The 57,671-nt window shown below is 48.0% G+C and carries 57 protein-coding genes and 1 pseudogene (1 of these 58 running past the window's edge); 12 read left to right on the plus strand and 46 right to left on the minus strand.

Annotation, left to right across the window (positions count from 1 at the left end; translation table 11 throughout):
- Positions 1–218 precede the first annotated feature (218 nt).
- From HP552_RS13385 to HP552_RS13405, 5 genes are all read right to left on the minus strand, one after another.
- Entirely contained in the window at positions 219–827 is a 609-nt protein-coding gene (locus HP552_RS13385; protein ID WP_175395960.1) for an ArsR/SmtB family transcription factor, read from the minus strand.
- Between the two features lie 105 nt (positions 828–932).
- The gene (locus HP552_RS13390) at positions 933–2,210 is read right to left on the minus strand and encodes an MFS transporter (protein WP_175395961.1); all 1,278 of its coding nucleotides are present in this window, start codon (positions 2,208–2,210) and stop codon (positions 933–935) included.
- A gap of 168 nt (positions 2,211–2,378) precedes the next feature.
- Positions 2,379–3,383, minus strand: a complete 1,005-nt coding sequence (locus HP552_RS13395; RefSeq protein ID WP_175395962.1) for a Gfo/Idh/MocA family protein — start codon at positions 3,381–3,383, stop codon at positions 2,379–2,381.
- 2 nt (positions 3,384–3,385) lie between these two features.
- A complete protein-coding gene (locus HP552_RS13400; RefSeq protein WP_175395963.1) occupies positions 3,386–3,760 on the minus strand; it encodes a replication termination protein in 375 nt (124 codons plus the stop codon).
- 312 nt (positions 3,761–4,072) lie between these two features.
- The gene (locus HP552_RS13405; protein ID WP_175395964.1) at positions 4,073–5,221 is read right to left on the minus strand and encodes an acyltransferase; all 1,149 of its coding nucleotides are present in this window, start codon (positions 5,219–5,221) and stop codon (positions 4,073–4,075) included.
- A 187-nt stretch (positions 5,222–5,408) separates the two neighbouring features.
- On the opposite strand from HP552_RS13405, the gene HP552_RS35795 reads away from it, so the two are divergent.
- Positions 5,409–5,687, plus strand: coding sequence for a hypothetical protein (locus HP552_RS35795; RefSeq protein WP_376768960.1), 279 nt, complete (start codon positions 5,409–5,411; stop codon positions 5,685–5,687).
- 181 nt (positions 5,688–5,868) lie between these two features.
- Here HP552_RS35795 and HP552_RS13415 read toward each other — a convergent pair whose 3' ends face one another.
- The 11 genes from HP552_RS13415 to HP552_RS13465 all read right to left on the minus strand — a co-directional run bounded on the left by HP552_RS13415 (position 5,869) and on the right by HP552_RS13465 (position 20,483).
- Positions 5,869–6,471, minus strand: a complete 603-nt coding sequence (locus HP552_RS13415) for a general stress protein (protein ID WP_175395965.1) — start codon at positions 6,469–6,471, stop codon at positions 5,869–5,871.
- 230 nt (positions 6,472–6,701) lie between these two features.
- On the minus strand, positions 6,702–9,218 hold the full coding sequence (hrpB, locus tag HP552_RS13420) for an ATP-dependent helicase HrpB (protein ID WP_175395966.1): 2,517 nt from the start codon (positions 9,216–9,218) through the stop codon (positions 6,702–6,704).
- Between the two features lie 107 nt (positions 9,219–9,325).
- Positions 9,326–10,132, minus strand: coding sequence for an SDR family oxidoreductase (locus HP552_RS13425; protein ID WP_175395967.1), 807 nt, complete (start codon positions 10,130–10,132; stop codon positions 9,326–9,328).
- 208 nt (positions 10,133–10,340) lie between these two features.
- Entirely contained in the window at positions 10,341–11,171 is an 831-nt protein-coding gene (locus tag HP552_RS13430) for a hypothetical protein (RefSeq protein WP_246310885.1), read from the minus strand.
- A 20-nt stretch (positions 11,172–11,191) separates the two neighbouring features.
- Entirely contained in the window at positions 11,192–11,944 is a 753-nt protein-coding gene (locus HP552_RS13435; protein WP_175395969.1) for a vWA domain-containing protein, read from the minus strand.
- Between the two features lie 33 nt (positions 11,945–11,977).
- A complete protein-coding gene (locus HP552_RS13440; protein ID WP_175395970.1) occupies positions 11,978–14,071 on the minus strand; it encodes a protein kinase family protein in 2,094 nt (697 codons plus the stop codon).
- A 156-nt stretch (positions 14,072–14,227) separates the two neighbouring features.
- Positions 14,228–14,503 (minus strand): WXG100 family type VII secretion target, encoded by a 276-nt coding sequence (locus tag HP552_RS13445; protein ID WP_017689071.1) that lies wholly within the window; start codon positions 14,501–14,503, stop codon positions 14,228–14,230.
- Positions 14,504–14,700: 197 nt separating this feature from the next.
- A complete protein-coding gene (locus HP552_RS13450) occupies positions 14,701–15,249 on the minus strand; it encodes a WXG100 family type VII secretion target (protein ID WP_175395971.1) in 549 nt (182 codons plus the stop codon).
- A gap of 6 nt (positions 15,250–15,255) precedes the next feature.
- The gene (locus HP552_RS13455) at positions 15,256–16,086 is read right to left on the minus strand and encodes a hypothetical protein (RefSeq protein WP_175395972.1); all 831 of its coding nucleotides are present in this window, start codon (positions 16,084–16,086) and stop codon (positions 15,256–15,258) included.
- A 16-nt stretch (positions 16,087–16,102) separates the two neighbouring features.
- Positions 16,103–20,107, minus strand: coding sequence for a type VII secretion protein EssC (gene essC / locus HP552_RS13460; RefSeq protein ID WP_175395973.1), 4,005 nt, complete (start codon positions 20,105–20,107; stop codon positions 16,103–16,105).
- 55 nt (positions 20,108–20,162) lie between these two features.
- Positions 20,163–20,483: a hypothetical protein gene (locus HP552_RS13465; RefSeq protein ID WP_062326145.1), complete on the minus strand. Its 321-nt coding sequence runs from the start codon at positions 20,481–20,483 to the stop codon at positions 20,163–20,165.
- Between the two features lie 421 nt (positions 20,484–20,904).
- On the opposite strand from HP552_RS13465, the gene HP552_RS13470 reads away from it, so the two are divergent.
- The gene (locus HP552_RS13470) at positions 20,905–21,144 is read left to right on the plus strand and encodes a hypothetical protein (protein ID WP_095287663.1); all 240 of its coding nucleotides are present in this window, start codon (positions 20,905–20,907) and stop codon (positions 21,142–21,144) included.
- A gap of 103 nt (positions 21,145–21,247) precedes the next feature.
- On the opposite strand, the gene HP552_RS13475 is transcribed toward HP552_RS13470, so the two are convergent.
- The 5 genes from HP552_RS13475 to HP552_RS13495 all read right to left on the minus strand — a co-directional run bounded on the left by HP552_RS13475 (position 21,248) and on the right by HP552_RS13495 (position 25,043).
- The gene (locus tag HP552_RS13475; RefSeq protein WP_175395974.1) at positions 21,248–21,400 is read right to left on the minus strand and encodes a hypothetical protein; all 153 of its coding nucleotides are present in this window, start codon (positions 21,398–21,400) and stop codon (positions 21,248–21,250) included.
- Positions 21,401–21,795: 395 nt separating this feature from the next.
- The gene (locus HP552_RS13480; RefSeq protein WP_175395975.1) at positions 21,796–22,338 is read right to left on the minus strand and encodes a GNAT family N-acetyltransferase; all 543 of its coding nucleotides are present in this window, start codon (positions 22,336–22,338) and stop codon (positions 21,796–21,798) included.
- A 117-nt stretch (positions 22,339–22,455) separates the two neighbouring features.
- Positions 22,456–22,794 (minus strand): L,D-transpeptidase, encoded by a 339-nt coding sequence (locus HP552_RS13485; RefSeq protein WP_175395976.1) that lies wholly within the window; start codon positions 22,792–22,794, stop codon positions 22,456–22,458.
- 56 nt (positions 22,795–22,850) lie between these two features.
- Positions 22,851–23,948, minus strand: coding sequence for a ribosome small subunit-dependent GTPase A (gene rsgA, locus HP552_RS13490; protein WP_175395977.1), 1,098 nt, complete (start codon positions 23,946–23,948; stop codon positions 22,851–22,853).
- A 501-nt stretch (positions 23,949–24,449) separates the two neighbouring features.
- Positions 24,450–25,043 carry a DUF2087 domain-containing protein gene (locus HP552_RS13495; protein WP_175395978.1) on the minus strand — a complete coding sequence of 198 codons (594 nt, stop codon included), beginning with the start codon at positions 25,041–25,043 and terminating at the stop codon, positions 24,450–24,452.
- Between the two features lie 171 nt (positions 25,044–25,214).
- Here HP552_RS13495 and HP552_RS13500 point away from each other — a divergent pair, with 171 nt between their 5' ends.
- The 3 genes from HP552_RS13500 (at position 25,215) to HP552_RS13510 (ending at position 27,362) form a co-directional block, all read left to right on the plus strand.
- A complete protein-coding gene (locus HP552_RS13500; RefSeq protein ID WP_175395979.1) occupies positions 25,215–26,213 on the plus strand; it encodes a YpdA family putative bacillithiol disulfide reductase in 999 nt (332 codons plus the stop codon).
- 5 nt (positions 26,214–26,218) lie between these two features.
- Positions 26,219–26,662 carry a DUF441 domain-containing protein gene (locus HP552_RS13505; protein ID WP_175395980.1) on the plus strand — a complete coding sequence of 148 codons (444 nt, stop codon included), beginning with the start codon at positions 26,219–26,221 and terminating at the stop codon, positions 26,660–26,662.
- 187 nt (positions 26,663–26,849) lie between these two features.
- Complete coding sequence (locus HP552_RS13510) at positions 26,850–27,362, plus strand: ADP-heptose synthase (RefSeq protein WP_175395981.1); 513 nt, start codon at positions 26,850–26,852, stop codon at positions 27,360–27,362.
- A gap of 79 nt (positions 27,363–27,441) precedes the next feature.
- Here HP552_RS13510 and HP552_RS13515 read toward each other — a convergent pair whose 3' ends face one another.
- Both HP552_RS13515 and HP552_RS13520 read right to left on the minus strand, forming a co-directional pair.
- A complete protein-coding gene (locus HP552_RS13515; RefSeq protein WP_175395982.1) occupies positions 27,442–27,891 on the minus strand; it encodes an NUDIX domain-containing protein in 450 nt (149 codons plus the stop codon).
- Between the two features lie 111 nt (positions 27,892–28,002).
- Entirely contained in the window at positions 28,003–28,299 is a 297-nt protein-coding gene (locus HP552_RS13520; protein ID WP_175395983.1) for a HesB/YadR/YfhF family protein, read from the minus strand.
- A gap of 494 nt (positions 28,300–28,793) precedes the next feature.
- On the opposite strand from HP552_RS13520, the gene HP552_RS13525 reads away from it, so the two are divergent.
- From HP552_RS13525 to HP552_RS13545, 5 genes are all read left to right on the plus strand, one after another.
- On the plus strand, positions 28,794–30,539 hold the full coding sequence (locus HP552_RS13525; protein ID WP_175395984.1) for an ABC transporter ATP-binding protein: 1,746 nt from the start codon (positions 28,794–28,796) through the stop codon (positions 30,537–30,539).
- A gap of 12 nt (positions 30,540–30,551) precedes the next feature.
- Positions 30,552–32,642: an ABC transporter ATP-binding protein gene (locus HP552_RS13530; protein ID WP_175395985.1), complete on the plus strand. Its 2,091-nt coding sequence runs from the start codon at positions 30,552–30,554 to the stop codon at positions 32,640–32,642.
- Positions 32,643–32,874: 232 nt separating this feature from the next.
- Positions 32,875–33,567, plus strand: coding sequence for a TetR/AcrR family transcriptional regulator (locus HP552_RS13535; protein WP_175395986.1), 693 nt, complete (start codon positions 32,875–32,877; stop codon positions 33,565–33,567).
- Positions 33,564–34,352 (plus strand): DUF4097 family beta strand repeat-containing protein, encoded by a 789-nt coding sequence (locus tag HP552_RS13540; protein ID WP_175395987.1) that lies wholly within the window; start codon positions 33,564–33,566, stop codon positions 34,350–34,352. Before HP552_RS13535 ends, HP552_RS13540 begins: the two co-directional genes overlap by 4 nt.
- A gap of 20 nt (positions 34,353–34,372) precedes the next feature.
- Entirely contained in the window at positions 34,373–34,546 is a 174-nt protein-coding gene (locus HP552_RS13545) for a hypothetical protein (protein ID WP_175395988.1), read from the plus strand.
- 45 nt (positions 34,547–34,591) lie between these two features.
- On the opposite strand, the gene HP552_RS13550 is transcribed toward HP552_RS13545, so the two are convergent.
- The 5 genes and pseudogenes from HP552_RS13550 to argS all read right to left on the minus strand — a co-directional run bounded on the left by HP552_RS13550 (position 34,592) and on the right by argS (position 39,397).
- The gene (locus HP552_RS13550) at positions 34,592–35,245 is read right to left on the minus strand and encodes a YdcF family protein (protein ID WP_312884291.1); all 654 of its coding nucleotides are present in this window, start codon (positions 35,243–35,245) and stop codon (positions 34,592–34,594) included.
- Entirely contained in the window at positions 35,238–35,792 is a 555-nt protein-coding gene (locus HP552_RS13555) for a hypothetical protein (RefSeq protein WP_246310881.1), read from the minus strand. The genes HP552_RS13550 and HP552_RS13555 overlap by 8 nt, the downstream gene beginning before the upstream one ends.
- A gap of 98 nt (positions 35,793–35,890) precedes the next feature.
- Positions 35,891–36,601, minus strand: a complete 711-nt coding sequence (locus HP552_RS13560) for a hypothetical protein (protein ID WP_175395990.1) — start codon at positions 36,599–36,601, stop codon at positions 35,891–35,893.
- Positions 36,598–37,530, minus strand: a pseudogene (locus HP552_RS13565) (ATP-binding cassette domain-containing protein); the annotation flags it as partial. The pseudogene HP552_RS13565 and the gene HP552_RS13560, both read right to left, overlap by 4 nt.
- Positions 37,531–37,669: 139 nt before the next feature.
- Positions 37,670–39,397, minus strand: a complete 1,728-nt coding sequence (gene argS, locus HP552_RS13570) for an arginine--tRNA ligase (RefSeq protein WP_175395992.1) — start codon at positions 39,395–39,397, stop codon at positions 37,670–37,672.
- A 121-nt stretch (positions 39,398–39,518) separates the two neighbouring features.
- On the opposite strand from argS, the gene HP552_RS13575 reads away from it, so the two are divergent.
- Complete coding sequence (locus HP552_RS13575) at positions 39,519–39,923, plus strand: hypothetical protein (RefSeq protein WP_175395993.1); 405 nt, start codon at positions 39,519–39,521, stop codon at positions 39,921–39,923.
- Positions 39,924–39,959: 36 nt separating this feature from the next.
- Here the strand turns inward: HP552_RS13575 and HP552_RS13580 are convergent, their stop codons facing one another.
- Both HP552_RS13580 and HP552_RS13585 read right to left on the minus strand, forming a co-directional pair.
- Positions 39,960–40,295: a four-helix bundle copper-binding protein gene (locus HP552_RS13580; RefSeq protein WP_175395994.1), complete on the minus strand. Its 336-nt coding sequence runs from the start codon at positions 40,293–40,295 to the stop codon at positions 39,960–39,962.
- Positions 40,296–40,363: 68 nt separating this feature from the next.
- Positions 40,364–41,422 (minus strand): CobW family GTP-binding protein, encoded by a 1,059-nt coding sequence (locus HP552_RS13585; RefSeq protein ID WP_175395995.1) that lies wholly within the window; start codon positions 41,420–41,422, stop codon positions 40,364–40,366.
- A 166-nt stretch (positions 41,423–41,588) separates the two neighbouring features.
- On the opposite strand from HP552_RS13585, the gene HP552_RS13590 reads away from it, so the two are divergent.
- The gene (locus HP552_RS13590; RefSeq protein WP_175395996.1) at positions 41,589–42,107 is read left to right on the plus strand and encodes a MogA/MoaB family molybdenum cofactor biosynthesis protein; all 519 of its coding nucleotides are present in this window, start codon (positions 41,589–41,591) and stop codon (positions 42,105–42,107) included.
- Between the two features lie 83 nt (positions 42,108–42,190).
- Here HP552_RS13590 and HP552_RS13595 read toward each other — a convergent pair whose 3' ends face one another.
- The 16 genes from HP552_RS13595 to recA form a co-directional block, all read right to left on the minus strand.
- Positions 42,191–42,748 carry a hypothetical protein gene (locus HP552_RS13595; protein ID WP_175395997.1) on the minus strand — a complete coding sequence of 186 codons (558 nt, stop codon included), beginning with the start codon at positions 42,746–42,748 and terminating at the stop codon, positions 42,191–42,193.
- A 78-nt stretch (positions 42,749–42,826) separates the two neighbouring features.
- A complete protein-coding gene (locus tag HP552_RS13600) occupies positions 42,827–43,846 on the minus strand; it encodes an acrylyl-CoA reductase family protein (protein WP_175395998.1) in 1,020 nt (339 codons plus the stop codon).
- Positions 43,847–43,882: 36 nt separating this feature from the next.
- Entirely contained in the window at positions 43,883–44,305 is a 423-nt protein-coding gene (locus tag HP552_RS13605; RefSeq protein ID WP_175395999.1) for a hypothetical protein, read from the minus strand.
- Positions 44,306–44,734: 429 nt separating this feature from the next.
- A complete protein-coding gene (locus HP552_RS13610) occupies positions 44,735–46,189 on the minus strand; it encodes a nicotinate phosphoribosyltransferase (RefSeq protein WP_175396000.1) in 1,455 nt (484 codons plus the stop codon).
- 162 nt (positions 46,190–46,351) lie between these two features.
- Positions 46,352–46,915: a cysteine hydrolase family protein gene (locus tag HP552_RS13615; RefSeq protein WP_175396001.1), complete on the minus strand. Its 564-nt coding sequence runs from the start codon at positions 46,913–46,915 to the stop codon at positions 46,352–46,354.
- Positions 46,916–46,980: 65 nt separating this feature from the next.
- Complete coding sequence (locus tag HP552_RS13620) at positions 46,981–47,784, minus strand: NUDIX hydrolase (RefSeq protein ID WP_175396002.1); 804 nt, start codon at positions 47,782–47,784, stop codon at positions 46,981–46,983.
- 79 nt (positions 47,785–47,863) lie between these two features.
- Positions 47,864–48,268 (minus strand): PaaI family thioesterase, encoded by a 405-nt coding sequence (locus HP552_RS13625; protein ID WP_175396003.1) that lies wholly within the window; start codon positions 48,266–48,268, stop codon positions 47,864–47,866.
- A 296-nt stretch (positions 48,269–48,564) separates the two neighbouring features.
- Positions 48,565–48,978, minus strand: a complete 414-nt coding sequence (locus HP552_RS13630; protein ID WP_217506423.1) for a YlbF/YmcA family competence regulator — start codon at positions 48,976–48,978, stop codon at positions 48,565–48,567.
- 265 nt (positions 48,979–49,243) lie between these two features.
- Positions 49,244–50,800, minus strand: a complete 1,557-nt coding sequence (miaB, locus tag HP552_RS13635; protein WP_175396005.1) for a tRNA (N6-isopentenyl adenosine(37)-C2)-methylthiotransferase MiaB — start codon at positions 50,798–50,800, stop codon at positions 49,244–49,246.
- Positions 50,801–51,215: 415 nt separating this feature from the next.
- A complete protein-coding gene (pduL, locus tag HP552_RS13640) occupies positions 51,216–51,788 on the minus strand; it encodes a phosphate propanoyltransferase (protein WP_175396006.1) in 573 nt (190 codons plus the stop codon).
- Between the two features lie 197 nt (positions 51,789–51,985).
- Positions 51,986–52,954, minus strand: coding sequence for a dipeptidase (locus tag HP552_RS13645; protein ID WP_175396007.1), 969 nt, complete (start codon positions 52,952–52,954; stop codon positions 51,986–51,988).
- Positions 52,955–53,057: 103 nt separating this feature from the next.
- Positions 53,058–53,318, minus strand: coding sequence for a stage V sporulation protein S (locus HP552_RS13650; protein WP_019005392.1), 261 nt, complete (start codon positions 53,316–53,318; stop codon positions 53,058–53,060).
- Positions 53,319–53,435: 117 nt separating this feature from the next.
- The gene (locus HP552_RS13655) at positions 53,436–54,230 is read right to left on the minus strand and encodes a TIGR00282 family metallophosphoesterase (RefSeq protein WP_175396008.1); all 795 of its coding nucleotides are present in this window, start codon (positions 54,228–54,230) and stop codon (positions 53,436–53,438) included.
- Positions 54,231–54,390: 160 nt separating this feature from the next.
- Positions 54,391–55,929 carry a ribonuclease Y gene (gene rny, locus HP552_RS13660; protein ID WP_175396009.1) on the minus strand — a complete coding sequence of 513 codons (1,539 nt, stop codon included), beginning with the start codon at positions 55,927–55,929 and terminating at the stop codon, positions 54,391–54,393.
- 307 nt (positions 55,930–56,236) lie between these two features.
- Positions 56,237–56,977 (minus strand): regulatory protein RecX, encoded by a 741-nt coding sequence (locus tag HP552_RS13665; protein WP_175396010.1) that lies wholly within the window; start codon positions 56,975–56,977, stop codon positions 56,237–56,239.
- A 253-nt stretch (positions 56,978–57,230) separates the two neighbouring features.
- Positions 57,231–57,671 carry the 3' portion of a recombinase RecA gene (gene recA, locus HP552_RS13670; protein ID WP_095358574.1) on the minus strand. The gene runs 624 nt beyond the window's last position, so the window shows 441 of its 1,065 coding nt (coding positions 625–1,065); the start codon falls outside the window, past its right edge; its stop codon occupies positions 57,231–57,233.

A 57,671-nucleotide genomic window follows, 5' to 3' on the forward strand; every position in this document is an offset into this window, starting at 1 on the left:
CGCCTCCAATTTCAATTCCAAGGAGTACCGCCGGAAAGTTTGTCCTTTTTTAGCCATAAAAAAATCCCCTTCGTTTGGCAAGATTAAGTCCATCTTAACAGATGTCTTTTTTCTCTTGTCTACTAAAAGGGGATAATACCATTCAGGCGGCCTTTTCTTTTTGCTGCACGTGTCTGCCTCGTTCCAATTGCCTTAGCATCGTCCCCTGTAAAGAAACACTATTCTTTCTGCTGCTGTGGTGGAGTTTTACTTTTCTTGGGTTTAGATGGTTCATCCACATGTTGAGACAATGTCGAGAACAGTTGAAAAACCTCCTGATCTCCCTTCTGTTCATTCCGTTTCGTATATGGCTCACACATTTTCGTAATATCCCTATACAGCTGTTCGACTTCCTCACGGCTCGCATATAACGTCATGTCCGAGATTTGTCCAAACATGTTGTCACTACGCTCTGCCTGTTTCATAAACATCTGCCGGCTCTGCTCATACATTTCATTCAATAGTTTAAGTGTCTCTGAACGGAATACCTGCTTCAGTGGAGAGTGGTCCTCTTCTTCATGACGAAGATGAATTTCCCCCTGAAAGGGTTCGTAATATTTGGCAATGATTCCATTAATCTCTCGGGTGGATACGAGTGTAAGCAAACCGATCTTCTCGAGTTTTTTCACGTGATAATGTACTTTCGCGGGTACTTCACCAAGTTTGTCGGCTATCTCTTTCACAGTAGAAGGTCTACCCTGTTTATTAAACATATTCAGAATCTGGATCCGATACGGGTCGGAGTAGATCTTAATCTCTTCGATCGTTGACAATACTTTCTGCTGCATACCTGTATCCTCATTTCCGGGGTACCTGTTGCCCTTATATATGCATATTATACCGTTCAGTCCCGCCCCCGGTCAAAACAGGTCTTAAAAGGAAAAAGGATTTGATTAGATACTGCGCCGGAATGTTTTGCTCAGAAGAAGGAATATTGCAGACATTGCTAGCAATATGCCACAGCCAATAAATAACAACGGTGTAGACACCCATTCTGCAGCCGCACCTGAAACCAGACTTCCAAGCGGTATAGCGCTAACACACAGCATGCTTTGCAGGGCAGAAACCCGGCCAAGCATGCCAGAAGGTGTAACCTCCATCATATAGGAGGCGAGTGGTGTTGTGGCAAGTGGTATACCCAGCCCCATCATCAAACAAAAAATCGCTGCCAGTGGTAACTGGTTCGTTGACATATACGCAGGAAGCGCGGTCATTGCATAACTAAGTCCCAGCAGGATAATTCCACTAATAATCAATACACTTTTAGGGTAGCTGCTGCCTCTGTGAGTCATCCACAGCCCACTCAGCACCATGCCCCCCACCATCAACCCACTGAGCAGACTTAATCCGCCTGCACCGGCATGCAGAATGTCGATCACGTATGGTGTACGGAGAACGTTGAAGGGCATCAGACAGAAGTTAACGAAGGCGAATAGAATCGAGGTAATAAGCAGCAAGGCATGTTTGCGTATAAAGCGAAAGGCTTCAATCATGTCTGTAAGCAAGCCTTGGGGAGCACTGAGGGAAGAATCCTTCTCCGGTGACACGTCCTCCGTCTTCGGTGATGAAGGATATACAACGCGACTCATGAGCACAGCACTCCATGCAAACAGACCTGCATCAATTAAAATCGTCCATGTAATTCCAACAGTTGCAATGAGTGCACCTGCTACAGCAAGCCCGCCAAGTTCTGCCAACCGGGTTGCCGAAGATGACATGGCATTGCCGGAAAGAAGCAACGATTGAGGCAGCAGTCTCGGCACACTGGACATTTCGGCTGGTGACGAGAAGCATTCAAGCAATGAATTCAGAATGGTAACAACGAACAAATGCCATACTTGCAGTTCTCCCATACCAAACAGCAGTGCCGTAATTCCAACGAGCAACCCCCGACCTGAATTCGTCAGCACGATGACCTTCTTCGGCGACATTCTATCCACGATCGCACCGGCAAAAAGACCCAACAGAATATTCGGCAAGAAGTTGACCGCGAGCAGCGTCCCCATTAGCAGTTTCGAACCTGTCAGCATATACACCATCCAGCTATAGGCAATCGAATCAATGGAATCACCAAACCTGGCTACCATCTTCCCGAGCATAAACTGCATATAAGGTTTGACCTGTATTAACTCACCAATTCCTTGCTTGCTTACTGCTGTACCCTCGCTCATTAGGAGTCCGCCCTTCAACGTTAAAATATTTTTCATGTTAATATTATTTTAACGTAACAATTTACGAAATCAATCCCTTCGTGAAAATTTTTTTAACGAATTGCCCATATGGCTAAAAACGACAAAAAGACCCCATCGAGATGCATGGAGTCGGATCTTAATACATATTTAAATTAAGGATACCCGCTGACGAGTCCGAGCGGATTGCAAGCATGCATCAATGACACGCATGTTTGCTATCGTATTTTCCGGAGTAAATGGCAGTGGTGTTCCTTCCAGCACTGCTGCTGCAAAGGTTTCCGCCTGCAAAACATAAGAATTGGATACCGATACACGTTCTTCCCGGCTGACCGAATCCGTATGAATAATGATCTGTGGTGGAATGTCACTATTCTCCCAGCCAAACACTTTCGGCAATTCAATTCGTCCGTCGGTACCGAGAATTTCCATCTCGGCTCTTCCGGAAGCCCACATGCCGCAGTCAAATGTTAACGCCACAGAACCGGGAAATTCCACAAGGCCTGATGCCATCATATCTACCCCGTCATGTTCGTCGGAGAACAAGGCATGAACTGTAACTGCTTCGGGCTCTTGTCCCAGGTACATACGCGCTGCTGAAATGGGATATACCCCAAGGTCGAACAACGACCCGCCGCCCATGTCCCGTTTAAACCTGACATTGTCCTTATCATCCGCAGTGTTGCAAGTAAAATTGCCATGGATCGCGCGAACAGCACCAATCTCTCCACTCGCAATGATCTCCTGAACACGTCGATGCTTGGGATGATAACGATACATGATGGCTTCTGCGAAAAGAACGCCGTACTCCTTGCATGCCTGAATCATTTCGGCAGACTCGTCCGCATTCAATGCGGCAGGCTTCTCACATAATACATGCTTTCCAGCCTGAGCAGCTTTGATCGTCCATTCCTTGTGCATGTGGTTCGGCAACGGAATATATACAGCCTCGATATCGGGATCAGCAATGAGCTCTTCATAACTGCCATAGCTTCTGGCAATGTCCAACTCTTCGGCGAGAGCTTCGGCTTTTTCCTTGCTGCGACTGGCAATTGCGAGCACTTCTCCCCGTTCGGATTGCTGGATCGCCGGAATTACCGCATTTCTTGCAATTGTGGATGTACCAAGTACTCCCCACTGTAGCTGCCTATTCATGCTCATCTTCCTTTCGTCCCGTAATTGTCCTCTTCTGCCTTGTGCAGCATGCCGAGACATCGGTCAAGATCCGCCTTGACCTGCTTTTTGTACAATTCGGCTTTCTCCGCTCCATCATCCGTAAAGTGATATAAAACGATCTCCTGAAAGTCCACTTTGGGATCGTTGCCCTTCAGTTTCTTCGTCCGATAAAAAACACCCTGCTGTACCAATTCATGCAAAGCTCGATATACCTCGCTCTGAGGCGGCACATAACCGTAAGCTTTGAACTCCTCCTTCATCGCCTCCAGCATTTCGTAACCATATCCTCTGTGCTGTTCAACCATTGTGATAAGATACAGCTTGATAAACGCCCGCTGGGCAATCATAAAAGCCACGTGTGTTCCCCCCATCCTCTACTGCTCTACTTCGTATTATAAAACTTGTGTTCGGTTTCTGCCATCATTCTCCGTTTTTCCTGAGTAAACAGCAGGCGAGAATGATAGAGGAACGGCGAAGCAGAAATGATCGACAGAACGAATTGCGGGTTTATTATTATGAATTTTTCATATGTTGATTTTTTAAAATAATAACCAAAGCGAAGGGTCACATCGGCAATTAAGATCTTTAAAACGTAATGCCCTAGTGAAACAAGTGTAATAACTGGTCAAGTGGCGATTCTATTTAGAATTTTTCATACGTTGTAACTTTCAATTCTTGAGGTTGCCTTTCGGTACAGAACCTACAATCCATTTTCCCCAGCTCACACGAGAGATGCACCATGTAAGTCCGCAGGATAAAGTCAAAGCAAGCAGCCAGGTCAGGATCATTCGTATTGTCGGATTGAATCCCCAGGCAACGTACAACTGTTCATCCGGAATATAACTGTAACGCAGCATGAGCATATGCATCAGGTAACCACCATAAGAAACACTGCCAATCCATCCAAGCCATCCCACTGCCATATGGTTGTGCAATTTGCCTGCCAACTGATACATGACCATAATGGACGCAATCAGAAAGATTGCCATATCTGGTCTGATCAGGCTGACGGTATAAAACGTGATCTGTATTCCTTCCGGCTTTTGAAATTCCAGCATTAATAAATATGTAAACCGAAGACCCAGTGTTATAAACACCATCCAGTATACCCAGCGCAATCGATGAACCCACAGATTCCATTTCCCGACCGATAATCCGGCAGCAGCTCCAAGTACAAAGTAGAAAAAGAAATACAGGAAATTGCGGTCCGCATAGGTTGTAAATGCATCTGTCAGAACCGGAATGTTCAAACGCTCCATAAACCGCGCTATATTTCCCAGTTGATCCGCTAGCACGAGGTATACTGCTCCAGCAATCAGGACAGCCACCAGGCGTCCTCGGGATTCATAACGGTTGTATACATGTCGTATGGCTCTTAAAAACAACGGGAACAGCAAGTAAAATTGAATCAGCATAATGATGTACCAAAAATGAGAGGTCGTTTTGCCGGTAATTAACTTCAAACCTAGCTCGGGAAGATCCTGCCAGCCAAAACCGCCCCACCCTTGGGGAGTAAGTGTGAAATAAACAAGCGACCATACTACATATGGGGCGATAACATCTGTTAATCTTTTCTGCATAAACCGGCCGTAATTCAGCTGCTCTCCCGTGTTATAGAACAAAACCATGCCCGTTATGAAAATAAACAAGGGGACAGCAAATTTGGAAACCATCAACAAAATAGCCAGTAATACTCCATCTTCCAGGCCCGCCTCAGGAACCAAAGAAAAATGGGCGATGGAATGCTGGAGTACAACGGCCGCAAAGGCAATCCCTCTCAGACTTTCAATTTCAACAATTCGTTCTTTCCGTGGCATAACGTCCAGCCGCCTTTCTTGGTTTTCCCGTGAAAAATAAGTACAATTAAAATTAGGATATTAGAAGAACGGAGGGATTCAAATCGCTGCTTCAGATCTAGAAACCACCACGATCGACTCCAAATATGTACAGCAGCATCTGGCGAATGAACGAACGTTTCTGGCCTGGGTACGCACGGGAATAGCCCTGGTCGGTGTCGGATTCCTTGCTGCCGGGTTGGGCTTCAATTCTTCTTCTTATGATCAGATTGCACACATTGCCGCGATTATAACAGGGGTTACCTCTCTGGTCAGCGGCGTTACCATTATCCTGTGTTCTGCGGCTTCGTATCACCGTAAACGCAGGCAAATTAATCAGCAAACGTTTCAAGCATCCACCCGATTGATTCGATTCCTGACTTTTATGCTGTTAGTCATTGGCCTGGCACTTGCTGTTCTGTTGTATGTATTATTATTCCCCGCCTAATTATTACACACCTGTCAATCATGTAATCCCAAGAAGGCATCACAGGGCAAAAGCCGGTTCCCCTAGGGAAACCGGCTGATGGCCGCCTGACGGCTCGTACATTAAGCCAAGCAACTACAACCCATACTTCTTCCTGTCCGTTGGGTTATGACTCCAGCGTGAAGTATACTGAAAATCAGGTTTACAAAAATGTGTTGTTGCCCATCCGTGTCGCTTTGTTCTGCGTTTCCAGTCTTCGTTCTTCCAGATCGAGATCCGAACGCTCTGCAGGCACATCCGTACCATGGGCAGTATATCTGTCCCGATTCAGATAGCTGGTACTGCTAAATACATCATATACGTCAGAATCCCGATCTGTGGAATCAACCAGCAGGAGGATTTTGCCGTTTTGCACATATTCCTCATACTGTCTGGCGTCCTCTTCCGGAATCCCTAAACCTACAAGTCCACCAACAAGTCCGCCAGCACCTGCGCCAACGGCGGCTCCCGTAAATGCTGCTGCAATTGGACCGGCTGCCAAAATGGGTCCGATCCCTGGAATCGCCAATGCTCCGATACCTGCCAGTAATCCGGCAACACCACCAAGTACTCCGCCTGTGGCTGCACCTGCTGCCACACCTTCTGGCGCCTTGGTTCCTGTTTCTTCACGAATAGCCTTCAGTTCATCCCGATCCTGCGTAACTACCGAAATTTCGTCTGAAGTGAATCCTTGCGCCTTCAAGCCCTCTATGGCCTGCGATGCCTCACGTTCTGTATCAAAAACACCTACGATTTTCTTCTGCATAGTGAATCCCTCCTCAGTGATTTGGGTGGTTCGCTTCGCTATGTTATTACCCGCACCGTTTTCTTTTAAACGTTTCCATCGCAACATAAAGGATATAAATTTTATATTTTCAGCTTCATTTCATGAATATGACATCGTTTCATAGAGTTATTATCCTCATATGGAACGTCTAGTGAAATGCAAGAATAGAAAACCTTTACAACATACAACAAGGGGAAATTCGTTAACTTCTAAGGGCGCGGCTTCGTCCGATTGGTTGCCATTGCCTCCAACGGGTTGTCCGGCCAGTAATGCTTCGGATACCGGCCCTTCAGATCCTTTTTCACCTCGAAATAGGTCTCCCGCCAGAAGTTCGCCAAATCCCGGGTTACCTGGACAGGCCGCTGTGCAGGCGATAATAGATGCAGCGTTAGCGGTACACGGCCTCCTCCAATTCGCGGCGTCTCCTGCTGCCCAAACATCTCCTGCAGACGTACCGCCAGGGTGGGGTCTTCAGGACGACTATAATCCACGGGGATGCGTGATCCACTGGGCACCTGAATATGGGTTGGAGCTTCCCGGTCCAATTGCTGCCGCTGTTCCCAGCTCAAACCTCCCAACAGTACATCCTGCATGGATAATTTTTTGAGATCGGCAGCAGAACGCATCCCAGGCAAAAAGGGTCTAAGTAGCTCTTCAAGCTCTTCTGACACATGATCAGCTGCAAGATCTGGCCAGTCCGGCAAGTGGCGGTGCAGAAAACGCAGCCTGTCAGCAAGCTGCCTCGATGATTTGGTCCATGGCAGACAGTCCTGTCCTTCTGTACGGATCCCTGTAATCAATGCTTCCAGCACCTGATCTTCGGGCGGCTGAGAGATACTGCTTTCCTTCACCAGGATGGCTCCAATCCGCAGCCTCCGGTGGGCACGGACGCTTCTAGTGCTGCGATCCCATGCAATCTGTACCTCTTCCTGCAGCAGATGTGCACCGTAATCCAGCAGAAGCTGCTCCTGCACCGGCGCAGCCAGCAGGATGCGTGCATCCACGCCCTGGTCGTCCGCCTCGGCAGCGACCAGGTAGGTTGAACGGCTCAGCGATTCTGTCGCTGCGAGCCGTACTCCGCGGCCGCTGCTCAGCAGGTAGCGGCCATCCTCCCGGCGCTGCCCGATCCGGTCCGGATAGGCGAAGGACAGCAGCAATCCGCAGCTGTCCTCGTCCGGTCGTACCGGATCGGCCGCCGGGCCGAGCGCCGCGCGCAGCTGGCGGCTCTCCTGGCACATGCGCCGCACGGCAGCGACGTCTGCGACAGCCGCTGCCGCTTGCGGCATATCGCTGCTGTCCGCAGTCAGCAGCGCTTCCACGCGCGGGCACAGATCCGTGCCCGCGCCTGCACTGCCACTGCTGCGGAGGCCAGCAGGCTCCTGCAGCAGTGCCGCCAGCATGCTGGCGTAGCTGGCCAGCCCAAGCTCCGCCGCGCGGAGCAGCATGCTGGCCAGTCGCGGATGCACGCCAAGCGCGTTCATCCGCCGCCCGAAGGGCGTGATGCGGCCTGTGTCATCCAGGCCGCCCAGCTGGCGCAGCAGCGCCTGTGCCTGGCCGTAGGCTGCGGCAGGCGGAGTGTCCAGCCACTGCAGCTCTGCTGGGGACTGGACACCCCAGGCGGCAAGCTCCAGCGCCAGCGGTGCGAGGTCCGCAGAAGCAATCTCCGGCCTCGCTGCCTCCGGCAGGCCATCGTGTACTTCTTCACTCCACAGCCTGTAACACACCCCGGGAGCAATTCGCCCTGCACGGCCCCGCCGCTGGTCAGCTGACGCCTTGGACACTGGCTGGGTAACAAGCCGGCTCATGCCGGTACGCGGCGAGAACACCGAAGCACGGCTCAGCCCGGAATCTACAACGACTCTGACACCCGGCAGCGTAAGACTCGACTCCGCAATGGATGTGGACAATACCACCTTGCGGCTCCCCGCCGAAGCCGGGCGCACAGCCTCATCCTGCCGTTCAACCGGCATACTGCCGTACAGGGAATGCACCTGCACATGTGATGGAAGGTTAAGCTTCGATAGCTCCCGTTCTGTCCGATGAATCTCTCTGGCTCCTGGAAGAAAGACCAGTACATCCCCTTCCCGCTCAGCCATCGCTTTAACAACCGTATGAGCCGTGAACTCTTCGAGAACTGCAGAAGCAGGTTTATGTACATACCGGGTTTCCACCGGAAACGTGCGTCCGGGACAGCGAACCCCGCGAGTCTCTTCACCAAGCAATGCACAGATCGGCTCGGGATCCAGCGTTGCCGACATGATCAGCAGCTTCAGATCCGGACGCAGCATTGCCCGTGATTCCAAGGCAAGCGCCAGTCCCAGGTCGCCGTGCAGATGCCGTTCATGAAATTCATCAAATATAATCATCGCTGTATCTTCAAGCCCCTGATCCTGCTGAAGCATGCGTGTCAATACACCTTCTGTCACAACCTCAATTCGCGTTGCCTGACTTACACGGGTATCCATGCGAACCCGATATCCTACTGTCTGTCCAGCTTTTTCACCCAGCGCTGCAGCCATACGCGCTGCCGCCGAGCGTGCAGCAAGTCTGCGAGGCTCCAACATGACAATCTTTCGTCCGTTTAGCCACGGTTCCTCCAGCAGGGATAGAGGAACTACGGTGGTTTTACCTGCCCCCGGCTCTGCAATAAGTACACAAGTATTCTCTTCCCGGAACAGCTGTCGCAGCTCAGGTATAATCTGATGTATCGGTAACTCCATATTCATATCATCGCTCCTAATTCCTAAGGCACCATGCAAAATATCGAAAGTGAATGTTAGCATTATAACAAAAAAAGCCGTTCCAAAGGAACGACCACACAAGATAAAGCATATTAACGTAACAGCGACTCTGCACCGTCAATGACAATCTCTGCTCCCGTAATGTGTTTGGATTCAGACGATGCCAGAAAAGCAACGAGATTGGCTACTTGCTCGGGCTGTCCAGGACCATCTGCGAGCGGCTGCTCTCCTTCCGGAAACTCCATTGGAATGACAATTTGGTGCAGCTCATCCGTTTTGACTGTGCTCTGATCAATATTGGTTGCAATCGCACCCGGGCATATGACATTGACCCGAATTTTAAATCTGGCCAGTTCCAGCGCAGCCATCTTCGAGAATGCAACTTGTCCTGCCTTCGAAGTACTGTAAGCAGACATTCCAAAGCTGGTAAAGCGTTGATTACCATTAATGGAACTTGTAATGATGATGCTTCCCCCGCCACGTTTTTTCAGATGAGGCAGTGCGTACTTGATCGTAAAAAATGTGCCATCCAGATTGGTCGTAATAATCCGCTGCCAATCCTCCACCTGGATTTCCTCGATCGGAGCCGATACACCGTTAATCCCAGCATTGGCAAATACAATGTCCAAACTGCCGAATAACTCAACCGTTTCGAGCACTGCTTTTTCCACTCGTGCCGGATCGGAAATATCCACATCAAATGCACGTGCAGCTCCTGGATGTACCGCATTGATCTCAGCTTCCGTCTGTGAGATCCGATCATTCACCAGATCAAACAGCGCAACATGAGCGCCTTCGTTTGCCAATTTGACAGCTGTTGCCTTGCCAATACCTGAACCAGCTCCGGTGATGATGGCCACTTTGTTTGCAAACCGAGACTTGTCGTTATGTTGTGTCATGCTCCATTCCACTCCTTTTTCAGCAATTATGTAAGAATGTACATCCAAGACCTGTGGTTCAGCATGATGAACATGCTAACTAAGTAGATTCTTCACAAGATTACCCAAAAAGAGTGCCTTTTAAATCAACAATGACAAGTTTTTTCTCAGTTGCTCCTCATCCCACTTGGAAGCTGTAACAGTGGTATAACCCCCATGCGTTGACAGTTCACCATTCCAGCTCAATGAAAGCGGCATCATCTTCAAGCCCTCCGGTGTGTGTCGCATCCAGCAGCACCTGGATGTGTTCATCCGGAATGTAAGCCTGTATGGCATCCAGATCATTCAGCCCATCCGTATACAGCTGCAGTCGAATTCGTTCATTGGATAGCTTCGCCTCATAAATATGGGGTTTGCCGCCAACAGGTCCTTCCCGTGTTGACCAACGTTCATTCGTGCGGCAGTGTATCTGAAATGCTCCGGATTGTTCTTGACCATTGCGCCAGAGACGAATACGGGAATCTCCTTGCCAAGCCACCCACATCCGGCTTTTTCCTGAACCACGGGACAGCTCAATCCGCCCACACACATACATTGCCTGACTGCCTCTGTTTCGTTTCTCCATTAACACTTCACGCAAAAGCAGGGGGGAACTCTCCAATGGCTGAATTTTCTCCAGCTGCTCAGATGCCGGTGTGGTCAGTTCGTGAAGAAGCTGCTCCACGGCCTCTGCCGTTGGATTAGGGGTCATTCCAAGCCATTCGAGGAGCGCATTGCCCAGAAAACGCGCGGCAAAATCACCAAGGTAGCTCATACCCACACCATCACACATGACGAAAGTACACACATTTCCGTCCATGCGAACTGCGGCAAAATCCTGTCCTGAATCCCCTTGATTAACTGACTCTGCAGCTCTTCCATATCCATAGCGACACTGAAAAGCGCCCTGATAGCGAGTAAGCGGCTGTTCCCCGGTCTGTGCACTGACATACCGGAAAATCCCGCGATGCTGCTTCCCCTGGCTTCCTTTCTCACCAGCAGGCAATGCTGCCAAACGCATCGTTCTCAAATGATCCCCTCCTATCTCACAGGCGTAGCAGCAGACATCTGAAACCCAATGGATACCAGTTCTGCACAAGTACCAGGCAGCATCATCAGCGCACCTGGTGCAAGTAAATAGTCCGCTTCGACAAGCATTTCACGGTAACTTTCTGGCAGAACTGAAGACATATTGCGCAGTTTCTCCCCATGTTCGTCCTGAAGAACGGTTTCCGGGGAAATCCCCTTCCATCTTCTCGGTTCAGGGATGGGCCCTTCCAATAGATGATCGGATATAAAAATATTTTCAACAAGTACATTGCCATCCGGCACACTCATGCCCATGATCCGTTTGGCAATCGGTTCCGGGTCTTCACCCGTAGCTACACCATCTGTCATATGACAGACGAGTGGCGCAGGGCAATCCTGCATATTCGGTATTTCGGCCTGTAAAATCTTCTCTGCCTGCAGAAAAGCCTTCGCCGAATCCGAGAACCGTTTAGGCGTCAGGTCTGGTAGAGACCCGACCGCTGCAATTTCATCAATCCCTTTAATTCCGTTCAACAAATCATATACGTCATCACTATACGCCAGAATGGCGATCCGGTAGCGGGGCGTCAATCGGTTTCCCTTCGTCGAACGAAATACCATCTGGCGAATCGCCAGGGCAAGTGCGTCATAGACGACATCAATCCGTCTGCGGTTTTCCAAAACCATATTCATGGAGGCGCTGATATCAATTAGATAGATGATCAGTGCGGGTGTTCGCTGGGATGCTTGTATTGTATAGTTCATCTGGACCTGAGTCACCTCCGTATTTCACGTTATTTACAAGTTGGGCAGATTATAGCTCGTATTGCTCAAAAATTTGTTGATTGCGCTCATTCGTGCCGCTACCTTGCCTACACCTTTGAAATATGCGGCATCGCTGTTATACAAATTTTTGAAATCACGGGCATAAGACTCTGCGTTTTCAATCTTTTTACCTTTTTGCGCATTATACGCTTTATTATAATGGGCAATCAGGGTGACCACGTTCTGAGCACGCTTTTTCTTGAGTGCAGCCTTACGAGCTGCTTCCTCGGCTGCTCTCTGTGCTTCCTGTTTACGCTGGGCTTCAGCCGCTGCTTTACGCTCGGCTTCCTGCTTGGCTACTTGGGCATCATGCTCTTTCTTCCAGACCAGATAAGCTTCATACTTCGCCTGCTTGTCGTACTTTTCCTGCAGGGCCTTCTTGGCTGCTTCTTGCTTCTGCTCTTCCTGCTTAGCCAGATAAGCTTCGTATTTTGCCTGTTTATCGTATTTCGCCTGAAGTGCTTTTCGTTCCTCTTCCTTTTTCTGCGCTTCAGCCAGTTTTTGCTTTTCCTCGGCTTCAAGCTTCGCCGCTTCTGCTTTCTGTTTTTTCTTATCTTCTTCCTGCTGCTTCAGCGCAGCTGCCTTCGCCGCCTCTGCTTCTTCAGCAGCCTTGATCTCTGCCAGTCTCGCTGCTTCTTGTTCTTCCTGCTGCTTAACCTCGGCCTGATCGGCCAAAATTTTAACCGTTGGCACGGTACCTGCCAACAGCACCACAAGGACAGCAGAAGAGATCATGAACTTTTTGGATCTGTAAAAAGGAATTCGGACAGGCTGAGACGTGTCTTCCTTGGGATTCAGTTTCGCGTCCAGCCCCTTGATTGCAGCTTCAACCTCCATCTGCATCGCACTGTTGTTTGGAATGAAGTGATACAGCGAACGGTATACTTCCAGCGCAGCTGCAGGCTTATCTTCATCCTCAAGTGCTCTGGCCTGCAGAAATAGCCTGTTTACAACTGCTTCCTGTCCAGGTGGTACTTCTGTTACGGACGGAATTTGCCCATTAGCTTCCTTTACATCTGTATCTGTCGTGCCGATATCGGTTACATTTGCCTCTGTCCGGCTTGTATCTGCTACAACCGCCGCAGCTGCTTCTTGGTCCTCCGTTTCTTTCACAGCAGCCGCATCTGCCTGACCAGCATCTGCTGAAGCCAGTGCTACAAACCATTCCCCGAAGGTAGGGCAGCTGCTCAAATCGTGGCTCTCCCAGGCACGGATAAACAGATCGGATATTTTGGAACCCCAACGCTTCTGAAGTGAATCACGCATAGCAAAATAACGTTCACTCACCGTTTGCATTTCGTGCTGGTCAAAATAACTCTCTCCCCATGCTTTCTCCACAATGACAGGGTCGGACCAGCTTAACATCTCGGCAATAATAACTGCGCCAGCAAAACGATCGGCATATGAACTCCACAAACCGCTGTGTACTGCCCGGTGGGCTGCATAACCGGGTGAACCAGCAAGCAGAGCATCTGGACGATCCATTTTGGAACCGTACATCTGCTCTACATCGACGAGTTCAACTGCGGATAAGCCTCCCAGGTTTTCCACTTCGGAAAAAAACGGAATCATCACATTGGGTGCGGACAAATCACAATGAGCAAGTCCTCGCTGCTCCATGGCCGAACCAGTCCCTGCTAGTGCTCTCGCCAACTTCAGACTTTCTTCCGCTGTCAGCTTTTTCTGATCGCTGATTACATCAAACCAGGTCAGACCGTGCACCCACGGCATCAAAACCGCGTACAACAAATCGGGATGTTCTCCAATGAGCGCTCCGTTTCTTTCCGGAGTGAGCACATCACGCTTGCATACCTGCAAACCTGGCAGTTCACTATAAGGTTCCATATGCTCAGACTGATAGACCATAGCCGGGATACGGAATTTTGGAAAAAATACTTTTAGTGCTTTGGCCCCACTTATTGATCCATTACGGGGTATTAATTGATAGACGATCCCTTGCCTTCCGGCTTGGGCATATGCCAGACCAGGTGCAGCTGGATGCTGCCCTATGGTATAGGCAATGTCATTGATCACTACTTCATCCCCGGGATTCGGTTGAAAAGACATTCTCATCCCTCTCTCTGTCATTCTGTCATAGTGCAGCAAAAACCGGGAGTCGTAAAACGCCCGGTTTTTGCTGTAGTTATACCTCTTCAGCTTGCTGCCTGCGTATGATTCAGAGCCCAGTCAGAGATGACTTCGGCCTGATCTATGTAAAGCAGTTTAGCGAGCTTGGTCAGCTGTACGGAATTTGTTGGCAATAGCCGTCAGTTCCGCGCTGATGCTGTTCAGCGTTTGTACGAAAGATTGCATTTGTTTGCTTGCTTCCTGGAATTCCTGGAAGAAGCGTTGTTTCGTCATACCTTCCCATTGTCCTTCCATACTTGTGATGGACTGAGTCAATGTAGATACGATTTGCTGACTTTGCTCACCGCTTTGTTTAAATTGGTTAGAAACCTGATCAAGTTGTTCTGGGGTAACTAAAATGCGTCCTGCCATGTGTAATTTCCTCCTTGGTTTGTGCAATTAAATGTTTGCTTGTTCAAATTGTACTATACCAGGATCGATCGAACAAAAGCCGAAGGACCTAATCCTATTTACCCCATTTTTGGGGATTGAAACTTCCCCTAACAGACTATTTACATAAATAATTCACTTTCTGCTGTCCTTATTTTAGACCTCTGCACCCCGTCTAATCAGGAAACCACAGGTTCGGTTCCTCTTCTCCCCCGAAAGGAAGGATCTGTGAATCTCCACGCTACTGGTTCAGGCTGCATAGCCTGAACCAGGGTAGCGGGGGAACCGTCGGGTGGCGCAGCATCCTGCACCCGGTATACTGCCGCCACCGCGGAAAGGGGATCGGATACTACAGCAGCAGCTGCGGAATGTGCAGGCAAGATTTTCCCTGCACCATTGTTTTCAAGAACGTTAAGCATGTTGACCGCATTGCCATAGGCTGTGTTCACATGACTCAGCACTGTACGATACTCCATATCTGCCTGCTGGAATAACAAGGCTTTGCGTCCCAGTTGCACGCTTAAGTCCATAAAACGACGCACCGCATCTTCGCCGAGTCGCTTGCTGTGACTCCATTCACTCATCACCGCAGCGCGAGATTCAATATCCCACTCCAGCGAATGAATCGCCTGTTCCAACACTGTCATCTTTTGCTGTATTTGCTCCGCCGCATACTGAATCTGCCTGCTCAGTGCCCGAAGCACATCCGGTTCCACACGAATGCGCATTTACCATCACCTTTCCTCTTCCCCTGCAGGCTGTTTAAGCCAGTCCAGCAGCATCTCGTGAAACTGTTCTCTCGTCGTCAGGGCCGCAACAAGCCAATCATCTGAAGCGGCTGTGCTCATGCGGAACAACCAATTGGATACAGAACTTGCTGCAAAAGCTGCAGATTGTGATTTCCAACCTTCTCCGTTCCATACAAGCAATCGCAGTTCCCCGTCTGATTCTTTGTTCATCAGACAGCGTGCAAGCGCAAGCGACCCTTCCGGATCGTTCGTCTCCTGCGCCAGCTCATCAGCCACTGCGGATTCTTCCTTGTCGCTAAGCTCATTCATAACATCATAAAATTTTTTCTTGGAGCACATCAGTGCCGGCTTCTCCGCAGGAGAATGGCCGCTCCACTTCATACGTTGAATCAGGAAATCAATCGCCTCACGAACGTTCCCGAGATCGGATAACCGGAAGGAATCCGGTTCATCAGCAACACGGGATACTTCAACGACCCGCTCGTCTGTGCAATGTATATAACTTTCATACGAAGTACCGCTGCACGTGTAGCGGATCCAGCAAGCCCTGTCGGATAATCCCGCAATGGCTACCCTGGAGAAAACGGTCGGTGTCATGATCAGCTCATTGCTGTCCTGATCCTGAATCAAATATCCCTTGTCGAGCAGAGAAGTTTTGACGCGCTCCCACTCCACAGCAATGTCTTCTGCCATGTAACCGCGGAATGGGTCTTCAACGCCAAGCAATCGGTCTGAACCGAGAATACCGGCCAGGAAAAAAAGTTCTTTTATTTGCAAAGTGACTACCTTTTGCTTGGAATCATGAACCGTCAACATTATGAGCCACCTCCCCTCAAACTACAACATGCCATCGGTCACGAATTTCAGAAATCCAATCAGTCATTTTCCAGCTGTCATCACATGGAACTGCACCTTTAACCCTGGAATATTTACGTTTTACATAATAACCTTGACCTGGTGGCAGTACCTTCAGCCCAGCTGAACTGCCTCCAGATTCGGTATAAGGTATACGGAAGAACGAGAGATCATTAGGGTCTAAAGTCCCGAATAACAATCCGCTCTGGGAAGCCTTGACATCACTTACCCAGTCTGAGCCGAAGGTAGGGAAATCGGCAGGAACGCCCGATAGAATCACATGCACTCCCCGATCCCGACCTTGACGGACAATCGCACCCAATTGGTCTTTCACATTAAAATCATTCAATTGTTTCGACAAGGTATCCGCATCATCGATGACAAGCACGATTTCCGGTCCACCCTTCAACTCGCCTCTTTTTAGAACTTCATCGTACAACTGTTGGATGACAGGTGCAAGCTGTTCTTCACGAGACACATGTCCACGGACATGGGGCAAACTGCTGATTTCCCCCAGTCCTCCAGTACCATATCGCATATCTACTGTATATATTTGCACGTCTTCCGGAGAAGCATGATAGGCCAGTGATAACATCCATGTCAGCAAAAATGTCGTTTTACCGCCTTCCATGGGGCTTGTGACCATAAAATGAGGACCTTCACGCAGGTTGAGCAGGAAAGGCTCCAAATCATCTGTCAGCAGACCGACAGGTACGTTTACAGTAGAAACTTCTCCTGCATGATTAAACGAACCTGAACTTATAAGTAAATCCTTGAGCTTCACTTCTTCAGGAAGCGGAGCGATTTGCGGAGCTTCTTCACCAGTCCAGCTACCCCGAATCTCTGCGATCATACCGCGGAGAGCGGACGATCGCTTCCCTTCATCCGCACCGGATGATGGTAATGCCGCCTGGAACATCAGAGGTGGCACCTGTCCTTTTACGAGACCTCTACCCGGCGGAAGCTGGCTTGGTGCTTTTGAAGGCCGGCCCACTGCATAATAATAATCACTTGGATCGGATAATTCAAAGGATACCGCGTTTGGTATGTTGCTTCTGAACTTCTCGAACACATCAGTTACCCGATTCGCAGTAAGGATGAAGGTAATTCCGAGACTTCCGCCTTCACGCAGAATCGTTTCAAGCAGTTCATTCTCTTCCGGATAAGCATTACGGAATGATAGATATCCATCAATTACAACCACAATTTGAGGTACGGCCGCATGTGCTGTACGACGATAAGCCGAAATTGTTTTAACCCCGGCTTCCGAGATCATATCCTTACGCTGTGCTGAGAGTTTCAGAATATAACGGAATAATCGCTTGATCCGGTCTTCCTCTTCGGCCATCAGCACACCGCCGATCTGCGGCAGACCTGCAAAATCTTTCATCATCCGGCCCATATCAATAATGTATCCATGCCATGGATCTGTACGACGGGAACGTGCGAGCGACATCAGCAAAGTCTGGACTAAGGTCGTTTTGCCCAAACCTGGCATGCCGTACACTATCAAATGCCCCTGATCTACCGGAAGCGCAAGGGGCATCTGACGCTGGTTGGGCAGATCGTCAAGCAGACCAACTACCGGCTTCAAGCCACTAGCTCCGCCGTCAAGCAGCAGTTCCCTATACTCTTCTTCCTGCCAATCCGCAAGACTTTCCCATTCCAGTGTCTCCGGAAGAGGCGGCAGCCAAGGACCCGGCAACCGTTTGATTCCTGCGTCAGCTGCAGACTGTGCCACATAGTCGATAAAGACCTGAAGCTGCTTGGGGACATCTTCCCCTTTGAGTACTGCTCTGCGTTCGCCCGTCAATAGCGGTTCTCTCTTGCCGTTAAGACGCACTTCCATAACAGGCAGTACAGTGGTCGTATCCTCCTGCTGATTGTATGGCGCCCCACTCCAGGCAAACTGCATTTCCTCGAATACTTCATCACTGCCGACCTGAAAATATCCACGACCCGGCTTGGTGATCCAAGCCGCATTAGGGATTTTGATCATGTCGCGGCTATCCCCTTCGCTCTGTACACGAAGACAGATGCGGAAGCGGGAGTTACTCCATATCTTATCGTCCACTACACCTGCCGGCTTCTGAGTTGCCAGGATAAGATGGACACCCAATGTTCGGCCAATAGCTGCGATACTAATTAATTCATCCATGAATTCCGGTTGGTCCCGTTTCAATTGAGCAAACTCATCGATGATAATGACCAAATGTGGCAGTGGCTGTTCATGTCTTGAACGCAAAATTTTGTAATATTCATCAATGTGCTGGAGGTTGCCAGCATCATTCAATATTTTTTGCCTTCTAACCAGTTCGGCACGAAGTGAGATGTTGGCACGTTCAATCAGGTTGCCATCCAGGTTGGTAATCGTACCAACCACGTGAGGCAAGCCTACGAACGTGTTGGACATTCCGCCGCCCTTATAGTCAATCAACATAAAGGCCAGGTCATGGGGATGAAACTCTGCAGCCAGCGAAGCCACGATTGACTGAATGACCTCACTTTTACCTGAACCCGTCGTTCCTGCGATCAATCCGTGAGGTCCGTGACCCTGACGTTCAATTTTATCATGCAGATTGATGGCTATTTTCTTGCCACCTGCGCGCACGCCCATCGGTACAGGAAGCGTATCGGGGTATCTTGTTTGTCCCCAGCGGGTGATTACATCCAAATCTTCAACGCGTGAAGTGCCCAGCATATCGAACAACGGAAGGATTTGCGGAATGTCCGAAGCGGAAGATCGCTTCAGCCGAATTGGAGACATGTAGCGCGAGAGTGCCTCGGCTGTCTCTTTTGATATCACGTCCGGTGTGTACGTCTGCTGTACAACGTCAGCATCTTCCGTTTTTTTGATGTACACGCCCTTGCCTTTGGATGCCTCCATGATCAATTGACAATGCATCGGAAGGGATTCCTTGCGGTTCGCCAAAATAATGGTGCACACATCAATCTCCTGTGCAGATTCGAGCAATAATGGAAGAAGAGGCTCTTCTTCAATAAGCTGCGTGTCCGAGAGAACAACCACATAACATGGAGTCTGCACACTTTTTTTGTATCGATCTTCTTTGTTGTTCCGACGACGGTTTAGCACGGAAAACAAGCTGTCCGCCAATTGATGCGCACCGCTGTGCCTGTCGGCCATATAGCGTTGTCCCTGATCTTCATCCCAGATATGGGGTAACCAGCGCAGCCAGTCCCATTCCTTTGCTTCTTTCTCTTCATAAAAGGCAGCAATCTTCAATTCATCAGGCGAATGTCGCACCGTAAGTTGTGAAATGATGACGCGTAGGGAAGCAAGCACTTCTTCCCGATTCCCTACCAATCCCATCACTTTCGATTGGAACAGCGGGAGCGTGATGGAAGCATCGGGGACCGTCTCAAATTCTGCTGCAAGTTCATGAGCTGCCTCGATTAATTCATCTTTTTCATAACCATCCACTCGTGGAACCTGCAGTTTAATTCGAAACGGAATTTCTCCCGTACCAATCCGTACCTGCAAGAAATCGTCATCTTCCGGTGAACGTTCCCAAAGGGAGCTGTTGCGATTCTTCACCACTTGCAGACAAACATTGGGATCTCCATGAATCTCGTACAGGCTCTTAACCTGCTCTGCCTGAGCTTCCTTAAGCTCTTCACGGTGCTTATCCAGTTGGGCTCGGTACATGGCCTTACGTTCTTCAATTTTTTTGCGATACGTCTTTTTGTTACTCAGATACACAAAGAACGGAATGGTGTATGACGTAAGCATCATCATGACAGTCATCATCTGAAACATCATATAATTGGGGTTGCCCATTTTACCCGTCATATTGATATATACGTAGAATCCGATACTGACCATCGTCATCATGATCGGTATAATAATAGAAATCATAGAAAACGTAGGTTTGCTCGGTTCTGTTGGAGGTCTGAGAATTTCCAGCTTTTCTTCCTTAAGAACCGGTGTCATTCTTGGAGAACGTTGATATAACACATTCACGAAGAGAAGACCTCCTTATAATGGGTTCGATAATGAGTGTATACGTCAAGAAGCCTCATTCGTTGCTGTCCTGCTGAAATAATGAGCGTCTTCCGTACACTGGCGCTTCTTCTGTAGTGGTGGAGAATGCCCGCTGAACCCGTACACAGCTGCCTTGCCGCAGGCCCGTTTCCATCAGTTGCTGGGAGTTCTGCGGAGAGAACCACAAACCTTCGGGGAATTTCGCTTCAAGGATGTATTGAATGCCATCACCAGGAGCCTGCCCGAATATCCGCACCCCCAGCAATGTCTTCAGATGTTCAATCGTACACTCATCCGGGACTTCAATATCGAACCATTCGCCTTCCTCCCGGCCGGAATACACGGTAAGAATCATCATAATCCCTCCCATGGTCTCATATGTAAATTGTCCTAATGTCAAATTAAATCAAAAAAATGCGGATGAATCCTTTTCCAACCCTATTTTCTTACATTAACACCCTGTTTGCAATGTACAACCTGTATTTTTGTTACATATGACCCACATAAATATTAAAATATCGTCCATTGGACTCAGAACTTTTGAGGCATTGTTCTCGTTATTTGTTGCTTGGATGCGAAAACCTGCGACTTTCTTCCATAAAAATGGGAGATAACATTCGGTATTCGGGACTTCTTATTGCTTCGCCCACAATCAAATTGTGAACACTTTTCAAACATTGGCTACCTTTATGTTTTCATAAGCTGATTTTAAGGTAATTTTAAGCATTGGAATTTATTATAACCAGTATGAAATAACTCTCGTGAGGTGATTTCTAGTGAGAACACTAATAACATTTCAAAACAAATCAATCCCTGTATATTTCAATCAAGAAAACAAACAACCTATGCAAAAGACATTAAGATTGCTTAGCAGTGCCCTTGAGCATAAAATCAGTAATGGTAAACGCGCTTTGCAAAAGTGTCTGCACTCTTTGATTAGTATTGAGATTGTCGGTTGTGAAGCGATTCTGCACAGCCGCAGTGAAAATGACTCTCTGGCCTTGTCGCTGTATTAAAGAAGAGTCGGTATGAAATTGCATATGCAACACAAGGAAAAAGGAAGCTGTCATTTAAGACAAGCTTCCTTTTTTGATGCGAAGAAGTGCTGCTCTATCTATGTTAATGTAATCTGCTAACGGCATAAGCGGTTTCATGCTCCTCTGCGATCTCGGCTCTGCGAATACGTATAACAAACAGTCGGACCAAATTGGCACGTGTATGCTCTTCCTGACAGGTATTCAGCTTCCTCAAAATAAAACGGTCAATGGACATGGAATTCAAGCCCCTTTACCTTTAGATTTACGGATCGGTACTCCCGTGTATCCATAAATAACCAGAATAAGAATGCACCAAACAGCTTTCTCTAGAGATTTACAGACATCTTCAATTCTCTATGTAAAAACGTGCAAAAGCCCGTCCCATTAAGCTTTGAGTGAACTTTCGCATTCGATGTCGATCCTTCTCGAAGGATCTGGTTACTTGATCGCCGGGTGTTCCCGATATATTGATGCTGAAGACTGATCCAACGGGTGCGTGTAAATTTCTCGATGGCCCAATCGCCACCGAACGCCTCCTAACCAAATTAATTGTTTTCCTTCTATAAGAAATGTAGTACATCATTGACCTGATTAAATATTGATTGCGCAAACATGTCACACTGACTCTTCTCAATCCAAAGGACGTGGTGCCTGTCTGCCAAACAAATTTAAATCTTCCCAGCCATATGCTATCTCGGTCAGATGTTGACCTCCAATTTGAATGGACTGCGTATGAACAGGAGTTCCGCCCATCTTCTCATAAAAACGGCATGCTGAGTTTCGCTCCAATGCCCAAATAAGCAAACGCCTCATGTTCAGGGAGTGAAGATAATGTACAACATGCGCAGCCAGTTGCTTACCAATACCCGTTTGTTGAACCTCTTTCAGCAAATAGATGGCATATAGCTCTGCATCATACGGCAGCTTGCCCTCACGCTCCCTTCCTCCACAGGCAAATCCGACAATTTTCCCATTGGGCTGTTCAGCCACCACCAGAATCTGATTTTTTTCGTCAGAGCGTATGGTCTGCTCCCATTGGGATAATCTCGATTCAGTAGTCAAATGATCCAAAAAATCATCTGGTACAATATTTCGATACGTTGTCTTCCAACTCTCTGTATGTACATGGGCAATCGCTTCTGCATCCCCTTCACGGGCTTGTCTGATCTGCATCGACTATCACTCACCTTCTCTGGCTTATTGAAGTGACTTTACATTATTATATGCATGAAGATATTGAATTCCAAATACATCCATTAAGTCCAGTTCCGGGATGGTAACAATCCGGCCTTAGGACCGGATCGTTACTCTTGTGCCTACAGATACCTTCGAAGAGAGATCCAGCACATCCGAATTGTACATGCGGATACATCCATGCGATACAGACTTACCAATCGACGAAGGTTCATTCGTCCCATGGATACCATAATGGGGCTTGGATAATCCCATCCAAAGTACACCAAAGGGTCCACCTGGATTCGATTGTTTGTTGACAATGGTAAATTCCCCACTCGGAGTCTCTGTGAGCATTTTCCCGATTGCCACAGGGTAACCCTTAACGACCTGATTGCCATCCAAAAGATATAACATGTGGTCGGTCAGATCCACGATAATTCTGTAATCTGGCATAATGGCATCCCTCCTGACCTATTCTATGCTGAAGTCACGGGGATGCCCGCCTGATTTCAGGCTTCTTCCCAATCTATTACGCTGCGGGAATGTTTGGGTTTACGCGAGCTCACCGGTTTGCTTGTGGCTGTTCGCCGTTTGGATGCAACCGCTTCCTTCCGCTGTTGAAATTGTAATTCCTTCTGCATTTTCAGGTAATTGTTTAACCTTTTTTCATCCAGTGATCCATTCTGAATCGCTTCTTTAACTGCACATCCGGCCTCCCGTGTATGACTGCAGTCAACGAATCTGCATTCTGCAGCGAGCTGTTCAATTTCATTAAACGCCTGGGAAAGTCCGTCATTACCTTCGTCCCACAGATTTAGCTCACGCATGCCCGGAGTGTCAATCAGTACAGCACCCTGTGGTAAAACAAACATCTCCCGATGTGTTGTTGTATGTCTGCCCCGGCTGTCGTCCTCCCGTACGGATTGCGTAAGCTGCACATTTTCCCCCATCATCCAGTTCACCATGGTGGACTTGCCACTACCAGAAGAACCTGTCAAGGCTACGGTGGTCCCTGGCTGCAGATATGTTTCAAGTAATGCTTTACCCTGGTCCTCTATTGCCGACAGCGCCAGCACTTCGATCCCCGGAGCAATTCCTTCTACCATTGCGATTTTTTCCTCCACATCGGTGCATAGATCGCTTTTGCTTAAAATGATGACGGGTCTAACTCCTCCATTCCAGGCCATCATGATATACCTTTCCAACCGTCTGAGATTAAAATCATGATTAAGAGCTGCGACAACCAGCAGCGTGTCAACGTTTGCCGCAATCAGCTGCTCTTTCGTTATTGGCCCGGCAGCCTGTCTGGATATCCGGCTCTGCCTTGGTATAATACCGTGAATTATAGCCTCTTCACCGGACTGCCCCGTAATGGCGACCCAATCTCCCACTGCAGGAAGTGTCCCTGTCTCCAGGTTATCATGACGCATCCGTCCCGATACCCTTCCCCAGCATTCACCTTCAGTTGTAATCAGACGCTGCAATTGTCCGTGGTCTGCAATGATTCGAGCCGGCTTTCTCATTTGTTCGTCCAACCCTGATTGCTGCCACAATTCCTGCCATTTCGCGGACCACCCGTACTTCTCCATGTGATTATGCAAATTCATATTCCTCCCAAAATGTGTTGTTTATTTCTCTTGACCATCATTCTTCAATCTGAACACTCCGGTTTAGATCAGACACAAATAAACCACGAGCCATTAAACGCCCGCGGCAATTAGAAGTTAACAGAACCAAGAGCTCCCTGGCATCTCCTACCAGCAGATTATTGAATATAACAATCTGCCACAGGCAATGCAGGAACATCCCCTTTTCGGCAACCAAAAAGCCACGGGTGCGTCACCCGTGGCTTCATCTGCACATGTTTTTTAATCTACGCTATGGACGTACCTGTCCAATAGCCGTAAAATTACATGCTTTGATCCGTTCCGGAGACGCTGTCCATATTCAAATTAACGTATACTGCCGTTACCTTTGTCATATAACATCGCCTCCCTTGTAGATTTATCCAACATGTTACACAGTGTACTCTGCCGTTGTCAAGCCCAATTTTATTTCTGCCTAATGTAGTTTATCTTACTTGCTTCAATTTTACTTACTGGCATCGTTTATTTTACCTGATCCCAGCGGGTCCACATTTCCTTCGGATTAAGTTCATAGATTCCATCTTCTCGGTACATAAATTGATGCATGATAAATTCCCGTCGAATCGTGGCAAAATCCTCATGGTACGTGCGTATAAAATCATTGATTTCTTTCTCCGTATACTTGCGTCCGAATTCAAGCTGCTCAACCAAATAACCAAGTACAATCAGTTTTTTCTTGTATTGGGCCGGGATTTGACGCAATCGTCCATCTTTGGAGAAAAAGTTTCGCATTACGGATGCTTTTAGCGTTTCATTCACATCGCTCATATCAGCTACCTCCTCCCTTTTGAAAATAAAATCAACGGAAGCTTGCGCATGTTCACGAATAAAAGATGGGTTGAGAGAGAAAAACACCGTATTTTTTTCTCTCCGCTCCTTGATTAATGCCGCTTCTCTCAGCTTCGATGCATGATGCGTAACTGTTGGTTGCGACAGATTAAGCCGCTCGGCAAGTGCCTGTCCGTGCAGTTCACCCTGAGACAGTAATAGCAGCATCCGGAGCCGGGTAGGATCAGCCAGAGCTTTGTGATAAGCCACAATTTTCTCCAGTTGCATAAACATCACCTCTTTATTTAGATAATCATCTAATTTGATGTTAATCTTTTCCCACTATAAAGTCAAACTCGATAGTCCGCTATTTTTCTTTAGCCAATCCCCCGCGTAAACTGGCATTACATGACTATTTACGGTAGGATAATATTGCTTGAATGAAGGAGGAATATGAACATGGAAGATGTAATTATCATCGGTGGAGGACCTTGTGGTTTGTCTGCTGCCATTGAATGTGAACGGCTGGGTCTCTCAGCTGTAATTGTAGAGAAGTACAATATTGTACAATCCATTTATCTGTATCCAACCCATATGCAGTTTTTCAGTACAGCCGAGCTGCTTGAGATCGGAAACGTGCCGTTCAGTACACCGAACGACAAACCTTTTCGTTATGAGGCACTCGCCTATTATCGCAAGGTAGCCGAACACTTCGGCCTGCGTGTTCATAATTATGAGGAAGCCCGAGAGATCAAACGCAGTGACGATGACACCTTTGAAGTACATACAGTCAATCGCCGCGGGCAAAGCATTGTCCATAAGGGACGGAATGTGGTTGTGGCAACAGGTTACTTTGACCACCCGAATTATCTCGGTATTCCTGGAGAAGACAAAGATAAAGTCACTCATTATTTCCGGGAAGCTCATCCTTACACCCGTACACGTGTCGCAATTATCGGGGGCAGCAATTCTGCCGTGGATGCAGCTATGGAACTGGTCCGTGTCGGAGCCCACATTGATATGGTGTACCGCGGTGCGGGTCTGTCGGAGCATATTAAGCCATGGGTACGTCCGCTGTTTGAAAGCATGGTACAGAAAGGCCGCATTACATTGCATCTCGGCGCACGTGTCAATGAAATTTTGGACGATTCCGTTCGCCTGCTTCATGCAGATGGATCAACTAGCGAGCTCGATAACGATTTTGTTCTGGCACTGACCGGGTTCCGTCCTGACCGAAAACTGCTTGCTTCCGTGGGCGTGGAAATGTCTGACGATCTGGATAAACCGGTGTACAATGTGCAAACCATGGAAAGCAGCGTACCAGGTGTATATGTCGGCGGGGTAATCGCTTCAGGACGCAATGCCAATGAAGTATTCATTGAGTCTGGACGCTGGCATGGCAGATACATCGCGGAGCACATCGTAAGTCGGCAGCGCGGGCAGGCTGAGGGGAATTGAAATCGATGGATATGACCTCCATGCTGTTGCTCGTGTTCGCAGCACTCGGTATTATCAGCAGCAATACACCTGTGACCGTAGCCATGGTATTTTTACTGCTGCTGCGGGTGTTGAATTTGAATCAGGCTTTTCCCTGGCTTGAAAAATACGGACTTACGCTTGGCATTATCATTTTGACCATTGGCGTCATGGCACCACTTGCCAGCGGTAAGATGAGTCTGCAGACGATTGGGGAGTCTTTCCTCCACTGGAAATCGCTGCTCGCAATTGGTGTGGGTTTACTGGTGGCTTACTTGGGTGGACGGGGTGCTACACTCATGAGCACGCAACCAACTGTAGTTGCAGGACTACTTATTGGAACCGTACTTGGGGTAGCCCTGTTTAAAGGTGTCCCCGTAGGCCCACTGATTGCAGCGGGCATTCTATCACTGCTGCTCGGCAAATCCTGAGCGAAGTTGGGACTTGACATCCTTCTGCTGACTGGCTGTATTTCCCACCGTTGTGTGATATACTACTATTCATGCAATTCATGCATCCATGTCCATAGCAGAGAAATCAATTTCATTTGTATTCGTTTGCATTATAAAATTGATTCACCTCGCAATTATTAATGGCCGCAGGAGGATTCAGTTACCTATGTCACGTCAGTTTATTACAGAAGCCGTGATGGTGGCTATTTACGGTCAATTGCTCGCGCCGCCCGCGCCTGTTGAATATATTGTTCCTTATACCACCGTCTTGGAGTTATATGAATTTCAGATTAGCCCAGACCCTTTGATGGATAACCCTGCTGATGATCAGCATGTAAAAACAAAGATTAACGAGATGATTTCATATTTTGAAGAACCGCTGAACAAGAAGAAAATCGAACGGGCCTTATCTGTTCCGTGGGCAAAAAGCCCGTCCATTTTGTTTGGTGATCAGGTTTCCATCGCCATTATCAATGCAGTGGATACAGCTCAGTATGGTGAGTATTTCGATCCCATTGAGACAGAACTGCTGCTCACTTCACAGCGCCTGAGTATCCCAATCCTTACGGATCAGGTTGAGCTGATCGCTCGGATTATAGAATCATCCGCCCCTGTGCAAGTATTTGATATTGACGATTTTGATTTTGCGATGGATGAAGAGCCACTCGATCAGGTTTAGTTAATCCAGGCTCGTACAACACCCCATGGGACAACACAAAAGAAGCCTTTCCAGTAGGGAAAGGCTTCTTTTATTTGCTTTAATCCATTTTTGAGCGTTCAAGCAATAATCGGCTGAGGCCATTCAGAAGCGGCAGCGAAGATGGATCAAAAAACTTCAACCCAGCCTCACTGTTCACACGGGATTCCACCAGACGATCCTGAATGATTAGTGCCCGAAACAGGGCGATGACATAATAATCCTCATCTCCGCTGGAATGCAGTTGTCTCAGATCCGGACCCGAATGCAGCGTTTCAAGTATCATGCTGCTTGCCGTCCATCCTGTTTCTTCCCACAGTTCCCGATGAGCCGCATCTTCAATGGCCTCGCCAGGACGCATCCGTCCAACGGGGATACGCCAATGCCCCTGCTCGGCGTGCTGGATTAACAACAATTCACCTTGTTCGTTCTCGGCCCTGACAGCAGCCTTCACCACAATATGAGAGCGATTTGCAATATACTGGGCCAGATCTCGGGCTGGCGGATTCAATACTTATCCCTCCTGTTCGAAGCCGGCAGAAGCCAGCGATACAATTGATACTTAGCCGCATTTCATTCCAGCTCTATCAGCTCGTTACAGATGCTCCCCTGAATTTATTGATTAGACCTCAGTATAACGATATTCGATATCTTGTCCTTCTTCCACAACATCAACATGCAGCTTGTGGCCTTTCAGATACCAGTAATCGTGATCTTCCATAAAAAAGTGAATGCCAGATACTTCTGTTTGCTCTGCCGGATGGCGCGGTTCCTCCACGGCGATCCCGAGTGAAAATCCGGGATGGAGGCCTCCGCCGGAGCTATAACGGGCAAAAAATCGGATGCTGTCTCCTTCATTCAAGTTCAGTTCTTCCTTATACCAGCGAGCGGCACGGTCAGATACATGTATGGTACTCATTTGATGTCAGCTCCTTCTCTATATATATGTTACATCATATCGCTTGATTGGCTTGAGTTCAAACATTACACCAAAGAAATAAACAAAAATAGCCGATAGTGCAATTGTGAAAAAAGTTTGACAGATCGCAAAAGGCGGTGTTAAGATGCAAACATACGAGATCCACATTCAATTTATTTCCAAAACAGAAAGGGTGATTACGGTGTTTAACAGTCATATGGATGGTCTAATCAGCTCACAATTAAATACCGGAGCACCCTCGAAATCGTTATTCCGTTTCTAAGTCAGCATCACAGTAATCTTGAATCAGATTAGCTGTTATGCACACTTATGATACTTATGTTCAGCGGTGGCTCTGCTCTCGGAGCCATGCGCTGTATGATTGATATCCAAGACATACCGCCTGCGTGCGGTATGTCTTTTTTTGTGGGTACAAATCGGCAAACATGAGCAGATAACGTATTTCACAGACACTCGAAAGGAAGGGATACCACTTGTTCTCTGTACTCAAAAACCTGGCCTGGTTCTTCCGGCTGGAACGCAAACGATACCTGATTGGTGTCATTTTGCTCATTCTCGTGGGTGTAGCCGAACTGCTGCCCCCTCGTCTTCTCGGCAATGCCATTGACGAGATTGTGCGCGGTTCCATCACTGGTGCCTCACTCACACGTTACATTTTACTCATTCTAGGAACAGTCGTTATTATCTATCTGACCACGTACATATGGATGCACAAACTGTTTGGTGGTGCAAATCTGGTTGAACGCTTGCTGCGTTCGCGATTTATGGATCACCTGCTGCGGATGACCCCGCCTTTCTTTGAGAAAAACAGAACAGGAGATCTGATGGCTCGCGCCACCAATGATCTTCGTTCCATTGCCACAACAGCAGGTTTCGGCATGCTGACACTGACTGACTCTACTGCCTTCCTGGCAACGGTATTGTTCGCTATGGGTTTTCTGGTGAGCTGGAAACTGACCCTTGCCGCAATCCTGCCTTTGCCGTTTATCGCCATTGCCATGATGATCTACGGGAAAGCCGTGCATCAACGGTATACTTTGGCACAGGATGCCTTCGGGGACATGAATGATCAGGTGCTTGAATCCATCGCAGGTATTCGCGTGGTGCGCGCCTATGTTCAGGAACGTCTGGACCAGAAGCGGTTCGCTGATGTCACTGAAGACGTTTATCGCAAAAATCTCGCTGTTGCCAGGATGGATGCACTATTCGAACCAACGATTCGGCTATGTGTCGGTCTCAGTTACGTCATCGCACTTGCCTACGGCATCTATCTTGTGTTTCACAATGAAATCACCCTTGGAGATCTCGTATCGTTCAACATGTATCTGGGGATGATGATCTGGCCCATGTTCGCCATTGGTGAGCTGATTAACCTGATGCAGCGTGGCAGCGCCTCCCTGGACCGGGTTAACGAAACCTTGTCTGTAGAACCTGCTGTCCAAGATGTGGATCAGCCTGCTCATATTACGAATCCTGAAATTATCTCGATGCAGGATGTGACGTTCCGTTATCCAAGTTCGACGGTCGATAATCTTAGCCATGTCAGCTTCTCCCTTCGCCCGGGCCAAACACTCGGTATCGTTGGGCGTACGGGAAGTGGTAAGTCAACCCTTCTTAAACAGCTGCTTCATGAATACCCTGCCGGCTCCGGCACATTAAGTATATCCGGGCATCCGATTCAGGAGATCGCCAAGGATGACTTGCACAGCTGGATCGGATACGTTCCACAGGAGCAGGTGCTGTTCTCCAAGTCGGTTCGCCAGAACATTCAATTTGGTAAGCCGGGGGCAAGTGATGAAGTCATTATGGAAGCCATTCGTACGGCAGCCTTTGATGGAGATCTGGGTACTTTATCCGATGGGCTGGATACTCTTGTTGGTGAAAAAGGGATTGCCCTGTCCGGCGGACAAAAACAGCGGGTATCTCTGGCGCGTGCATTTATTGCCGATCCTGACATTCTGATCCTGGATGATGCCCTATCCGCAGTCGATGCAAGAACAGAAGCCAAAATCATTGAAAATATACGCAACAAACGCTCGGGCAAAACAACGCTGATCTCGACACACCGCCTGTCCGCCATTGAACACGCAGACCGGATCATCGTACTGGAGCACGGGAAAATTACGGAAGAAGGAACCCACCAGGAACTGCTTGCCATGAATGGCTGGTACCGTGAACAATATGAACGGCAACAGGTGGAGTCCAATCTGTCCACGTAGGAGGTCAACGTTTTGAAGTCGAATACAGGCAAAAGGCTGCTTCAATATGCCCTGAAAGCCAAAGGAACTTTTATTGCAGCATTAATTATGCTAACGATTGGTGTTGCGGCTGAGCTCGCCGGTCCATTTATTGCGAAATCGATGATCGACAATCATCTGCTCGCCATTGAGCAGCCGTTTTATGAAACGGAAGCTTCTTCCGAAGCGGCAGCCTACAACGGCAAGAACTACAAACGCGAAGGCCGGTTTGAAGCCGGTGAAGTGAAGGGTCCCGAAGTCAGAGTACTGCAAGCCGGCAAAAGTTTTTATTTTGTCAATGAGCCGGTAAGTGCACCTGATGGAGATCGTTCTTATGCCAATGGCACACTCACCGTTACACGCGCTGGCGAAGTGACTGGCCAATATGCGGCAGAGCCGCTTTCCGCTGGTGAACTCTTTGCCTTTTACAAACCTGAGATGCCAAGCATCTATCAATTGATTGTCTATTACATGATCTTTCTCGTGATCTCGGTCATTATGGAGTTTGGTAAAACCTACTGGCTGCAATCCTCTGCGAACAAGGTTATTCAAAAGCTGCGTAATGATGTGTATGCACATATCCAGCGACTGCCGGTACATTTTTTTGATAATCTGCCCGCAGGTAAAGTCGTTTCCCGGGTCACGAACGATACAGAAGCCGTTAAGGATCTGTTCGTTGCCGTACTTTCTAACTTTTTCTCGGGAATCATTACGATTACGGGGGTATATGTCGCCCTCTTCCTGCTGGATTTCCGTCTCGGACTGATCTCGTTGTTCGTTGTACCGATGCTTATTCTGTGGATTGTACTCTATCGCAAATTCGCTACACGCTACAATACAATCATCCGTTCACGACTGAGTGAGATCAACGCGATTATCAATGAATCCATTCAAGGGATGTCCATCATCCGGGTATTCCGTCATCAGAAGCAGACCAAGCAGGAATTTGAAGATCTGAATGACGATTATATGAAACACCAGAACAAAATGCTGAATCTGAACGCCTTCACTTCACACAACCTGGTCAACGTATTGCGGAATATCGCTTTTGCAGTTGTCCTGTGGTACTTCGGTTCCAGTGTGCTGGATGGCACCAGTATCATCTCACTGGGTGTTCTCTACGCATTCGTCGATGTTCTGGGGCGTTTGTTCCAGCCGATCACCGGCATGGTGAACCAACTGGCAAACCTGGATTCCTCCCTCGTTTCGGCTGGACGTGTGTTTGAGCTGATGGATGAACAGGGCGAAGCCGTAACCGATGGCTCGATGCCAAGGTACAAGGGCAATGTCGTATTTGACGATGTATCGTTTGCATATAAAAAGGATTATGTGCTGAACAATATCTCGTTCAAAGCATCCCAGGGTCAAACGGTCGCCTTGGTCGGTCATACCGGTTCCGGTAAAAGCTCGATTATCAACCTGTTGTTCAGGTTCTATGATCCGCAAAAAGGCAAGATCACCATTGACGGTCAGGACGTCAAAGATTTGCCAAAACAGTGGATCCGGCAGCATATGGGTATCGTACTGCAAGATCCGTATCTCTTCACTGGCACGATTGCCTCTAACGTCAGTCTTGGAGATAAACGCATCACACGTGCTCAGATTGAACAATCACTGCGTGATGTGGGAGCAGAACGGATCCTGGCGCATCTGCCCCAAGGATTTGATGAACCCGTTATTGAAAAAGGAAGTACGTTATCTGCCGGACAACGTCAATTGATCTCTTTTGCCCGTGCACTCGCGTTCGATCCGGCTATTCTTATTCTCGACGAGGCTACGGCCAACATCGATACCGAAACAGAAGCACTGATTCAAAATGCACTGGAAGTCCTCAAAAAAGGCCGGACTACCTTCATCATCGCCCACCGTCTCTCAACAATCCGCTCAGCTGACCAGATTCTGGTCCTGCACCGCGGACGTATTGTGGAACAGGGGGCGCATGATGAACTGATGGAACTTAGAGGACGATACTATCAAATGTATCAACTGCAGCAAGGGGCACAAGCTGGTGGTGAAGTAAACGAGAATAACAGCTCAGGCACAGCCATCCGAACATCCGCTACCTTAGCTGGAGGTAATCTATAACGCTTCATGCTTTTGTTAATTGAATTTAAGGGTTAGGATTCATTTTCTATACGACCTATGTCTGGACTTCTCCGGTCCTGCGGCATGGGTCGTTTTTTAATGTATCTAAAAAAGAGTGGATTTCACTCCTCTGGAGAGCTAATCGCCCTTTCAATTACCTCTTATTGACATCAAAAATGTTTCGAGTTATTATACATACCAACGGTCGGTATTATAAATCAAGGAGGTTGTTATGGCCAGAAACAAATACCCTGAACAGACGGTTCAACAGATTCTATCCGTTGCTGCACAGCTGTTTACGGACAAAGGATATGAAAAGACGAGTATTCAGGACATTCTTGAAGCTCTGGGCATGTCCAAAGGCGCCATATATCACCATTTCAAATCCAAAGAGGAAATCTTGAACGCCGTCATGGAACAACAGTTTGAATACTCTGCCCGCATGCTGGATCAATTGGTTATTCACACGACTGCAGCTACAGCAAGAGAAAAATTAATTCAAATCCTGGAGCATGTACTCTCTGATCCTCAGGCACACTCACTGGATCGCGTTCTGCAGACTCAGATTAAAAATCCACTCTTCATTGTTAGAGGCATTCAACAGGCGGTGCAAATGGATGCACCCGTTATTGCAGCAATGATGAAAGAAGGTGTTGCAGATGGTTCGATCAGTACAGCTGATCCCGAGGCAGCGGCTGAAGTATTTATGATGCTGGTTAACATCTGGATCAATCCTGCCATCTTTGGCCGTAGTATTGCAGCCACCAAACAACGCCTTATCTTTTTGCAAACACTGATGAAAACGCTAGGAGCTGATATTGTAAACGATGAACTAATCGAGCAAATTTTGAACCATCATGAGAAGATTGGTGCATTTGTAACGGCGGAAAGTAACGGGGAAGGAACCGAGGGGGCGTTCGATTGAAGCCTGTTGAACATATCATTTGTAAAGAAATACAGCTCGAGGCACCTGTTCGTTTCCTCACTCTGGATTGGATGCATGGCGACGTGCATATTGCGCCTGGTGCGGATCCATTTATTCGCGTTATTCAACGAGCGAGCGCCCGTTTTCCACTTTCTCGTTGTTTTGACGCTCAGGTTGGCAGCGACACTCTTAGCCTAATCGATGGATGCAAGCACGCCTTCCCGCTGGGTATAAACTTCAAGCGTACATCGCTAAGCATCCTTCTCCCCCCCAATGTAATGAAACGTATAACCCTCAAGAGTATTGGAACACGGATCGTTATCGACAACATGGATACACAATATTTGGATTGCCATTGTACATCAAGCAAGATGAACGTATCCGGTCATGCCGAACACTTCAGTTTGAGGACAGTCGGCAGCCGGATCGCATGTATGAATCTGAATACGAACCAACTGAAACTCCATGCCACCTCTTCTCCCACTCAACTCCATGGACAACTTGCACATGTTCAATCCCGTACAACAGGCAGCACACTTTCCATTCAGTCCTCTACGATGCTGCAATCGCTGGACCATGTCTCCACCAGCGGCCATATGGACCTTCGGATTCCTGACTATAATGGGTTTACATTAAATTTCAACCAGACCGGAGGACGCCTCAAAAGCGACTTTTCGCTTCAGAAAAACGGGGAGCAACATGTATATCTTGACGGTACTCACCCATTTCAAGTCCAGGTTAGAGGCGGATCATTGAGATTAGGGAAATATTCGACACTTTTCTAATAAAGAGGGAGGGCATCCACATGAGTATCGGCTGGATTGTGGGCAGCAGCTTGGCAACTGCAGTGTTATTGACAGGGATCATCTATCTGTTCGTAGGCTATCGCAGAAACACGAAAGTACGCTGGCCTTGGTGGTTGATCGGATTTGGCGTGGCCGCACTCGTTAGCGCAGCCATCAATTATCCCGGGACATGATTGGTGGCGAGCTGTGCAAAGAAAATAGACAATCCACATGCAGCCTCAAGGCTGCTGCGGATTGTCCATCCATCCCTTTACCGTGTAACCCATATATAAGACCGTTTCTCGCGCCAGAAATGGAAATTGACTTCGCCAAGTCTGATATGCTGACGTTTGTGTTGGAGAAGGAACAGCATCCATGCCCAGACCGCTTGCCAGCTTCATCGCCCGCTTCATATGCAGCGGGTCACTTACAATCGTATAGGTGTGATATCCTGCCTTTTTCCCAATCTTAATCGAATTAACCAGATTCTCTTCCGTAATTCTCGATTGTGTTTCTATAAGGATATCTGCCGGATCTACGCCGTGTTCCACGGCATAATCTCTTCCTACTTCAGCTTCCGTGCGCTCTCCTGTACGGCCAGAACCACCGGTGAAAATAAGGTTATGTATCGTGCCCTGACGATATAACCCAACGGCATGTTCGATCCGCTCCCGAAAAACGGGGGAGGGATCATCCCCATCCACAGCAGCACCAAGGATAATCGCCGCATCACTCCGTCTGGAAGATTGCTCAGTTGTGTAAGCCGATATCAGCCAGGCCGTAATCATAACCCAAACGATGCCCAGCAGCATCAGTGTTGTAATGGAAATGACAATCCAGCGCCGCTTGCCTCTTCGTTTCAGATTTCGTTCGGGGACCTTGCTTTCAATCACGCTGATTCTCCTCTTCCATGCTTCGAGCATGCATGCTCTCCGAATGCATATGCTCAAGCCGCCGCAGCGCCGCAGCCGACTCAGCATTCAATCCAAGCTGTGCAATCCAGGCCCCCGTGTACTGCTGAAGACTGATCTCCAGCTCCTGCGCGCGGTCTTTAAAATCCTCCAATTCCTTGATCATGCGTGATCGCCCCTCAGGGCTAAAGGTCTCGTGGATCCGCTCTTTGAAATAGTGGTGCACAATGCTATTGCGCTGCTTCCATAATTCATTCAACTGACGGGTCTCCTCGTCAGAAAACGTAAAGTGATGACGAACTTCATGTATAAGCTGTCCAAGTGAACTGCTCATTTTCCGTTCGTACAGATCTTCCAGGTCTTCATCGGATACAGCCTTGCCTTGAGACATTTTCATTAAAAGAATCAGATTAACCAACTGCTGCTCAAGAGCCTGTCCATAATAAACAGCCAATCCGTAGTATGCAAACAATTCCCTGGAGTGTTCGCTATCCAGCATGTCACCATTCTGCATGTCTGTGTTTTGCAAAAGCGAGCGCCCCTTTCATTCCCGTACCAATTCCCGTCTCATGTTCTCTATCGTAACGAAAGAGAGGGCAATATTCAAGTTACAACAAAATATGGCGTCTAACTTCGCAAATCCCTTCTTCCAGACAACCAAACATGAATGATTAACAGGACGAAAGCATACATGACAGCCCAAATGATTGTTAGGTAAATAGATCCCTGCTTCGCTTCTTCAAATATCATCATTTCACGTACGAGGTAAAAGGCTGGAGGTAATACTTTGCCCAACCATTGCAGCCATTCCGGCAAATGATCCGTCAATGCACCTTGCACAAATGAAAGCAGCAATACTGTGATCAATCCAGGCATACTGCGACTAAACTGATGAACATATGATTTTTGTAAGAAAACACATAAGCTCAAACCCAGCAATGACAATACCAGATGTCCAGACCAGGCCATCATCCACTCCCCAACGGTCGGCTGCCTCTCGAACATGCCAAAAATCACAGGATACAGAACCGTGATAATCACAAGTGCACACTGCATAATCCACGCACACCATATCTGTCCAAGAATAACTTTTCGTTTATTTCCTGCATGCAGAACAAGTAATTGCAATTGCCCCGCCGGCTCTGCATTCATCACGGTCAGACCCAGCCAGGCTGCCCCAAAAAAGAGAAGCATGGCCGTTACACTATAACTGTCCGCAACCGGGTTGGGTTTATATGAATAAATCAGGAGCATGGCAATGACATACATGATGACGGGTGCAAAATACTTCTGCGAACGGATGTAATGCCTGAGTAAATACCGAGTTAGAACAATCATGAAAATCCGCCTCCCGCTACTTCCGACTGAGAATGAGGTCGGGTAGATGGGGCCACTCTTTCACCCGGATGTTCAGAAGGATGATGACCTTTCAGCAATCGTTCCATATGTATTTGGCTCTCCTCTTGCAGAACGGACACGATCGAGCCTCCAGCCGCAAGAATCATACCGATAATGTGGTCCGATCTGCTGCGTTTCACTTTCCAATCCCAGAACTCTTCACTGCCATTATTGCTCTCACGATGACGATAGATATCCAGAACGCCCTTCTGCTCGGCAAGCTTTGAATAGGTATCCGAGAGTTCCGTATCCGATCCTGTCATTAAACTATGAATCCGTATAACCGGCTCCCCGAGCTCTTTCAGATCTGACCGGCTCCACTGACGCAGTACACGCCCCTTCTGCAGCACGTACACCTGATCAGCCATACGTTCAATGAACAAAGGTTCATGACAAGCCGTCACAATCGAAGTTCCTTCCTGCTTCCACTGCTGCAGCAAAGATACGACAGCTTGCTGGGCAGGAATGTCCAAGCCAGATAACGGCTCATCCAGCAGTATTAGTCCACCAGGTCCCGGTAACATCGCTTGAATCAAATTCACCTTTTGAAGTGTGCCTTTGGACAGCAGCGGTAATTTCTGATCCATCGCAGTCCCAAGGAAAAACAGCTCACTCAGCTCATGAATTCGTTGACGCAGCAGCGTAGGGCGCACGCCGCGTATACGCCCCATTTCCCACAAGTACTCGGCGGATGTGAAGGGTAAGCGAGGCAGTCCGTCGAGCGCATACATTTTCTCTCCTTTTACGGTTTGACATACCGAACCTCCATCGGGCAATAGAAACCCCGCCAATATGCGCAGTAGTGTGCTTTTACCTGAACCATTCCTGCCCACCAACACGACACATTCCCCAACCCCCACATCCAGACTGATCTCTCTCAGAACCAGCTCGCCTCCGAGGTGTTTGCTCACCTGTCGAAGAGAAACACCTGCCATTAACTTTTGCACGTTATTCTTGGGCTTACCCGGTTGCCTAAGAAGTTCATGCTTTCCCCATTTCACAGGGACCTCACATCCTTTCAGGAGCCTGTACGCCAAGCAAATACAGACTGTGCTTAATTCGTTCAGCCGTACGTTCGGTCAGGGTTACCCGGAAAGGCCGCTCTTCAGCCGGAGCATCAGCGATCCGTTCAGCGTGATAGAAGCGGTTAAATGCCTGCGCCACATCAATGACATACTTGGCAATCACCGACGGCTCATTGCGTTGAATGGCTTTTTCAAGGTATTCCGGATAATCGGTCAACAATTTAAGCAGTGCCCATGAAGCATCACCAACGTTTGTGCCATGACTCACACCATCATTGCTCTCTGCGTCTTTCAATCGATTCGTATTGCCATCATCCATACCCTTAATCGCATCTTTTGCCTTGCCAAGCACGCTGTTAATCCGTGCATAGGTGTACTGCACATAAGGCCCTGTCTCCCCTTCGAAGCTGACCGCGTTTTCCAGCGAAAAATCCACATCGTTCAGACGATTATTGCGTAAATCGCCAAAGACAATCGCCCCAACGCCCACGGCTTCCGCTACGTCCTGCGCGTTGTCCAGATTGGGATTTTTCTCTTCAATAATCTGTAATGCCCGAGCAACGGCCTCATCCAGTACCTCCTGCAAAAAGACCACTTTACCGCGGCGGGTGGACATCTTCCTACCCTCGAAACGCATCAAACCAAACGGAATATGCTCACAGTCCGCAGACCATTCATGCCCCATCCGGGACAATACGGCAAAGACCTGTTTGAAATGCAGCTTTTGCTCACCTCCAACCACATATAACAGCTTATCGGCTTGCATGACATCATGACGATAAACGGCCGTTGCCAGGTCCCGTGTCGGATAGATGGTTGTTCCGTCTTTTTTGATAATCAGGCAAGGAGGCATATCCTCCTCTTCCAGACGCACGACTAGTGCTCCATCACTCTCTTCCAGCAACCCCTTGGTTCTGAGCTCTTCCACCACGGCCCCCATCTTATCGTTGTAAAAACTCTCACCGAGGGTATGATCAAACTGTACATGCAGGCGTTCATACATCCGGTCGAATTCCTTCATGCTCACTTCAACAAAGAAAGCCCACAACCGTTTAGCTTCTTCATCCCCCTGCTCCAGCCTGCGGAACCATTCGCGTGCTTCGGTCTCCAGCGTGGGATCATTCTCCGCTTCATCATGGAAACGTACATACAGTTCAAGGGAAGTGCGTATGGGTTCCGCCTGCAGCGCTTCATCGTTTCCCCAACGCTTGTAGGCTGCGATTTGTTTGCCAAACTGGGTTCCCCAGTCGCCAAGATGATTCACACGAACCGGGGTATATCCTGCTTCGTTATATAATCGATATAGTGCAGCGCCAATGACCGTTGAACGCAGATGTCCAATTCCGAACGGTTTGGCAATGTTGGGTGATGACATGTCAATCACTACACGCATACCCTTGCCGATCTGGAGCTTTCCAAACGAGGGATGGCCCAGCATTTCCAGTAACTCCGAAGACAACTTCTCCCGGTTAAAGTGTATATTCACATACGGACCTGCCGCTACAGCATCTAGTCCTGCTGCCTTCAGTCCCTCGGCAATCTCAACTGCAATCGCTGCGGGTGCTTTCTTCAGTGATTTAGCCAATACAAAACAAGGAAAGGCTGCATCCCCCAGTTCGGGTTGTGGTGGTGTTTCCAGGAGCTTAAGTACCTCTGCTTCCTCAAGCCCCGTAAGTGGAGCAATATGTCCTGCCGCCAGTTTCATTAACATGGTGAACACTCCTTGTCATGACATAATTTTTTTGATGCATATAAAAAAGCCCCCGTCTCTATAAAAGAGACGAGAGCTGATCTTCACAGTTCCCGCGGTACCACTCTAAGTGAACAACTTCATGACTGCATATATCATATGCTGCCAAAAGCTGCTCCGCTCGGTGCGAGTAACGGTCGCAAGCCGGATTACCCTCATTGCAGATGCCTTGTCTCCTTCTAAAAGGGGCATCTCTTCGGATAACCATCTCACGGGTGCGGTTCACACAGGTCATGTCATACCGGCTTCCACCTGCTCCGGCTCGCTGCTATGCATGATTCTGGTTACTCTCCCGATCACGGATATTCATCGTTTCAATTCATTTCCATCATTATACATATCGTTCCTTGCTTTGGCAACCTGGATCTTTTTGTGTGTCTCTTCTCTAATGGAAAAATCCCCTCCCGTACGGCAACGTTTCCGCACATCCGTCAATCAGATGTACTTTACGTTGGTTCAAGAGGGGATTAAGCCATTCATTCTCTGAGTTAATTGGCTTCTATTTAATTCATGCATTCTATGATTAAGCTACTGCTGCCATCAAACGGCAAGCTTCTGCACATTTACGGCAGGCTTCCGCACAGGCTTGACAGTGATCATGTTCATGTTTTCCGCATTCGGCAGCACATGCTTCACAAGCTTTTACACACAATTCGCAGATTTCGGCGATAAAATCACTACCACGTGTCATCGCTTGAGCAGCGAATCCACAAATTTCTGCACATTCCCGATCCAGTCGAATACAGTCACGCAGCATGGCCAAGTCATACTCTTTCAGACTGGATATGTAACATACGTTGCAAGCATTCATGCACTCCAGGCAAGCATCAATACATTGTTGATATTGTTGTTGTGTCATTTAAAGTTACCTCCCAGGCAAAGTTTGCTATGCTTCTTAATACCCAGTCTGGAGGAACCTTGAATCAATTACGCTTGATTTATCGCTTCCATTTCCATCAATTGCTTACGAATGACAGCTTGGTCAAAATGCTCGCCTATAAACACAGCCACATTGGGCACGTCCCCCTGAGGGGTGATTTTCATATAATCCGATTCCCGATAAGCATACTGAAACCAGAAACGGCTCGCCGTATCACTAAAGGAAAGAATGCCCTTCGCCCGGTATACATCCCGGGGCAGTCCGGCTACAAAACGCTCAAAAGCTTCACTTTTCACTGGCTGGCTAAAATAATGCGTATAAACCATGACATGCTCATGTGAAGCATGGGGAGCGTGAGGTTCATGGTGTTGTCCGTGATCATGGCTGCATCCATGTTCTGTACAAGCATCGGTATGGACGTGCTCCGCTGAAATCTCCCGTTTATCCGATTCAGCAGCAGCCTGATAAGCGTGTACTCCAGCTCCGCTTTGAAGCAGCAGGTCCATGTCAACCTCACATCGCACAGCTTGGATCACAGGGGCAAAGCCATTCCATTTTGTCAGCAGCTGCCGCAAATCACTTATTTCCTGCTCGTTGACTCTGTCTGTTTTGTTCAAAATCAAGATTGAGGCACAACGAATTTGCTCCTGCATCAACTTAAACGTCTGCCCCTTCTGTTCCTGATACAGGCCTGACAGATGTGCCGCGTCTACAACAGTAATCAGGCTTTTCAGTTCAAGACGCATATATAACGACGTTTCCGTTACCGCATCCAGAATTTCCATCGGGTTGGCCGCTCCCGTAGCTTCAATGATAATGACGTCCGGTGACTCCTCCCGAACCAGATCAGCAAGCTGAATGCCCAGGTCACCTCTTACGGTACAGCAGATGCAGCCGCCCAGCATTTCGGTCATCGGTACTTCGGCATCCACAACCTGACCATCCAGGTTGACCTCACCGAGCTCATTCATGACCACTGCTGGCCGCAAGCCTGCTTGCTGCCAATGTTCAATCAACTGCACCAGCAGTGTCGTTTTGCCACTTCCCAGAAAGCCTGACAATATATATACAGGTATGGATTGTTCTTTTTCACTTGTTATGCTCATTGCTAAACACCTCTCTGGCTGACCATTGTATGGGTCGTTCTATATCTAGCGAGTGTACACTATCCTGCATTCTTTACGCAATATCGATCTATTCTTCCACAGTACATTGCCTGAAGCTGCTGAATGGTCTATGCTATGGAGAAATGTGGATAGAGGAGGGAGTTTCATGACCACTTCAGTGGAACAGCATCGTCAGGAAGCGCCGGACAAGGTCTCCTGCATGATTGTCACCGTATCGGATACCCGCACCAAGGATACGGATACCAGCGGACAACTTATGCATCAACTGCTGACTGAAGCAGGATATCAAATTGTAGAATATATCATTACACCGGATGAAACCGAGCGCATCCGTACCATTCTGCAGGATGCAGCTGTTCGAGATGATATTGAAGCCGTACTGCTCAGCGGTGGAACCGGGATCGCTCCCAGAGATACAACGTATGAGGCTGTATCCTCTCTGCTCGACAAAGAACTGCCCGGCTTCGGTGAAATTTTCCGTTTTCTCAGCTATACGGAGGATATCGGTTCAGCTGCCATTCTAAGCAGGGCCGTGGCCGGAACGATTGGACGCACTGCGATCTTCTCCATGCCAGGTTCCAGAGGCGCGGTCAAGCTGGCCATGGAAAAGATTATTTTGCCAGAGCTGCGCCATGTCATGCGTGAAATATACAAACCCGTCTGAATGATCAGACGGGTTTGTCGTTTTCTACGGATTTATTTAATCCCATTAAATGAAATTGTTTTACTCCATTTTGACTTTACCCCTCAATTCAACTGGTTCAGGACATGATGGAATACTTCAGATACCTGTCCTTCATAGATGTCCTTCTCCCCGCCTGAGGCGGTATACACAAGTGATACGTATCCTTTGCTTCGAATCGCCGTTTTGCCAAGTACATTTTCAATGACAGCCTGATCGCCAGAATTACCATACATTTCTTTCATCCGTGCGGCCCGGGTGTCCGCATCACTGAAAATGTGAACCTTCACAATATGCCGGCCACTTCCATTCAACAGATACATATAGGAGATCCCGCCTTCACCGTCATCAGCAGACATATTGTTCATCAATTTGATGTCTCTTGCGGCAAAAGCTTTATCTAACTCCCGAATCAACGGGCCGTTTAACCCGTGTCCCTGACTCTGGGCTCTCATGTTCCCTTCTTTCGTTGCTTGCCCGCTGTACACTTTCCGTTCCTGCTGGGCCGCTTCGGTAGAACAGGCAACAAGTAATCCGATACACAACACGATCATGCAACCTACAAATAAGGACCCCGTGCGCCGACCAATTTTCACTTGCGTCCCTTTTCTTCCAACACGCATGCTCTTCCTTCCTTTCCCCGCCACTTCGTGGATCGTGGCAATCTTAGGTAGAGTTAGCATGTCTAGGAGAAAAGGATCTTATTCGGCCGGTACGTCTCCCATTGTATTAACGACGGTACGACCGACCGCACCACCCTGTAGAATGTTTTCCAATGTGTGAGGCAGCTGTGCCCAAGAGATCTCCTGAATACCCAGCTCCAGCGCACGATCCGGCTTCCATTCCCCGCCAAGCAAGTTCCACAAGCGTTCCCGCTGCTCCATTGGGCAGTACACCGAATCGATACCAATCAACTGTACGCCACGTATGATAAACGGAAACACTGTTGATTCAAACTTGGATCCAGCTGTTAATCCGGATACGGCAGCTGCGCCTCCATATTGAATCTGTTTCAGACGCTCCTCCATGGCTGGACCAGCTGTAGGGTCTACAACTCCTGCCCACAACTGTTTACCCATAGCCCCCTTGGCGGGTGCATCTGCTTCTTCCCGTGAAATAACCTGTGAGGCACCCAGATCTGTAAGAAGCGTCTCCTGTTCTTTCTTCTTACCCGTGCTGGCCGTCACTTCAAAACCGAGCTTAGCCAAAATGGCCACGGCCATGCTTCCAACCCCACCTGTTGCTCCCGTAACCAAAACTTTGCCCATTTCCGGTGTTACTCCAGCCCGAAGCAAAGCGTCCACCGAGAGTGCTGCCGTAAAGCCAGCCGTACCGATTGCCATCGCCTCTTTCTCACTGAGACCTGGTGGCAGAGGCACAAGCCATTCACTGCGCAGGCGAGCGTATCGGCTGTAGCCTCCAAAATGAGACACACCTGGCTCAAAGCCTGTGCTAATAACACGATCTCCTGGTGCGAATCGTCCACTTACGGATTCTTCGACCGTACCTGCAAGGTCGATCCCGGGTACCATGGGATACTCACGAACCACACCGCCTTTTTCAATGGTCGCGAGTCCGTCTTTATAATTGACACTGGAATACTGTACTTGTACAGTAACATCTCCATTAGGCAGATCTTCTTTTTTCAGCTGCTCTACAGCTGCCTTAACCCCGCCCTGTTCATCGTTTCGTACCACGTACGCCGGAAAAATAGTCTCCATGTATATCCTCTCCTTATGTTTAGTGATTATCTGATCTCAAATGGTACTTCTTCTATCCACAATCAGGTACAAGAGTGGCCCAATCAGAGGGATCAGACCAATGAAGGCCCAAATACGCGATCTGCGGCTGAATACGGAATCCCTGAATAATGCAATCACCGAGAGCAGCGTCAGCAGGACAAAATCGTCATCATATGGATAAAGGAAGATTTGTCTGAATGCTTCCATATATACAGCAGAATTACCTTGAGTAAATCCATAGAAAGCTGTACCCACGTTCAGCAATAAAAGTATACCATGAGTCAGTTTGTGTCCTGCAATCCGATGAATTCCAGACCTACGGTGATTGCCAAAGTGGACAATTTTATATCCCGAACTACTCCTTCTTGGTGATGGTAACTCGTAATAAGGCAGCAGTGCAAAAGCTCTCAGGCCAAAAGACAGCAGCACAAACGGCAAACAGGCACTCGGCTATCACGTTCGTTTGCGGGTGTTTTTAACAAGAGACAGGTGAGACCTCCTCCATTGTTTCATCCCCCGAGGCTGCATGCTTGAAACAAAAACAGCCGATTAGAAAACTCCTGCTACGTATAGCCCTATTTAATTTTCACTACATCCACCACGTGGGCGTGCAGATTCTCCATTTCAGAAAGATGCTGAATTTTGACGTCTTATGCGGTTTCCCGAGAAATAATTATGCCCTTGTTCAAGTGAAAGTCAGTCTTCAACGCTTAGTATACTGCGCTTCATGACCTGTCTGTCCATGAGATTTGACACATCCGCTGAAACCCAATGGACCGCACCTGGATGATACCAAACAAATAGAGCCGGGACAAAACCAAAAAGGCATAACCCGGTAATACATACCGATTATGCCCTCTTGGTTTATCATTCCTCCGTGGATTGTACGTGCTCAGCAATCAGCTTCTGCTTCATATTCCATGCAGCCGGGCTGATATTGACACGGTAAATCTCCGGATTGAGTTTACGCAGATACTCTGGCCAGAAGAGGTCCATCTGTTCCCTGTGATAACTGCGGATCTCATCCAGGGTAGGCAGTTCATACACCTTGAACCCATTTACAAAGATCGGCTCCAGCATATTTACCGCTTCGTAGCGGGTAACCGTCTTCTTGAGATACGGGTGTAGCGGGTTGAACAGCTTGAGCGGACCGCCCTGAAGCGGCTGCTCTTCTCCTGGATAGCAGATATAGTCTGCAATCGCTTTGCCATGTTTCGGATCAATGATCCGGAAAACTTCTTTTTTACCTGGAGTGGAGACTTTTTCGGGATTGGCCGAAATTTTGATCGTTGGCAGCATGGCACCATCCACTTCACGCTCCACCAGTTTGTATACCCCACCTAGAGAAGGCTGGTCGGATGCCGTGATCAGCTGTGTACCCACACCCCATGTATCGATGCGAGCACCCTGAGCTTTCAGGTTGAAGATCGTGTTCTCATCCAGATCATTGGACGCAACAATTTTAACGTAATCGAGTCCTGCCTCATCCAGCATTTGCCGTGCCTGAATGGACAAGTAGGCGAGGTCACCGCTATCCAGACGGATGGCGTTCATTTTTTTGCCTTGGCTCTCGAGCATTTTGGCCGTCTTGATCGCATGTGGTACTCCACTGTTTAATGTATCAAACGTATCCACGAGCAAAGTCACCTGATCAGGCAGAACCTTCGCATAGACGTCAAACGCCTCCTGCTCACTCATGAAGCTCTGTACCCAGGAATGTGCATGCGTCCCCGCTGTTGGGATGCCAAAACGCTCTCCTGCGAGCATGTTGGACGTTGCATGGAATCCCGCGACATAAGATGCCCGAGCACCCCATATGGCCGCATCCGCTTCCTGAGCCCGTCGTGTTCCGAATTCAAGCAGCGTATCCTGGCTGGCCACCTGTTTGATCCGTGAAGCTTTTGTTGCAATCAATGTCTGATAATTCATGAAGTTAAGTATCGCCGTCTCCACCAGTTGCGTCTCCATAATGGAGCCCTCTACCCGAATGAGCGGTTCGTCAGGGAAAACAAGTGCTCCTTCTTTCATGGAATGAATCGTCCCCTGAAATGAAAACTGGAGCAACTCTTCCAGAAAAACAGGATCATAATTTTCCTCTTGTTTGGATAAATATTTGATGTCTTCCATCGTGAATCGAAGCTGGCTGATGTAATTCACAATCCGTTCCAATCCGGCAAATACGGCATAGCCGTTACCAAAAGGAAGCTTGCGGAAATAGGCCTCAAACACCGCTTTCCGTTTGTGAGTTCCATTCACCCAGTGCGCATACATCATATTGATCTGATATTTATCCGTATGTAAAGCCAGGCTAGTCGTCTGCATTTGTCTCATCCTCTCTGACTTCCGCTCGTGACACAGGTATTCCTGTGCATACGGGTCAACATGTGGAGACTCCTCATAATGAATCTGCATATTGCGGAATATATGAGTTCTCCGGATTATTCGTATTTACCATATTTATCGACAACATCACTGAATCCCAGGCTAAGCCTGCGCAAGAACGGTCTCACTTGCCTTGATTACCTGAGCTCCCAGGCTGGATCGAAAATGTCCAAGTGCCCACTCATGTCCCTGCTGGTTAAAGCTGGCAACGGCATCTTCGTATACCGTGATGTGAAAACCTTTGTTGTAAGCATCCACTGCCGTATGCAATACACAAATATCCGTACATACCCCGATCAGTGCGATGTCTGTAATTCCACGCTCGCGCAATCTGAGTTCCAGGTCTGTTCCACAGAATGCGCTGTATCTTGTTTTGTCCATCCACCGTATGTCCTCATGCCGCTCTTCCATCACCTGAGCCAAACGACCATATATCTGCCTTCCTTCGGTGCCTCTAATGTTATGTGGCGGGAAAAGAGCAGTTTCCGGATGATACGGATCACTCTCTTCATGCAAATCAACCGCCATGATGACCTCATGGTTGTTATTGCAATAGGCTTCCGTTATCGCGGCAACGATTTCCTCTATCTCAACCGCTGGCTGGCCTACAGGCAAGGATCCGGTCACAAAATCACGGGTGAAATCAATCACAATCAGTGCTTTCATCGTCCACACTCCCTTTTGAGAATAGGTTGATCCAGATACACTCCAATAATGATAAACTTCCGAAATTAAGTATAGATCGACAGACGAGGTACAAGTTCCGTAAACCGATAGAGCTGTGCCGGACGTTGCGAATACTGATTGGAACTTAGCAGGTTCCCCTCTTCATCCCGTACCTCTTCAACAATCCCTTTGCGGCTGCGGGTGGAAGTGATTTTCCGAATAAAATTAGGTTCTTCAAAATCAGGCACGACACTTTGAATCACCTGGTATAATTCGCTTAGTGTAAAATCGCGGGGCAGAAACTGCCGCGCAATTGTCGTTTCCAGCATTTGCTGCTGAATGCGGCGGTAGGCATCCTCAATAATTGTCCTGTGATCAAAGGCAAGCTCCAACTCCTGCAATGCTTCCTGAATGGTAAACAGCCCCACATCTTCAGCATCATCCGCCGCTTGGCGGTGTTCGAGCATCCATTCTTCTACGAGCGCAAAAAACGCATGAGAGATAATCCATCCCCTCGGGTCACGCCCAGGTTGGCTATATACATTCAGGTACTCCAAATGCCCGCCGTCGACACCGGTCTCCTCCATCAGCTCTCGCTTCGCAGCATCATAGATGGACTCATTTTCCTGACAAAATCCACCGGGCAAAGCCCAGCGTCCCGCAAAAGGCCACCCTTTGCGCTTAATCAGCATCACTTTGAGTTCGCGAATGGGAAGTGTCTTGGTTACCGTCTTGCGTTCCCTCTTGGTTAAGGTAAACATCACAATATCCGCAGGAACGCCATCGGGAGTACGATATTTTTTGGAACTGTAGGCACGAGCTGCCTGTTCATCGTTCTCATCATTAACGTGTTCGTAGTTTTCGCTCATGGGCACCACCGACTACTTTCATTTTGATAATCTCATTATGACATAATAATATCGTTTGTCAACCTTTGGATTGCGTGCTTTACGTTTTTGGCCGTGCTACACGGAACGTGGCTGTTGCCATACATCCCAGTGTGCCTGATGCATCACGGATCTCCGATTGGGCTGTAATACTCCGTCCTGCTTGGTGCAGCACCGTAGCTGTGACCATTAGTTCACCCTGTTTCATCGGAGCGAGAAAATGTACATTTAGATTGGTCGTGACACAGCTGTCCACTTCCATCGCTGCTGTAGCCACCATTCCCATCGCTTGATCCATCAGGGAAGTGAGCACACCGCCGTGGATAATCCCCATGGAATTGGTATGATGTTCGCCAGCCGTCAATGCAATTTGCACTTCCTTTTCATCACCTTTTATATAACGACAACCCAGGAAACCCCAGAACCGTCCATTTCCCTCTTCAACCATTTTATCCAGAATACCCATTATCCATTTCCCCTTTGTTGCACATAAAAGTTGTCTGACCAGTTGTTGTTCATATTCTAACCTACCTGTTGCTGACTCTGCGGAGTACCGTTTCACTCACCAAGATGACAGTTTCTATTAAGCCTGTGCTTGCAAGCCTGGTCTTATTCCTTTGTGCGTATTTGTCAGCACTGTGCCCGCGCAAAATAACCCCACTGCGTGGAGCTTCCTTCGAAGTGTATTTCAAAGTCGATTGCGTGAGCTCCTTGTTCTATAAGTCAAAAAAGGCGCGGACTGCGTCCACACCCTTTTGTCCATTAACCGCAGCTGGTCGGAGGTGAATCCGTGCCTGCCTCCACATTCACTTTCTCTGAAACGGTATCCCGAATAACGGAGATGACCAGTTGAAGCAGGTAGTTGATGTCGCTTTGACTTTGCTGGAATTCTGTTACCAGTGGGATGCTGTCCAGTTCGTCCTGCAAATCTTCAATCTCCTGTTCAATTTTGCTGACCATCTCTGCGTTTTTGAAGCTCTCGAAGGCTACGATCTCCTTCTGTTTTTTCTTGATGGTTGCAATCAATTGCTGGATACGCTCATGATCGCGAATTTTGGACTCAGCCTGTTGGAACTGTTTTACTTCCTCGCTTGTGCCGAGCATATCAGCCAACTCTTTGGCTTTTCCCATAATGTCGTCGCGTATGACCAGATTGCGCGTATCGTAGGTAGGCATTCCATAATGGTTGTACTGCACTTCTTCCTGCGCCACTGAAATCGCTCCATTTCTATGAGATGATATAAGATGAATTATCTATTTTCGCACCAGCCGCTCCGATTACAGTGCCATCTTTCAATCGCTGTTATCCCCGGATTTTCTAATTATGTTTCATAGGGTAAAATCCGGTTATAAAGGCGAACGCTACGCTTTTCCAGATTGGCACTGCACTCTCCGCTAAGTGCAAAACGCATACTCCATCTTATTAGGTTGTGTTTGTGTATTACTGATTGGCAGCTACCGGCTCGGTGAGCAGGTTGCCACGGATATAGAAAGTCATCGGATCGGTAATTTCCACGTTCACAAATGTACCAATCAATTCTTTGGGTCCTTCAAAATGCACCAGTTTATTACTGCGTGTACGTCCTGCCAGGACGTTGGAATTCCGCTTGCTCTCACCCTCGACGAGCACTTCAACGATCTTGCCACGCTGCTGCTCATTGCTTCTGTGGCTGTATTCGTTAATGGTTTCGTTCAAGCGTTTCAAACGTTCCTTCTTCACTTCCATTGGAACATTGTCCTCCATGACAGCTGCCGGCGTACCTTCACGCGGGGAGTAGATAAATGTGTAGGCAAAGTCATAGCCTACTTCACGAACCAGGGACAATGTATCTTCAAACTGTTCATCGGTCTCACCTGGAAAACCAACGATAATGTCTGTTGTCAGTACAACATCCGGGATGGCTGTTTTAATTTTCTCTGCCAGCTTGAGATAGTGTTCACGACTGTATTTACGGCTCATGCGTTTCAGCACTTCCGTGCTGCCTGACTGTACCGGCAGGTGGATATGCTCCACCAAGTTTCCACCCTTGGCCAATACTTCGATCAAACGATCATCGAAATCTCGTGGATGACTGGTTGTAAACCGCACTCGCGGAATGTCAATTTTGCGGATATCGTCCATCAGGTCACCAAAGCTGTATTGGAGATCCGTGAAATCCTTGCCATAAGCATTAACATTCTGTCCAAGCAATGTGATCTCCTTGAATCCCTGCCTTGCCAATTCCCGAACCTCGGCAATAACATCTTCCGGCCTGCGGCTGCGTTCTTTGCCCCGCGTAAACGGTACGATGCAATATGTACAGAACTTGTCACAGCCATACATAATATTCACCCAGCCGCGCATGCCCTCACGTTTCTTCGGCAGGTTCTCGATAATGTCGCCTTCTTTGGACCATACCTCAACAACCATTTCCTTGCTGAAGAGTGCTTCCTGAATCAAATGAGGCAGCCGGTGAACGTTATGGGTACCAAAAATCATGTCCACGAAACCATGCTTCTGCATGATCCGGTTCACGACGCCCTCTTCCTGTGACATGCATCCGCACACTCCGAGGAGCAGTCCTGGACGTTCCGTCTTCAGTGTTTTGAGGTGACCCAGCTCACCAAATACTTTATCTTCCGCATTTTCCCGGATGGCACATGTGTTCAGCAAAATGATGTCTGCCTCTTTGCGGTCCTCCGTTGCCTGATAACCCATGGATTCAAGCAGTCCCTTAATGGTTTCGGAGTCATGCTCGTTCATCTGACAGCCATACGTGTACACGATATAGTGTTTGCCTTTACCGATCGTTTTCAGTTCATCGGGTACTGCATTCTCATAGAGCACCTGAACGTCTTCCTTGCCCCGTTGTTTCTCCTGACGATGATTCGGCTCTGACTTGATATTGATCTCACGGCCCCGAATTCGAATCTTTTTGCTGAATTCATCTTGCGAAATTACTTTGGCATCGGAGAAATCAAAATATTGGGAGTAATCCTTTTTTGAGTCTTTAGCCATTTCCTTCGGTCACTCCTTACAGCCTCTATTAATAAAAAAGTTTCAAGTTCTACAAACGACACTCTGCATATCGCAGTTGTTTATTCGGTCAATATGAGTGAGTGGCAACTGCTTTGGAAAAGGTCACTATCTCATATTTGAAAATCCGTTATCTCACTTTGGTTGGTATCGATTCCGTGGAATATACACCAAAAGAGCATTACATCAAATTATAACATGAACTGGGCCGTAATTCCACTTTCAAAGCTGCCAGTTCATTTGACATTGAACAGTATGAATCCCACTACAAAACAACCCAAAATACACAAAAACCCGAGCACAACCCTGGGCTGTGTCTAAACAGCTCTCATGGATGTACTCAGGTTTGTTAAGTCAATCCAACCGAAGGATTTCGGCTGAATGTTGTTTCACTCGATTAGTCGATGATTTCAGCAGTGTCGCCGTTACGAGCGCCAGCTGCATTGGCTTCATCCGTATCGATATGCATGTCCAATGCGAAGGAGTCGGATACACGAGCCAGTACATTTTCAAGTACAAGACCACGATCTCCACCCAGGCGAACTTTCAGCATTTGTTTGTCCTCGATACCCCATTTCGCAGCATCGGAAGTGTGGAAGTGGATATGACGTGCAGCAACGATAACGCCTTTGTCAATCGTAACTTCACCTGCAGGTCCTTTGATTGTAATGCCAGGTGTACCTTCAATGCTTCCGGACTCGCGCACAGGTGCCTTAACGCCAATGGCAAAAGAGTCTGTCATCGAGATTTCCAGTTGTGTTTCAGGACGTACAGGTCCGAGGATACGCACTTTATCAAACTGTCCTTTGGAACCAATTACCGCTACAGTTTCGTTCGCAGCATATTGACCAGGTTGGGACAGAGGTTTAAACTCAGTCAATTCATAGCCTTTGCCAAACAAAATTTCAACGTGCTCTTGAGATACATGAATGTGACGGGCAGATACGCCCACTGGTACTGTTTTAGTCATCGTGAATTTCACTCCTTGTTTATCTATGGCCTGCGATCAGCCTCTTAACAATCCAATGGTATTATACCCCTTTTTGACGCAAAATGAAAACGTACTGGTGAAAATTCATGAAATACACTTAATTTCCAAAGAGCCGTATCCTTATTCTGTAAAATAACTTTATAGAACTCTACTGCTCCAGCTAAGGAACATGGTATTTATTTCAGGTTGCCCTCAGGCAGATTTTTCCTGAGATAATTCATAGCATTATTCCACATCCAGCCGCGTACTAGCTTTTCGTCGTAGTGCTTGAGAAGAGTTTCAATCAGCTTCGGATACTGACCTGGGTGCTCAAGACCTTGAATATACGTCGGTATTCCATCAAAATCAGAGCCCATCATCAGATGATGCTCCCCGCCCAGAGAACAGACCTGTTCAATATGAGGCAGCAAATGTTCGATCCTCACTTCGCCTTCCTGCTTCACAAACCATGGAACAAACGTCAGCCCGATGCGCCCATCCCTTGCAATAATTGCACGAATCTGATCATCCTTCAGATTGCGCACATTTGGACATACCGTATAACTGTTGGAATGAGAAGCAATAAAAGGTCGCTCACTTAGCTCTGCAAGTTCCCAGAACCCCTTCTCCGTCAAATGTGACACATCCAGCAGCATCCCGATCCGATTGCACAGGTGAACCAGTTCCCTGCCCCTCTCCGTCAGTCCGGCTCCACGCTTCTCCAACACGCCGTCCGCTGCCCAATTGGCATAGTTCCAGGTAAGCCCCATAACCCGTACACCCATCTGGTAACAAAGCTCAAGATAAAACAGGTTGCCTTCGAGCCCATCCACTCCCTCCAGTGTTAGCAGACCCCAAGGATTAGCCGTTTGACCTAGTTGAGCTACCTGCTCCCGCCATAACAACGTATGAGTACCGCTAGGCCGTCCACTGCTTCTCTCCACACGTTTGCGATAAACCTCCAGCTGACCAACGATATGTTCAAACTTGCCCTTACCAAGCACTTCGGGCAGATAGATGGCAAATGCCTGCAATCCTACATTGCCTTCCTTGATCCGCTGCAGATTCACATCCAGTGCTGAGTCATCCTCAAATGAAAGAGCAGGCTGCATCAACATTTTGCTCAATGCATCACAGTGATAATCGGCTACACGCCACTCGGCCATGGTTAACCCTCCCTATGTAATTCTTTGGAACTTGTTCTTCCTAATGCAGAATGCAAAAAAACCTGTCTACTCCGTAAACAGGTTCAATGCATAAGTACATGTATTATCTGGGCTCCACAATCAGCTTAATGGCCGTTCGGTCCTCACCGTCTATCACAATGTCTGTAAAAGCTGGAATACAAATCAAGTCAACTCCGCTTGGTGCTACAAATCCCCGGGCTATCGCTACCGCTTTAATGGCTTGGTTCAGTGCTCCCGCTCCAATGGCCTGCAGTTCAGCATTTCCACGTTCACGAAGAACTCCTGCAAGTGCGCCGGCTACGGAATTGGGATTGGACTTTGCTGAAACTTTTAATACTTCCATGGTAAGTACCTCCCTGGGAATGTTGAATGTTTGTTTCCACTTACTAGATGTTATTCGCGGGAGGTAAAAAAATTCCTTCTTTTTAGACGGGTTTCCTTGCAAAATGGGGCAATCCCCCTATTCCATGCGCCACTCGTCTTCCATCAGGCGGATTTTTTCAATTTTTGTAGCGGCCCCTGTGGACTCATCAATCTCTACAAACACGCCATGGAAATGCCATTTGCCATCATCCACTACAAATCGTACCGGCAGCTGGGTGTAGAATTTTCGCAGTACCGCTTCGCGCTCCATGCCAAGGATGCCGTCACGCGGTCCGACCATGCCCGCATCCGTTAAGTATGCTGTCCCACCAGGCAAAATCCGGTCATCATTACTTTGTACATGCGTATGTGTTCCTACTACCAGCGAGGCACGTCCATCCAGATGCCAGCCCATCGCAATCTTCTCGGAAGTTGCCTCGGCATGCATATCCACAAGGATGCATTTGTGATTCTGACGCAGCTCATCAACAATCTCATCCGCCACGCGGAATGGGCAATCGAGTGCAGGCAAAAACGTACGACCTTGCAGGTTTACGATGGCCAGCTCTTTACCTTCACCTTTAACCACCGTGTATCCTCTGCCTGGAGTTCCTGGTGGAAAGTTCGCAGGTCTGATCATGCGCGGTTCATCATCTATAAAATCAAAAATGTCCTTATTGTCCCAAGTATGGTTGCCCAGAGTAATCCCGTGCACACCCCAGTTGAAGAATTCATTGGCAATAGCCCCCGTGATTCCACGGCCCGCTGCTGCATTCTCGCCATTTACAATAACCACATGTGGCTTATATTTCGTTTTCAGATATGGCAAATTTTCTTTCAAAGCCTTACGCCCTACGTTGCCTACAATATCACCGATAAACAGTACTTTCATTGCATTGCCTCCTTAATTCCCCGCAAGCTTGCTTTATTTAGCCAGCACTTAAGCATTTGCAGGGTCCCTATCCCGTCAGATCTTTTTTTTAAAATCGCCCGTTACCGGGCTATCAACAGGAAAAGTGGCCCCAATACAGCGGCCACTTTTCCGTAAAGCTCTATTTTGCGTATTCAACCGCCCGGGTTTCCCGGATGACGGTGACTTTGATATGACCTGGATAATCGAGTTCATTCTCAATCATCTTCGTAATGTCACGTGCGAGACGGAATGCTTCGGCATCATCAATTTTCTCAGGCTGTACCATAACGCGAACTTCGCGTCCGGCCTGAATGGCATACGATTTCTCGACACCTTCGAACGATTCCGAAATTTCTTCCAGTTTCTCCAGTCGTTTGATATACGTTTCCAGTGTTTCGCGGCGTGCACCCGGTCTTGCTGCAGACAGCGCATCTGCTGCGCCAACCAGCATGGCAATGACCGAAGTTGCTTCGCAATCCCCGTGATGGGACGCGATACTGTTGATTACTACCGGATGTTCTTTATATTTCTTCGCCAGCTCCACGCCGATTTCAACGTGTGATCCTTCCACTTCGTGATCCAGCGCTTTACCGATGTCATGCAATAGGCCTGCACGTCTTGCAAGTGTAACGTCTTCTCCGAGTTCGCCAGCCATCAATCCAGCCAGATAAGCGACTTCCATCGAATGTTTCAAGACGTTCTGGCCGTAGCTTGTACGGAACTTCAACCGGCCCAAAATTTTGATCAGGTCCGGATGCAGACCATGCACGCCCACTTCAAAGGTAGCTTGCTCACCGTATTCACGGATGCGCTCATCCACTTCTTTGCGGGATTTCTCCACCATCTCTTCAATGCGTGCCGGGTGAATGCGTCCGTCAGCCACCAGTTTTTCCAGGGCAGTACGGGCAATCTCACGACGGATCGGGTCAAAGCCCGACAGAATAACCGCTTCTGGCGTATCATCGATAATAAGGTCAATCCCGGTTAGGGTTTCAAGCGCACGGATGTTACGTCCTTCACGACCGATAATCCGGCCTTTCATTTCTTCATTAGGCAAGGTTACAACAGATACCGTTGTCTCTGCCACATGATCCGCTGCACAGCGTTGAATAGCAAGTGTAATAATTTCGCGGGATTTCTTGTCCGCCTCTTCCTTCGCCTGCTGTTCAATGTCCTTGATCATTTGAGCCGTCTCGTGACGAACTTCCTGTTCTACGTTGGACAGTATGATACTGCGTGCATCTTCCATGGTGAGGTTGGATATACGCTCCAGTTCCGTCACCTGATTTTTGTAAATCATTTCGATCTGCTGCTGTGTCTCATCAATTCGCTTCTCTTTGTTAGCCACTTGCTCTTCTTTACGTTCGAGTGATTCCATCTTTTTATCCAGCGACTCTTCTTTTTGCAACAATCGTCTTTCTTGTCGTTGAATTTCATTCCGACGTTCACGAGTGTCTTTTTCAGCTTCGGCCCGAATGCGATGAATCTCATCCTTCGCTTCCAGCACCGTCTCTTTCTTCTGTGCTTCTGCCTCTTTCTTCGCGTTCTCAACGATCTGTACGGCAGCTTGTTCCGCACTGGAGATTTTAGCCTCTGCAAGAGATTTGCGAATAAAATATCCTACTCCGAACCCAATGAATAGCGCGGCAACAACGAGAACGATCGTGATTGCAATCATACTGTTCACCTCCTCGTTGATTCCTCCAAGGCATTCCTTGGGTCAATTTGCTGTTTTCAAGTCATACATATGTTTGGGAATAACGATACCTACGGCGATCCCCCGCCGATTTTCATTTCAAGTGTACATGTTACCACGTACTATTCGCCATCTTCAGCGAACCCATAATCATGAAGGTTAAATCCTAAGAAACCGAAACCGCTTTTTTGGAAGGAAAAAGGGTTGTCCATTTCTTACAGACTCATGTCCATTTTAGTATTTGACGAAAGAAATTGTCAAGAGAATGCAACACACTGTGTACTCTCTGTTAATCCCATGACAACAACTCGTCGTCTTCAGGATCTTCTGCTTCATCTTCTTCAATTAAACAATTTACGACTTTGCGTACCATATCCATAGGAAACCCGCGCCGCATCAGGAAAGGAAGCGTTTTGCGTTTCTTCTCCGAAATGTCTCCTTTGACCTGATTCCATTTCTTTCGTCCAGCGGTCAAAGCTGTTTCAAACTCCGCATCCGTACTTACACCTTCAAGTGCTTCAACGATGAGTTCATTGGCAATTCCCTTTTGACGCAGCTCTTGCCTTATCCACAGTTTTCCCTTCCTCTGCCCTGTCATACGCTGTCTTGTCCATTCCTTCGCAAACCCTTCATCGTCTATGAGCTTCTCCTGCTCAAGCCGATCCAGCACCTCTTCAATCAACGGTGCAGCGAATTCCTTTTGACGCAGCCGCTGGCTTAATTCATACCTTGTACGCTGTTTGTGCTCCAGATAGCGCAGAGCCTGCACATAGGTTTGCTGGCGCTCATCCGCTATTATAATTTCCTCCAGGTCCTTCTTTACAAACGTGTTGCCACGGGTCATTCGATATTTGATCATTACATCTTCAAGTACAGTAATTGAGTACAAACCAAACGTGATTCGGTAACGAGCTTGCCTGCTCTTTGTTCGTTCTACCCGTGTAATGGTAAGTTCTTCGTTGTCCGGGAATTGGGAGATTCCCTCCAGCTCTGCTTTATCATACAAATCATCATCATCGTGTTGATCCATTCAGGTCTCCCCTTCCACATTGTTCGTTATCTGTTTATGCAGAAACTAACCAAATACAAAAAGCCGGGAACCAAGCCCGGCCACATCACTCTCAATAGGCGTGCTAACAGCCCCTGTCCTTCTGGACAGAGGCCTTTAAACAGCGCACGAATATACGCCTTACCCCTTGCAAGATCGAGCCAAGCTCAATCCAGACAAGTTCGGGAGGCTCCAGAAGACAAAACGTATTCCGGGGCCACCCTGCCAGGAAGGATTACTCGTTGATTTCAAACAACTCTTGTTCTTCTGCTTCTTCTTTTTGTTGATCTTCACTCGTTGGAGCTGGAACAACCGTCGTCAGATTGCTTGCTTCACGGATTTTTTGCTCAATAACTTGTGCAATCTCTTTATGCTCTTTCATGAACTGCTTCGCATTTTCACGACCTTGGCCCAGACGTTCACCCTCGTAAGAATACCAAGCACCACTTTTATTAACGATATCCAGTTCTGTACCAATATCAATTATACTACCTTCTCTGGAAATCCCTTCACCGTACATGATATCTACTTCAGCCTGTTTGAATGGCGGCGCAACTTTGTTTTTCACAACTTTTACGCGAGTACGGTTACCAATAATGTCATTGCCTGATTTAATACTCTCAATACGACGAACATCCAGACGAACGGTAGAGTAGAATTTCAAGGCACGTCCACC

It is taken from the genome of Paenibacillus xylanilyticus (assembly GCF_013359935.1).
In the GTDB taxonomy this organism is placed as follows: Bacteria; Bacillota; Bacilli; order Paenibacillales; family Paenibacillaceae; genus Paenibacillus; species Paenibacillus xylanilyticus.

Excerpts from the sequence above, each read along its gene's own strand:
- HP552_RS13610 (WP_175396000.1), bottom strand. The coding sequence starts at position 46,189 with ATGCAGACGACTAGCCTGGCTTTACATACGGATAAATATCAGATCAAT.
- HP552_RS13590 (WP_175395996.1), top strand. The coding sequence starts at position 41,589 with ATGACCACTTCAGTGGAACAGCATCGTCAGGAAGCGCCGGACAAGGTC.
- HP552_RS13485 (WP_175395976.1), bottom strand. The coding sequence starts at position 22,794 with ATGCCAGATTACAGAATTATCGTGGATCTGACCGACCACATGTTATAT.
- HP552_RS13595 (WP_175395997.1), bottom strand. The coding sequence starts at position 42,748 with ATGCGTGTTGGAAGAAAAGGGACGCAAGTGAAAATTGGTCGGCGCACG.
- HP552_RS13585 (WP_175395995.1), bottom strand. The coding sequence starts at position 41,422 with ATGAGCATAACAAGTGAAAAAGAACAATCCATACCTGTATATATATTG.
- HP552_RS13450 (WP_175395971.1), bottom strand. The coding sequence starts at position 15,249 with ATGCGCATTCGTGTGGAACCGGATGTGCTTCGGGCACTGAGCAGGCAG.
- HP552_RS13655 (WP_175396008.1), bottom strand. The coding sequence starts at position 54,230 with ATGAAAGTACTGTTTATCGGTGATATTGTAGGCAACGTAGGGCGTAAG.
- HP552_RS13545 (WP_175395988.1), top strand. The coding sequence starts at position 34,373 with ATGAGTATCGGCTGGATTGTGGGCAGCAGCTTGGCAACTGCAGTGTTA.
- rny (WP_175396009.1), bottom strand. The coding sequence starts at position 55,929 with ATGATTGCAATCACGATCGTTCTCGTTGTTGCCGCGCTATTCATTGGG.
- HP552_RS13600 (WP_175395998.1), bottom strand. The coding sequence starts at position 43,846 with ATGGAGACTATTTTTCCGGCGTACGTGGTACGAAACGATGAACAGGGC.
- HP552_RS13510 (WP_175395981.1), top strand. The coding sequence starts at position 26,850 with ATGTCACGTCAGTTTATTACAGAAGCCGTGATGGTGGCTATTTACGGT.
- HP552_RS13455 (WP_175395972.1), bottom strand. The coding sequence starts at position 16,086 with ATGTTGACGGTTCATGATTCCAAGCAAAAGGTAGTCACTTTGCAAATA.
- HP552_RS13435 (WP_175395969.1), bottom strand. The coding sequence starts at position 11,944 with ATGAACTATACAATACAAGCATCCCAGCGAACACCCGCACTGATCATC.
- HP552_RS13535 (WP_175395986.1), top strand. The coding sequence starts at position 32,875 with ATGGCCAGAAACAAATACCCTGAACAGACGGTTCAACAGATTCTATCC.
- HP552_RS13575 (WP_175395993.1), top strand. The coding sequence starts at position 39,519 with ATGACTGCATATATCATATGCTGCCAAAAGCTGCTCCGCTCGGTGCGA.
- HP552_RS13390 (WP_175395961.1), bottom strand. The coding sequence starts at position 2,210 with ATGAGCGAGGGTACAGCAGTAAGCAAGCAAGGAATTGGTGAGTTAATA.
- HP552_RS13430 (WP_246310885.1), bottom strand. The coding sequence starts at position 11,171 with ATGCGTTTGGCAGCATTGCCTGCTGGTGAGAAAGGAAGCCAGGGGAAG.
- HP552_RS13385 (WP_175395960.1), bottom strand. The coding sequence starts at position 827 with ATGCAGCAGAAAGTATTGTCAACGATCGAAGAGATTAAGATCTACTCC.
- HP552_RS13415 (WP_175395965.1), bottom strand. The coding sequence starts at position 6,471 with ATGCAGAAGAAAATCGTAGGTGTTTTTGATACAGAACGTGAGGCATCG.
- HP552_RS13405 (WP_175395964.1), bottom strand. The coding sequence starts at position 5,221 with ATGCCACGGAAAGAACGAATTGTTGAAATTGAAAGTCTGAGAGGGATT.
- HP552_RS13650 (WP_019005392.1), bottom strand. The coding sequence starts at position 53,318 with ATGGAAGTATTAAAAGTTTCAGCAAAGTCCAATCCCAATTCCGTAGCC.
- HP552_RS13620 (WP_175396002.1), bottom strand. The coding sequence starts at position 47,784 with ATGAGCGAAAACTACGAACACGTTAATGATGAGAACGATGAACAGGCA.
- HP552_RS13505 (WP_175395980.1), top strand. The coding sequence starts at position 26,219 with ATGGATATGACCTCCATGCTGTTGCTCGTGTTCGCAGCACTCGGTATT.
- HP552_RS13475 (WP_175395974.1), bottom strand. The coding sequence starts at position 21,400 with ATGTCCATTGACCGTTTTATTTTGAGGAAGCTGAATACCTGTCAGGAA.
- HP552_RS13445 (WP_017689071.1), bottom strand. The coding sequence starts at position 14,503 with ATGGCAGGACGCATTTTAGTTACCCCAGAACAACTTGATCAGGTTTCT.
- HP552_RS13630 (WP_217506423.1), bottom strand. The coding sequence starts at position 48,978 with ATGCCTACCTACGATACGCGCAATCTGGTCATACGCGACGACATTATG.
- argS (WP_175395992.1), bottom strand. The coding sequence starts at position 39,397 with ATGTTAATGAAACTGGCGGCAGGACATATTGCTCCACTTACGGGGCTT.
- pduL (WP_175396006.1), bottom strand. The coding sequence starts at position 51,788 with ATGACTAAAACAGTACCAGTGGGCGTATCTGCCCGTCACATTCATGTA.
- HP552_RS13625 (WP_175396003.1), bottom strand. The coding sequence starts at position 48,268 with ATGGGTATTCTGGATAAAATGGTTGAAGAGGGAAATGGACGGTTCTGG.
- HP552_RS13560 (WP_175395990.1), bottom strand. The coding sequence starts at position 36,601 with ATGATTGTTCTAACTCGGTATTTACTCAGGCATTACATCCGTTCGCAG.
- HP552_RS13665 (WP_175396010.1), bottom strand. The coding sequence starts at position 56,977 with ATGGATCAACACGATGATGATGATTTGTATGATAAAGCAGAGCTGGAG.
- HP552_RS13440 (WP_175395970.1), bottom strand. The coding sequence starts at position 14,071 with ATGTCTTTTCAACCGAATCCCGGGGATGAAGTAGTGATCAATGACATT.
- HP552_RS13495 (WP_175395978.1), bottom strand. The coding sequence starts at position 25,043 with ATGCAACTGGAGAAAATTGTGGCTTATCACAAAGCTCTGGCTGATCCT.
- HP552_RS13645 (WP_175396007.1), bottom strand. The coding sequence starts at position 52,954 with ATGGCCGAGTGGCGTGTAGCCGATTATCACTGTGATGCATTGAGCAAA.
- HP552_RS13480 (WP_175395975.1), bottom strand. The coding sequence starts at position 22,338 with ATGCAGATCAGACAAGCCCGTGAAGGGGATGCAGAAGCGATTGCCCAT.
- hrpB (WP_175395966.1), bottom strand. The coding sequence starts at position 9,218 with ATGAATATGGAGTTACCGATACATCAGATTATACCTGAGCTGCGACAG.
- HP552_RS13395 (WP_175395962.1), bottom strand. The coding sequence starts at position 3,383 with ATGAATAGGCAGCTACAGTGGGGAGTACTTGGTACATCCACAATTGCA.
- miaB (WP_175396005.1), bottom strand. The coding sequence starts at position 50,800 with ATGGCTAAAGACTCAAAAAAGGATTACTCCCAATATTTTGATTTCTCC.
- HP552_RS13580 (WP_175395994.1), bottom strand. The coding sequence starts at position 40,295 with ATGACACAACAACAATATCAACAATGTATTGATGCTTGCCTGGAGTGC.
- HP552_RS13520 (WP_175395983.1), bottom strand. The coding sequence starts at position 28,299 with ATGAGTACCATACATGTATCTGACCGTGCCGCTCGCTGGTATAAGGAA.
- HP552_RS13615 (WP_175396001.1), bottom strand. The coding sequence starts at position 46,915 with ATGAAAGCACTGATTGTGATTGATTTCACCCGTGATTTTGTGACCGGA.
- HP552_RS13425 (WP_175395967.1), bottom strand. The coding sequence starts at position 10,132 with ATGACACAACATAACGACAAGTCTCGGTTTGCAAACAAAGTGGCCATC.
- HP552_RS13500 (WP_175395979.1), top strand. The coding sequence starts at position 25,215 with ATGGAAGATGTAATTATCATCGGTGGAGGACCTTGTGGTTTGTCTGCT.
- rsgA (WP_175395977.1), bottom strand. The coding sequence starts at position 23,948 with ATGAATTTGCATAATCACATGGAGAAGTACGGGTGGTCCGCGAAATGG.
- HP552_RS13465 (WP_062326145.1), bottom strand. The coding sequence starts at position 20,483 with ATGATTCTTACCGTGTATTCCGGCCGGGAGGAAGGCGAATGGTTCGAT.